The organism is Micromonospora sp. CA-249363 (genome assembly GCF_050950185.1).
GTDB lineage: Bacteria > Actinomycetota > Actinomycetes > Mycobacteriales > Micromonosporaceae > Micromonospora.
The window spans coordinates 1,533,117-1,590,787 of record NZ_CP192020.1 but is presented as its reverse complement, the minus strand read 5'-3'; the positions used below and the strand labels follow the sequence as shown (position 1 = coordinate 1,590,787).

Sequence of the window (57,671 nt, the reverse complement as noted above, 5' to 3'; positions counted from 1 at the left end):
GCCATCGCGACCGGCAGCCAGGAGCTGAACGGGAGCACCGCCGACTTGGACAGCGCCCCGGCCAGGATCAGCAGCACCGCCGTGACGAGGTAGCCACCTCCGGGCAGCGGGTGGGCGGCGATCTCGGACCAGCGGTAGCTCCCGGCGTGCTCGCCCAGCAGGATGAACCCGACCAGCATGGCGAGCCCGCCCAGCGTGGTGACGGTCAGCGCCTGCGCCGCCGCCCAGCGGCTGGAGCGGTGTTCGGCGCTGTGCCCGATCAGCAGGTACGAGAAGATCGTGGTCAACTCCCAGCCGACGTAGAGCAGCAGCAGATCGTCGGCGAACACCAGGACGAGCATCGCGCCGGCGAAGGCGACCAGGACGGCGGCGAACCGGGCCATCCCCGGCGAGCCGGCGTCGAAGTAGCGGGCGCAGTAGACCAGCACCAGCGCGCCGACGCCGCCCACCAGCAGGGTCATGAGCCAGGACAGCGTGGTGAGGCGCAGCGCGATGTCGAGGCCCAACTGCCCGATCCACGGGTACGTCTCGACCACCGCGCCGCCGTGCCCGACAGCCGGGGTACGGGCCAGCGCCCAGCCGAACGCGGCGGCCGGCGCGAGCGCCAGCGGATAGCACGCGCGCGGACCCCACCACCGGACGAGAAGCGGCGCGACGAGGGCCGCCACGACGTGGAGGATGAGCAGTACCAGCACTCGCGCTCCCGATCGAGGTGGCCGACACCCGTACAGCGGTGGTGTCTTCAGCGATCAGACGCCAGATCCTCGCCCGCCGGGCAGTTTTGCCGGAATTGCTCCGCTATAGGGTGCGGTGTGCGATCAGCAGCGGTTAGCCGGGCGGCGGTCAGCGCAGCAGGGCGTCACCGACGGGCAGCGCGTCGTCGAGGTCCTGATGACCCCGGCGCAGCTCGGCCAGCAGGTCGACGCGGCCGAGCTGGCTGGCGACCTTGGCGACGACCCGCTCCGCAACGGCCAGGGACCGCATCGACAGCAACCGGCCCCGGCTCTCGCGGCGCAGCACGAAGTAGTGCACGGCGACGCGGACCTGCCCCCGGTCGGCGGCGCTGGCCTGGGCGGTGGAGACGACCAGCTCCCGGAGGCAACCGGCGAGACGCTCGGCGAGCTCCAGCTCGGGCCCGTGCAGACCACCGCGGAGCGTGGCGAGGTGACTGTCGACCTTGCGAATGAGCACATCGGTGCCGGGCTCGACGTGTCGCAGCTCGCCGGTCATCCGATCCCTCCCACCCGATTCGCGTTGCGGGTGAAGTTACTTTATGTTGCGCCCCACAAGCAAGCAGTTAAGTGAGACTTAACGTATTAAAGGTGCATTGTGCGCAATTTCCGCGCAGCGCGGCACGATCCGTCGCGGGTCGCTCGTGGTTGTCGTACCGGCGGGGCACGATGGACCGGTGAGCGGGGCAGACGTGGGCGAGGGCGGGGTGCTGGGCGAGTTCGGCCCGGCCACCCGGGCCTGGTTCGACGCCGCCTTCGCCGCGCCCACCGCCGCCCAGACCGGCGCCTGGCGATCGGTCTCGGCCGGCCGTAACGCGCTGGTCGTGGCCCCCACCGGCTCCGGCAAGACGCTCGCCGCCTTCCTCTGGTCGCTGGACCGGCTGGCCCGCGAGCCCGCGCCCACCGAGGCACGGCAGCGGTGCCGCGTGCTCTACGTCAGCCCGCTCAAGGCCCTGGCCGTCGACGTCGAACGCAACCTCCGCGCGCCGCTGGCCGGCATCCGGCAGGCGGCGACCCGGCTCGGCGTCCCCCCACCCGACATCACCGTCGGGATGCGCACCGGTGACACGCCGGCCGACGAGCGCAGGGCCTTCGCCCGCACCCCACCCGACATCCTCATCACCACGCCCGAGTCACTGTTCCTGCTGCTCACCTCGGCCGCCCGGGATTCGCTGCGGGGCGTCCAGACGGTGATCGTCGACGAGGTCCACGCGGTGGCCGGCAGCAAGCGCGGGGCCCACCTCGCCCTCTCCCTGGAACGCCTCGACGAGCTCCTGCCCACACCGGCCCAACGGATCGGCCTCTCCGCCACCGTCCGGCCCATCGACGCCTGCGCCCGGTTCCTCGGCGGCGCCCGGCCGGTCGACGTCGTGCAGCCGCGCACGGCGAAGACCATCGAGGTCAGCGTGCAGGTGCCCGTGGAGGACATGACCCGGCTCGACGAGCAGGAGCAGCCTCCGGAGGACTCCCTCGGCGGGCCCGGGCCACGCCGTGCCTCGATCTGGCCGGCCGTCGAGGAGCGGGTCTTCTCGCTGATCGGGCAGCACCGCTCCACGATCGTCTTCACCAACTCCCGTCGCAGCGCCGAACGCCTGTGCGCGCGACTCAACGAACTGGCCGCCGAGGAGGTGGCCACCGCCGCAATCGCCTCGACGTCGGGCGAGGGCGCGATCGTCGTACCCCCGGGGTGGTCGGCGGGCGACGAGCCGGCGGCCGACGGCGACCCGGCGTCCGGCGCGCAGCGGTGGGGTGGCCCGGCCGGTCCGGCGCGCAACCGACCGCCGGCCAACGGCGGCTCGGCGCCCGGTCCCGGCAGCAGTCGCGCGCCGGCCAACGGCGGCTCGGCGCCCGGTCCCGGCAGCAGTCGCGCGCCGGCCAACGGCGGCTCGGCGCCCAGTCCCGGCAGCAGTCGCGCGCCGGCCAACGGCGGCTCGGCGCCCGGTCCCGGCAGCAGTCGCGCGCCGGCCGAGGTGATGGCCCAGTCCGGCGCGGCGGCCGGGGCCGCGCCGGTGATCGCCCGCGCCCACCACGGCAGCGTCTCGCGGGAGGAGCGCAAGCACATCGAGGAGGCGCTCAAGTCCGGCCAGCTCCCGGCGGTGGTGGCGACCTCCAGCCTGGAGCTGGGCATCGACATGGGCGCGGTCGACCTGGTGGTGCAGATCGAGGCCCCGCCGAGCGTCGCCGCCGGCCTGCAACGCGTCGGCCGGGCCGGGCACCAGGTGGGCGCGGTCTCCCGCGGAGTGGTCTTCCCGAAGCACCGGGGCGACCTGCTGTCCTGCGCGGTGGTGGCCGAGCGGATGACCGACGGCGCGATCGAGGAGCTGCACTACCCGCGCAACCCGCTGGACGTGCTGGCCCAGCAGATCGTCGCGATGGTGGCCCTGGAGCCGTGGCAGGTGGGCGATCTGGCGGTGCTGGTCCGGCGGGCCGCGCCCTTCGCCGAGCTGCCCGACTCCGCGCTGCACGCCGTACTGGACATGCTCTCCGGTCGCTACCCGTCCACCGCGTTCGCCGAGCTGCGCCCCCGGCTGGTCTGGGATCGGGCCAGCGACCAGCTCACCGGCCGCCCTGGCGCGCAGCGGTTGGCGGTGACCAGCGGCGGCACGATCCCGGACCGGGGCCTGTTCGGAGTCTTCCTGGCCGGCGCCGAGCGGGCCGCCCGGGTCGGCGAGCTGGACGAGGAGATGGTCTACGAGTCGCGCGTCGGCGACGTCTTCCTGCTCGGCTCGTCCTCGTGGCGCATCGAGGAGATCACCCCCGACCGGGTGCTGGTCTCCCCCGCGCCGGGCCAGGCCGCGCGGATGCCGTTCTGGAAGGGCGACCAGCTCGGCCGCCCGGTGGAGCTGGGCCGGGCCATCGGCGCGCGGGTCCGCGCCCTGCTGCGCCAGAGTGACGAGGCGGCGCTGACCACGCTGCGCGAGGGCGGCCTGGACGACTGGGCCGCCACCAACCTGATGGCCTACCTGCGCGACCAGCGGGAGGCCACCCGCTCCCTGCCCGACGACCGCACCGTCGTGGTCGAGCGCTTCCGTGACGAGCTGGGCGACTGGCGGCTCGCCGTGCACAGCGTCCTCGGCGCGCGGGTCAACGGGCCGTGGGCCCTCGCCGTGGGCCGCCGGCTGGCCGAGCGGTACGGGGTGGACGCCCAGGTCATGCCCTCGGACGACGGGATCGTGGTGCGCCTCCCGGACACCGCCGACGAGCCTCCCGGCGCCGACGTGGTCGTCTTCGAGCCGGACGAGATCGCCCAGCTCGTCCAGGAGTCGGTCGGCACCTCGGCGCTCTTCGCCGCGCGGTTCCGGGAGTGCGCCGCCCGGTCGCTGCTGCTGCCCCGCCGCGACCCTCGCCGCCGCCAACCGCTCTGGCAGCAGCGGCAACGCGCCGCGCAACTGCTCGACGTCGCCCGCGAGTACGCCGACTTCCCGGTCACCCTGGAAGCCGCCCGGGAGTGTCTGCAGGACGTCTTCGACCAACCGGCGCTCGCCGAACTGATGCGCGACCTGGCGGCCCGCAAGGTCCGCCTGGTCGAGGTGGAGACCAGCGCGCCGTCGCCGTTCGCCAGGTCACTGCTCTTCGGCTACGTGGGCGCGTTCCTCTACGAGGGCGACGCCCCGCTCGCCGAGCGCCGGGCCGCCGCCCTGGCCCTGGACTCCACGCTCCTCGGTGAGCTGCTGGGCCGGGTCGACCTACGCGAGCTGCTGGATCCGGAGGTGCTCGCCGAGACCGACCGGCAACTGCGCTGGCTGACCGAGCAGCGCCGACCGCGCGACGCGGAGGACGTGGTCGAGCTGCTGCGGGTACTGGGCGACCTGAACGACGTCGAGCTGACCGAGCGGGGCGTGCCGGAGGGCTGGCTGAGCGAGCTGGAGGCCGCCCGCCGGGTGCTGCGCGTACGGATCGCCGGCGAGCAGCGCTGGGTCGGCATCGAGGACGCCGCCCGGCTGCGCGACGCGCTCGGCGTGGCGCTGCCCGTCGGGGTGGCCGAGGCGTACCTCGCCCCGGTGGCCGACCCGCTGGGCGACCTGGTGGCCCGTTACGCCCGCACCCACGGCCCGTTCGCCGCCGCGACCTGTGCGGCGCGCTTCGGGCTCGGCGTGTTCGTGGTCGAGCAGGCGCTGCGCCGCCTGGCCGCCACCGGCCGCGTCGTCTCCGGCGAGTTCACGCCCGACTCGGCCGGTGCGCAGTGGTGCGACGCCGAGGTGCTGCGGATGCTGCGCCGCCGCTCGCTCGCGGCGCTGCGCCGGGAGATCGAACCGGTGCCACCCCGGGCCCTCGCCACCTTCCTGCCCCGCTGGCAGCAGGTCGGCTCGTCCGCGCGAGGGGTGGAGGCGCTGGCGGCGACCGTCGAGCAGTTGCAGGGCGCCGCCGTGCCCGCGTCCGCGCTGGAACGGTTGGTGCTGCCCGGTCGGGTCGCCGACTACTCCCCCGCCCAGCTCGACGAGCTGTGTGCCAGTGGGGAGGTGCTCTGGGCCGGCTCGGGGGCGATCTCCGGCGGCGACGGCTGGGTCACCCTGGCGTACGCGGACGCCGCGCCGCTGCTACTCCCGCCGCCCGACGAGGCGTTGACGCGTACCCCGCTGCACGACGCGGTGCTCGACGCGCTCGGCGACGGGCAGGCGCTGTTCTTCCGCGCGTTGGCCGACCGGGTCGGCGCCACCGACGACGCCGCGCTGACCGGGGTCATCTGGGACCTGGTGTGGGCCGGGCACCTCACCAACGACACGCTCGCCCCGCTGCGGGCGGTGCTCGGCGCGGGTGGGGCACACCGGTCGCGCCCGTCCGCGCCGCGCACCCGCTACCGGCGGCCCGGCCGGGTGGCGCTGCCCACCCGCAGCGGTCCACCGACCGTCGCCGGTCGCTGGTCGCGGCTCCCGGACCGGGATCTCGACCCGACCAGGCGGGCCGCCGCCCTCGCCGACGTCCTGCTCGAGCGGCACGGAGTCGTCACCCGGGGCGCGGTCATGGCCGAGCAGGTGGTCGGCGGATTCTCGGCCGTCTACCCGGTGCTGTCGGCGCTGGAGGAACGCGGCGCGGCCCGCCGGGGCTACTTCGTCGAAGGCCTCGGCGCGGCCCAGTTCGCCGTGCCCGGCGCGGTGGACCGGCTACGCGCCCTCGCAGAGCCGACCAACGGCGCGCGGGGTCGTGGCGGACCGGCCACCGTCCTCGCGGCCACCGATCCCGCCAACCCGTACGGCGCGGCGCTCCCCTGGCCGGACCGCGTCGTCGACTCCGGCGACGGGGCCACCGCCGCAACCGGCCACCGCGCCGGCCGCAAGGCCGGCGCCCTGGTGGTGCAGGTCGGCGGCGACCTCGTGCTGTACGTGGAACGCGGCGGCCGGACGCTGCTCTCCTTCACCGACGACACCGAGACGCTGGCGGCGGCCGGCAAGGCGCTCGCCGACGCCGTCCACTCCGGAGCGCTGGGCGCGATGTCGGTCGAACGGGCCGACGGTGAGGCGGTGCACTCGTCGCCACTGCGTGACGCGCTGACCGCCGCCGGCTTCCGGGCCACCCCGCGCGGCCTGCGCCTCCGCGGCTGACCCGCCCGCGGCCCACGACCGCTGCGGCTCGCTCAACCGGTCGGCGCTCCGCCTGCACGGCTGACCGCGCCCGGCCTGCCTGCGCGTCATCGGCTTCCTGAGTGAGGGCCATTCGTGGGGCAGACCCACTCGCCCCGGCATCCGCACGCGATCCGGCAGCTCTCCCTGCCGGATGACCAGCCATCACTGCTGCGGCGTTGATGCCTGAGAGTCATCGTGATGACTCACCGGCATCACAGCCACAGCAGCCATGCCCCGCCACAGCAGCCCGGCGGACACCGGGACAGCGAGACACCGGGACAGCGAGACAGCGCAGCGGGGCGACGGCGCAGCCTCAGCGGAGGCCGTTGAGAACCTTCTCGTAGCGGAGGCGGTCGGCTGCGGGCGTCTTCGCCTCGAGGTAGTTGAGCACCACGGCACCGCGCCGGTACGACTGACCACCCCACGTCTCGGCGATGTCGCCGGCGCTGGTCTCGTCGGGGAACACGTAGACGGTGACGCCGTCGGTGGCGATGATCTCGGAGCAGCCCAGCCCGAGACCGTCCGGACCACAGTCGACCGAACGGTCCTTCGGGTGCGTGACTCGCAGACCGGCGGCCTTGAACGCGTCGGTGACCTGCCGGGCGCTGGGCGCACCCGCCGGGCGCTGCGGCAGGACCACCGGCGGCGGACTGGCCGGCCGACGTTCGACCGGTCCCTGCGGTGGCGCCGGCGGCGCGTTGGACGGTGCGACGGACCGTGGTGGCGGTGGTGCGGCCGATTCGGTGCGGGAGGGGGCCGACGAGGGATTCGGCACGCTCGGCAGATCGGTGGCCTGGAGGGCCGAGGACGAGACAACGGGGGCGGCACTCGACGGTTCGGCATCGTCACCACGGCCGCAGCCGGTCATGACGGCAGCGGCGACCAGCAGGACCCCGACGGCGGGCAGGCTCCGAAGTGTCACAGGCGCAGTCTGCCCAACCATGCTGGGCGGCGCGAGGGGCCGGTCGGTCAGCGCGCTGTCCGCTATCCGCCACCCGGGTCAGCCAGGCTGCCAGGTCACCCTCGTCGATGCGGCCCGTTCCGTGCCGCCCCTCCGCAGGCGTCGTCCGCCCAAAGATCCGCACAACATCAGGGATATTGCTGCCTCCCGCGCGTCGGAAGCAGCAACAACAGGGAAGTTGCGCGGATCTTGCGTGGGCCTCCGCGACGCGGGCGGCGACGGGGCACGGCGACGCGGGCACGGCGACGCGGGCGGCGACGCGGGCCTCGGGGACGCGGGCACGGCGACGCGGGCCTCGGGGACGCGGGCGGCGACGCGGGCGCGGGCGTTAGCCTGCGGGGGTGTCCGGCACATCGTGGATTTCGTTGACCACCGACTACGGCCTCGACGACGGCTTCGTGGCCGCCTGCCACGGGGTGATCGCCCGGATCGCTCCTGCCGTCCGGGTCATCGACGTGACGCATCTGGTGCCGCCGGCGGACGTCCGGCGGGGTGCCGCCGTGCTGGCGCAGACCGTGCCGTACCTGCCGGTGGGCGTGCACGTGGCGGTGGTCGATCCGGGGGTCGGCACCGCCCGACGGGGCATCGCCCTGGCCACGCCGGGAGGGTTGTTGGTCGGCCCGGACAGCGGGCTGCTGCTCGACGCGGCCGCCGCGCTCGGCGGGGTGAGCGCCGCCGTGGAGCTGACCGAGCCGCGGTGGCTGGCGGCCCGGGTGTCCGGCACGTTCCACGGCCGGGACGTCTTCGCCCCGGTCGCGGCACGCCTGGCGCTTGGGGCGCCGCTGGCCGAGGCTGGTCCGGCGGTCGACCCGGACGGACTGGTCCGGCTACCGACGCCGGTCGTGACCCGTGACGCCGACGGCTTCACCGCCGAGGTGCTGACCGTCGACCATTTCGGCAACGTGCAACTGGCCGCGCCGGGCGAGGTGCTCGGTGCGCTCGCGGCCACCGTGCGGGTCGGACCGCCCGGGCCGACGCCGTCGCACCCGGCGGTGCGCGGACGGACGTTCGGCGACGCGCAACCTCAGGCCCTGGTGGTGTACGTCGACTCCGCCGACCTGGTGGCGGTGGCGGTCAACGGCGGGCGGGCCGTGGACGTCCTCGGCGTACGCCCCGGTGACCTCCTGCGGGTGGCCCGGTGACATTCGATTGTGGAATGCTGCCCCGGTGGGTGAACCGGTGGGTGAACACGTAGTTCCCGTGGGCTGTCCCTGTTGTGCCTCTCGGACCGGCGGCGGGACCTGCCCGGTCTGTTTCTGGACCGACGACGGTCAGAGTGACGCCGACGCGGACGCGGTGCGGGGCGGCGCCAACGGCGACCTGAGTCTGTCGCACGCCCGGCTCAACTACGCCGTCTACGGGGCGAGTCACCCGCGTTACCAGGACATGGTGCGTCCCGCCCGCCCCGACGAGCGCCCCTGACGCGGCGCCCGCCGAAGCGAGGTCGTCTCAGCAGACCGGTACGGTGCCGCCGTAGACGGTGGAGATGTACGCGTGGCTGACGTACTGGCCGGTGGCCAGGCGGTTCCACCTGGTGGTGGTGCGGTACGGGCCGGCGACCGACTGGCCGGTGACGTAGCACTGGACCGGTACGTTGGCGAACCGCGCGGCGAGGCCACGGATCCCGTACGAGGTGCTGGGCCCGGTGCGGATGTTGAGCGGGCCGTCACCCACGACGGCGCGCGGTCCGCCGCCGGTCCACAGGTACGCGACGTCCACCCAGGCGTTGGTGGCGAGTTGCAGACCGTCCCAGAAGGTGCCGTCGGCCAGGTCGATGCCGGCCGGGTTGAGCACGGTACGCCCGAACTGGTCCCGCCCACCGTTGTAGCCGGACTGGTAGGCGGCCTGCGCCTCGGGCCGGCCCTGCGGCAGGTTCTTCCAGTTCTCGCGTACGGCGGACGGGTTCCAGTAGTCGTCGCGGGTGTTCCACGGCCCGACGTCCCAGACCGGGGCGTACTCGCAGCGCGAGCCCGTGGTGGTGCAGACCCGCACGGTGTAGTCGCCGGTGTTGAGCGGCGAGAGGCCGCGGCGCGACGGTAGGGCCACGAAGTGGTCGCGCGGCTGCACGGTGCGGCCGTTGGCGGTCAGTTCGCCGACCAGTCCGATGCGGGTGGCGTACACCCGGTAGGTGAGGCCGGGCGTGGCGGCGGAGACGGCGGCGGTCGCGTCGGCGGTGAGCTGGATGCCGCGTACCGTCGCTGTGGCCCCGCCGGCCCGCGCGGTCAGCACCACCCGGGTCTGCACGCGGCTGACCGGCCGGTCGAAGGTGACGCCGGCGGCGGCGGCCCGCCACTCGGTCCAGCCGTTGATCCGCCATCCGCGCACCTGCGCCTCCGCGCTCGCGCCGGCGGGTACGTCGGCGTTGATCTCGGCGTGGACCCGGGTGGCCGGCCGGGCGAGGGTGCGTGGGGCGCTGAGGAGCATGCCCTCGGCGAGCGCGCTGTGCGGGCTGCGGGGGCTGCGTCCGGCAGCACGGGCCTCGCGCAGCCGCAGTCCGGCGGCGGTGCGGCGGACGTTGACGTCGTCCCGGTCGATGACCGACAGGTCGGCGCTCCAGCGTTCGGTGGCGGGCGCGGCGGCGGTCAGGGTGAGCGACCCGGCAGTCGCGGGGGCGGTGGTCCGGGTGGCGTTGGTGACGGGCACGACGGCTGCGATGAGGGCGAGAGCGAGGATGGCGGCGAGGGTGGCGGGTCGGATACGACAATGGTGTCGTCTCATGGGCATTCTCCTCAGAACTCCCTGACCATCGCATGTCCGGAGATCATGAGGAACCTGGCTACAAATAGCGACACATGCGAATCTTGCTCGAAAGAGGGAGGATGGCAGCGTGCCCGAAGGTGACACCGTCTGGAACACCGCCCGCGTGCTGCACCGCGCGCTGGCCGGCGCGCGGCTGACCGGCTCCGACTTCCGGGTGCCCCGGTTGGCCACCACCGACCTCACCGGCTGGACCGTCCGCGAGTCGGCCAGCCGGGGCAAGCACCTGCTGCTCCGCCTCGCCGCCCCGGACGAGGCGCCGTGGACGCTGCACTCCCACCTGCGGATGGACGGCGCCTGGCGGGCGTACGCGCCGGGGGAACGGTGGAGTGGACGGCCCGCGCACCTGATCCGGGTGGTGCTGCGCAGCCCCGGTGCGGTGGCGGTGGGCTACCACCTGCACGAGCTGGCTCTGGTGCCCACCGGGGAGGAGGACGCCCTGGTGGGCCACCTCGGGCCGGATCTGCTCGGCCCGGACTGGGACGCCGCCGAGGCGACGCGCCGCCTCGCCGCACATCCGGAGCAGACCATCGGCGAGGCCCTGCTGGACCAGCGCAACCTGGCCGGGGTGGGCAACCTCTACAAGTGTGAGGTGCTGTTCCTGCGGGGCGTGTCGCCGTGGACGCCCGTCGGCGCGGTGCCCGACCTGCCGGGTCTGGTGGCGCTCGCGCAGCGGCTGCTGGCCGCCAACCGTGGGCGTTGGACGCAGAGCACCACCGGCTCGCTGCACCGGGGGCAGACCAGCTACGTGTACGGCCGCCGCGCCCAGCCGTGCCGCCGCTGCGGCGCCGCCGTCAGCAAGGAGGAGCTGGGCGAACGAGTCACCTACTGGTGCGCGGTCTGCCAGCCGGAGCGATCGGGGACCCCGCCGCCGGGCTGACCAGGCGTTGTGGATCGAGGTCATCCCAGATACGGACGATTGGGTAATTCCTAACCGACCCCTCGACGTCGCATGCTGCGGTTGGGTGCTCACCGCCTGTCAGCAGAGTGCCGAGGGCCGCCACGCCGGGGTGGCGTTCCTCGTGCCCCGACCCCGGGGAGAGTCATGGCGATCTTCCGCAGACTCCGCTCCACCTTCTTCTACCGGACCGCCCCTGACGGCCTCGGTCGGACGGCGTCCGTCCCGACCGCGCGTACCGCCGAGGAGGCCGCGCCCACGACGAGCCTGGACCCGTCCGCCGAGCCACGCTGCTTCGGACCGGTGCCGAACGTCGCGTACAGTCCCCGCCCGACGCGTGCCCCGGACGGCCGCCTGGTGCCGGGCACCGGCCTGCGCAAGTTCGTCGACGCGCTGCCCGTACCCGGCGACGAGGCGCTGCCGGTGGCGGTGCCCGACACGATCAGCTACCCGGGCTGCGACTACTACGAGATCGGGCTCCAGGAGTACGTGCAACGCCTGCACCGGGACCTGCCGGTCACCCGGCTGCGCGGCTACCGGCAGCTCAACCTGGGCACCGACCCGTCGGGCCACAACACCGTGGCGCCACCGGATCGGCCCTGGCACCTCGGCCCGATGATCCGCGCCCGGCGGGGCCGACCGGTCCGGGTGAAGTTCATCAACCAGCTTCCCAGCGGCCGGGCCGGCGAGTTGTTCCTGCCGGTCGACGAGACGGTCGAGGGAGCCGGCCTCGGGCCGCTGGACGGCCCTGCGCCGTACCCGCAGAACCGGGCGGTGCTGCACCTGGCCGGGGCGCAGACCGGGTGGACCAGCGCGGGCAACCCGGGCCACTGGGTCACCCCGGCCGGGGAGATCACCCCGTACCCGACCGGGACCGGACTCACGCCCGTGCCGGACATGCCGGCGCCCGGCGCCGGCGCCACCACGCTCTACTTCCCCAACGAGCAGAGCGGCCGGCTGCTGTGGTTCCACGACAACACCCTCGGGCTGGCCCGGCTCACCGTCTACGGTGGGCAGCTCGCGCCGTACCTGCTCACCGACCCGGTCGAGGACGAACTCGTCGCCGAGGGGGTGCTGCCGGCCGAGCAGGTGCCCCTGGTGATCGAGGACAAGACGTTCGTGCCGGACGACACCCAACTGGCCGCCGAGGACCCGACCTGGGACCGGGAGCGCTGGGGTGCCCGGGGCAGCCTGTGGTATCCCCACGTCTACCAGCCCCGGCAGAACCCGTACCGGTCCGGCGGGCGCAACCCCACCGGCCGGTGGGACTACGGTCCCTGGTCACGCCCTCCGGCGCCGGACGGCGGTCGGAACGACAGCGGCCCCACCGTGGACGGTTGGCCGATCGCCGAACGGATCGCCGGCGAGCCACCGCTGACCGGTCCCGGGCCGGTGCCGAACCCGCACCACGACCCCGTCGGCGGTGGTGCCGAACCGCCGATGCGCCCCGGGGTGCCGCACCCGTCGGCGGTGCCCGCCGCGTACGGGGACACCCCGCTGGTCAACGGTGTCGCGTACCCGTACCTGCGGGTGCGCCCCGCGGTGTACCGCCTGCGCATCCTCAACGCCTGCCTGGACCGCAGCCTCAACCTCCAGCTCTACCGGGCCTGCTCGGACGCGCCCATGTGGGCCGACGACGGCAGCCTGGCCGAAGCGGACGCCGGTGAGGTGCCGATGGTGCCCGCCGTGCGGTCGGCGGACCGACCGGCCGGTTGGCCGAGCGACGGGCGTGACGGCGGTGTGCCCGACCCGCGGGCCGCCGGCCCGGAATTCGTCCAGATCGGCAACGAGGCCGGGCTGCTGCCCGCCCCGGTGGTGCTGCCGAACCGGCCGATCGGCTACCGCTACGACCGGCTCGACCCGACCGTGCTCAACGTCGACGGGCACACACTGCTGCTCGCCCCGGGTGAGGGGGCCGACGTGCTCGTCGACTTCTCCACCGTGGAGCCGGGCAGCACGCTGATCCTCTACAACGACGCCCCGGCGCCGCTGCCCGGCTTCGACCCCCGCTACGACCAGCACACCGACGCGCCGGACCGCACGGCCGAGGGCGGTCCGCCAACCACCGAACCGGGGTACGGCCCGAACACCCGCACCCTGGTGCAGTTCCGGGTGACCGGCACGCCCGAAGGACCGTACGACCTGGACCGGCTACGGGAGCGCCTGCCCGTGGCGTACGCGACCAGTCAGCGCCCGCCGATCGTGCCGCAGCCGGCGTACGACCCGGCGTTCGGCAGCCGGACCACGGCCGAGACGGTCGTCTCGGCGCACGCCGACACGGTGACGTTCACGCCGCTGGCGGGCACCGGCCCGGTGACCCTGCCGATCGAGGTCAAGGCCGCGCAGCAGGTCTTCGAGCCCGGTCACGGCCGACTGGCCGGGCGGCTCGGGGTGGGTCATCCGCACACCGGACCGCTCGCCCCGGCGACCCTGCCGCTCGGGCCGACCGATCCGGTGACCGAGGTGCTGTTCGCGGCCGACCCGGCGACACCGGTGGGTGCGCCGACCGACGGCACGCAGCTCTGGCGGATCAGCGGCAACGTACGGCAGACCGAGCCGCTGCGCTTCGGCGGCTGCGACGTGCAGATCGTCAACCGGGTGGGCTGGGACGGCACGCAGCGGCCCCCGCACCCGGCGGAGCTGGGCTGGAAGCAGGTCGTCCGGGTCAACCCCCGAGAGGACGTGGTGGTGGCGCTCCGCCCGGTCGCCCCGGCCCTGCCGTTCAAGCTGGGCGACAGTGTGCGGCTGCTCGACCCCGGCCGTCCGGCCGGCGCGCGGACCGGGTCGACGCCGGTCAGCCCGACCGACGGGCGACCCGCCGTGGTGGTCAACCAGATGGTCAACCTGGGTTGGGAGTACCGCTGGCACAGTCAGCTCGCCGGCCACCGCGACCTGGGCATGAGCCGGCCGCTGGTGCTGCGGGTGACGCCGCGGGCGCCCACCGGGCTGACCGCGACGCCGGTGCCCGGCTCGGCCACCGCCCTGCCGGCGATCGCGCTGGCCTGGACCGGCAACGGCGGACGCCCGCCCGCGACGAGCCACCTGCTGCAACGGGCCACCGACGGGTCGTTCGGCGGCGACGTCACCACGATCACCGTCGCGGCGACGGCGACCCGCTACACCGACGCGACGGTCACCCCCGGCGTCACCTACCACTACCGGATCCGGGCGGAGAACGAGGTGAGCTATTCGTCCTGGTCGAACAGCGTCCCCGCCTCGGTGCACCTCGCCGCGCCGGGGGGCCTGATCGCGGCGATCCCACCCGCCGCGCCGCTGCGGGTGGCGTTGCGCTGGACGAACCGGTCCTTCGCCACCGGCATCGATGTCCAGCGAGCCACCAACCCGACCTTCACCAGCGGGCCGGGTACCACCGCGATCGGGGTCGGCGACAACCACCTGGACACCACGGCGGCACCGGACACCACGTACTACTACCGGGTCCGCACCACCTACCTGGGCGCCGCCTCGGCGTGGTCGACGGTGGCCGCGGCGAGCACCCCGCCCGCGCCGAGCACCCCCGCTGAGGTGAACGCCACCGCGAGCGCGCCGGGCTTGGATACCGCCACGGTGGTGCTGGTCTGGACGACGCACACCCCGGTCGGCCCGGGAGCCGGCTTCATCGTGCAGCGGGCGCTGGACCCGGCGTTCGGCCACGAGGTGGCGACCTTCACGGTGACCGGTCGCGGCTTCACCAACACGGGCCTGGCCCGGGGCGTGACCTACCACTACCGGATCCGGTCGTTCAACGTCGTGGGCAGCTCGCCGTACACCGGTCCCATCCCGGTCACGACGCCACCGTGACGGGCGCGCGCGGCGGGTGGGCGCGCGGCCTCAGCGGGTGGGCGTGCGCAGGCCGGCGCCGCCGCCGCGCAGCTCGGCCAGGGCCGACGCCACGCCGTGCAGGAGATCGGTGGCCTCGGTGAGTCGGTCCGCGGCCGGGTGGGTGGGTTCCGGACGGGCGTCCTCGGCGAGGTAGCCGGCGGCGGCCACCACCAGCCGCTCGTACGCCGCCACCCCGCCCTCCAACTGCGCGGTCAACGCGGCGTGGGCGTCGGCCAGCGGCGCCCGGGCGTCGGTCGGCGCGAGCCGCAGGGCCCGTTCGACGCTGGCCACCCGGTTGGCGAGCTCCCGCAACGACCGGTCGGCGGCGGTGGCCTCCAGCACGGCCGGTTCGGCCAGCCCGGTGAGCCGGGGCGCCATCCCGGCCAGGGTGAGCGAGGCGCGGTCCAGTCGCGCCCACTGCTGCCCGGCGGTGGTGCCCCGCAGCGCGACCCGGCTGCGCACCCGGCGTACCTCCGCCAGCACCCCCGAGCCGACCGGCAGTCGCTCGACGGCGGCCACCAGGCGGGCCCGGGACCGGGCGGCGGCCTCGGCCGGGTCCAGTGCCGGGGGCGCGGGTTGGGCGGCCAACGCCCGCAGGTCGATCCAGCGCCAGGCGGCCAACGCCACCGCGCTGCCCGCGGCGCCGGCCCAGGCCGCGTCCGGCAGACCGAGGCCGGCGTACGGGGTCAGCACCGCCGCGGCGCCGCCGAGCCCACCGGCCAGTACGCTCCAACGCCGGGCGGACCGGCGCAGCCGACCCAGTTGACGGAAGTAGCGCGTCCGCTCGTCTGCCACCGAAAAGACCCCCTCGGACCGGTCGTTCAGCCGGCGGCGGTCGGGTCGCCGGTGCCCCGCTCACGGGCCATGCTGGCGCGCAGCTCGTCCAGCCTCGCGGCGGCGGACGGGTCGCCGGCGGGGCCCGCCTGCTCGGCCTGCGGGACCGCCTGGCGCTGCCCCGTGCCGCCGAGCTGCTCCCCCGCCATGCTGGAACGGATCTGCTCCAGACGGGCCGAGCCCGCCGAGTCGATCGTCGCCTTCTGGATCTCCAGCATCCGACCTTCGACGGAGTTGCCGGCCAGCTCGGCGCGGCCCATCGCGTTGGCGTACCGCCGCTCGATACGGTCCCGTACCTCGTCCAGGGACGGAGTGGTGCCGGGCGCGGTCAGCGTCGACATCGACTCCAACGAGCGGGCCACGGTCTCCTGCATCTTGGCCTGCTCCAGCTGGCTGAGCAGCTTGGTGCGCTCGGCGAGCTTCTGCTGGAGGATCATCGAGTTGTTCTCGACGGCGCGGCGGGCCTGCGCGGCCGCGCCGAGCGCCTGGTCGTGCAGGGTCTTCAGGTCCTCGGTGGCCTGCTCGGCGGAGACCAGCTGGGTGGCCAGGGCCTGCGCGGACTGCTCGAACCGCGCCGCCTCGGCCTCGTCGCCCTTGGCACGGGCCTGGTCGGAGAGCACCAGGGCCTGCCGGGCGTTGCCCTGGAGCCGCTCGACCTCGGACATCTGCCGGGACAGCTTCATCTCCAGCTGACGCTGGTTGCCGATGACGGCGGCCGCCTGCTGGACCAGCGCCTGGTGCTGCCGCTGGGCATCCTCGATGGCCTGCTGGATCTGCACCTTGGGGTCGGCGTGCTCGTCGATCTTCGCGCCGAACAGCGCCATCAGGTAGTTCCAGCCCTTGACGAACGGGTTCGCCATCTCCGCGGTATCCCCTCAGTAGCGTCGCTGCACCGCGGTCGGGCCGGATTGCGCCGACCGACCGCGACCCGGCCGGTCTCCATCGTCCCAGCAGAACGCCAGCGCGGCATCCGTACCGGGCGCACGACGGGAACCGTCGGCTCCTGCGGGCAACCCTACGCGGCCGGGGCCACCTCGCCCATGGGCAACGGAAGCGCGGGGCTCAGGCGGCGCAGACCACGTCCCGGTCACGCTCGGTGGGCCGGACCCGCGTGCTGCGCAGCGTCGCCCGCAGCGGGGAGTCCTGCCGGACCGACACGGCGACCTTGCCGTCGGACGTGACCTGGCGGACGCCCCGGTTGGCGGCCTTGCGCACGGCGGCCGGCGCGACGGGCGCGGCCTCGGCCGGCTCGTCCTGCATGCCGACGAGCACCCCGGCGGGCATCTGCTCGGCGAGCGCCACGGTGTCGCTCACCTCGCGCAGAAGCTCGGAGAGGCGAGCGCCGAGCGCGTCACAGATCGCGGCCAGCAACTCGCTGGACGGCTCCTTGTGCCCTCGCTCGATCTCGGAGAGGTAACCGAGGCTGACATTGGCGGCGGTGGACACCTCACGCAGTGTGCGCTGCTGTCCCTGCCGGCGCGCCCGCAGTGCGTCACCGATCACCCGGCGTAGCAGGACCATCGCACCTCCCCCTGAGGGATACCTCACGCCCGGCGTCAGGCAGCCGGCCGCGGCGGACCGCGCCGACTCCGAGCGTCGGAGCCTTCCCGCAACCGTACCCGCTGCGCGCCCCGGCGACATCCCACCCCGCCCGTCGGATCCTGGCGGGACGACTCACCGACGCCCCGCGCCGGCCGTCCCCAGGCCGTCCAGGGCGTCGTCACCGACCGCTTCCGCGCCGTCCCCGGCGGCACCGCCGGTGCTGTCCGCGCCGGCAGACGCGCTCGCGTCCGCCGGCTCCGGGCTGTTGAGAGCGGCCTCGTCGGCGGCGTGGATGCGTTCGGCGAGCAGCCGCAGCGCCTCGATCACGGCGGCCGAGCGTACGTGGTCCCGCCCGCCGTCGAGGTCGAGTTCGCGGACCTCGACGCCATCCGGGCCGGCGACGGCGACGTAGACCAGGCCGACGGGTTTGCCGTCCTGCGGCTCCGGGCCGGCGACGCCGGTGGTGGCGAGCCCCCAGTCCGCCCCGCAGCGCCGCCGACCGCCCTCGGCGAGCGCCGCCGCCACGTCGGGGTCGACCGGTCCGCGCTCGCTGAGCAGATCGGCCGGTACGCCGGCCAACGTGGCCTTCAGCTCGGTGGCGTAGACGACCAGTCCGCCCCGGTAGATCCCGCTGACCCCGGCGATCTCCACGATCGACGCGGCCAGCAGCCCGCCGGTGAGCGATTCGACGGTGGCGAGGGTCTCGTGCCGCTGCGACAGGCTGTGCACGACACCCGCCGCCGCGCTACCCGTCGCGTTCTCTTCCCGCTGCATGATCCCGTCCTTCCCCACCCGCCACCCCCCAACCCTCCCGCCCAACCCCGCCCAACCCTCCCGCCCGAGCCCTGTCGATCATGAAGTTATCGCCCCGACACGCCGGCCCGAGAGGCAACAACTTCATGATCACCGCATGCCTGCGGGCGGGCGGGCAGGCGGGGTGGGGCGGGTCAGGGGCGGGGGCGGCGGAGGCGGAGGGCCTGGAGGATGTAGTCGAAGCCTGTCGCCACCGTGACCAGAACGGCGGCGCCCATGATCCAGGGGCCGACGGCGGCGAGGGCGGCCGGCATCGGCCAGAGGTACCAGGCGATGGCCAGGATCTGGAGCGCGGTCTTGATCTTGCCGCCCCGGCTGGCGGCGATCACACCGTGCCGGATCACCCAGAACCGCAGCCCGGTGATGCCCACCTCACGGACGAGGATCAGCGTCGTCACCCACCAGGGCAGCCGGTCGTACCAGGAGAGCAGCACCAACGCCGCGCCGGTGAGCGCCTTGTCGGCGATCGGGTCGGCCACCTTGCCGACCGAGGTGACCAGTCCGAACCGGCGGGCGATCCAGCCGTCCACCAGATCGGTGGCCGAGGCCACCGCGAAGATCAGGCAGGCCGCCATCCGCCAGCCGGCGTGACTCATCCCGGACACGATCACCGAGGCGGCGAAGACCGGCACCAGCACCAGCCGCAACGCGGTCAGGGCGTTGGCCGCGTTGAGCACGGGTACCCGCGCGACCACCCGGGCCGGCGTCGACTCCGTCGCTCCGGTCACCGTCTCGCTCCGCCCGCGCCGCCGTGGCGTTCCCGGCACCGCACCACCTGGCTCCCCCGCTCCGTCCGGGCCCGCCGTCACCGTGCCGCGCCGGGCGCCGCCGAGATCATCTCATCCGGCACCGCGAGCAGATCCACCCCTTCGGTGCCGGTCACCGTGGCCCGCACCAGGTCACCCGGGCGCAGGGCGGCCAGGTCGACCCCGCCGTCGGCCGGCGCGACAAGCGTCGTCGATCCGTCCACCTCCGGCGCCTGGTGCGCGGCGCGGCCCTCCACCACACCGTCCACGATCGCGTCGACGAGCACCTCGACGGTCGAGCCGAGCCGATCCTCGGCCCGCTGGGAGCAGAGCTCGTCGGCGAGCGCGCTCAGCCGGTCGTACCGCCGCTTGATGGTGGCGGCGGACACCTTGCCGGGCAGGCCGGCCGCCTCGGTGCCGTCCTCGTCGCTGTAGTCGAACATGCCGATCGCGTCCAGCCGGGCCTCGGTCAGGAACCGGGTCAGCTCGTCGACGTCGGCGCGGGTCTCGCCGGGGAAGCCGACGATGAAGTTGCTCCGCGCGCCCGCCTCCGGGGCCAGCGAACGGGCACTAGCCAGCAACTCCAGGAACCGGTCGGTGGAGCCGAAACGCCGCATCCGGCGCAGCACGGGCTCACTCGAGTGCTGGAACGACAGGTCGAAGTACGGGGCCACCCCGGGCGTACCGGCGATCGCCTCGACCAGCCCGGGCCGCGTCTCGGCGGGCTGGAGGTAGCTCACCCGCACCCGGACGATGCCGGACACCGCGGCGAGCTGCGGCAACAGCTTCTCCAGCGCCCGCGGGTCGCCCAGGTCCTTGCCGTACGAGGTGGAGTTCTCGCTGACCAGCACCAGCTCCCGTACGCCGGTCTTGGCCAGCCACTCCGCCTCGGCGAGCAGCTCGTCCGGCGTACGGGAGACGAACGCCCCACGGAACGCCGGGATGGCACAGAACGCGCAGCGCCGGTCACAGCCGCTGGCGAGCTTCAAGGACGCGACCGGGCCGGTGTCCAGTCGACGGCGCAGCACCTGACGCAGGTGCGCCGGGGTGTGCTCGTCGGTGTCGACGGCGGCGCGCGCCACGGTGCCGTGCCCGGGCAGGGACACGCCGCTGTCGCGGCGCTTCACCGGCGTCAGCGGCAGCAGCTCGCGGCGGTCCCGCGGGGTGTGCGCGGTCACCTGCTCACCGGCGACCACGGCGTTGAGCCGGGCGGCGATGTCCGGGTAGTCGTCGAAGCTCAGCACCGCCTGCGCCTCGGGCAGACTGTCGGCCAGCTCCTTGCCGTACCGCTCGGCCATGCAGCCGGCGGCCACCACCTTGGCGCCCGTACCGGCGGCGGCGAGCAGCGTCTGGATCGAATCCTGCTTGGCCTTCTCCACGAAGCCGCAGGTGTTAACGACCACCACGTCGGCGCCCTCGCCGTCGGTGCTCACCTGCCAGCCGTCGGCGTGCAGCCGGGCGGCCAGCTCCTCCGAGTCGACCTCGTTGCGGGCGCAGCCCAGGGTGAGCAGGGCGACGCGACGGCCCTCGGCGTTGTCGGAAGCGGAAGGAGAGGTGGCAGACACCATCCGAGGGTACCGGGCCGCTCGCGGTAGCCCACGCACGCGGGCACGCTGGCCGGCGGGATCACCGCGCGTGCCGGCGTCGGTCACCGGGTCACGGCGGTCGCGCGGGTCAGCGCGTCGAGCAGGAAGACCTCGGTGCCGGCCAGTCCGGTGCAGCAGAAGACGGAGACCTGGTCCGCCGTGGTCCGGCCGGGAACCGCACCCGCCAGGACGCCGCCCAGGTCCCGCAACCGTCCGGCGTACGGGGGCAGGGCGGCGAGCATCGGCGGCTGGTAGTCCGCCGCCTGGGCCGGCGAATCGGTGACCAGCAGATCGGCGACGTCGAGCAGATCGGTGCCGAACTCGCTGCGGTCCTGCTGCTTGAAGCCGACCGTGTTGACGTGCGTGCCGGGGCTCATGTCGGCGGCGCGCAGCACCGGCGTGCGGCTCGTGGTGGCGAGCACCACGATGTCCCGGCCGGTGACGGCCGCGCCGGGGTCGGCGACCGCGCGCGCCGGCACGCCCAGTTCGGCGCGTACCCGGGCGGCGAAGGAGTCCCGGCGTGCCGCCGAGCGGCTGTGCACCACCACCTCGCGCAGCGGGCGCACGGCTGCCGCGGCCCACACCTGGGTCCACGCCTGCCGCCCGGAGCCGATCACGCCGAGGGTGGTCGCGTCCGGCCGGGCCAGCGCGTCCACCGCGACCCCGCCCAGCCCACCGGTACGACGGGAGCCCAGCTCCTCGCCGACGGCGACGGCCCGGACCGCTCCGGTATCGGCGTCGTGCAGCACGACCAGCTGCTCGCCCCGGGGGTGGCCGAACGTGTCGTACGAGCGGTAGCCGTACCACTGGCCGACCAGGTGCCCGGCGGTGAGCACCATCCGCCCGCCGCCGAGCGGGGCGGCGGCCCGGGGTGGCGCGACCAGGCGCCCCTCGTACGCGGCCACCAGGGCGGCCCGCATGGCGTCGACGGTGGTGGCGGCGTCCAGGGCGGCGGCGACCTCGGGGTCGGCGTAGAGCAGGGCCATGTCCGCCATAGTGCAAGTTGAAGCGAAGTAGAGGTCAACTCGTGGTGGTGTGAGTCACCGCCCGGTGCCGCCGGGCGGTGCTAGCGTCGGCCGTGGTGGCCCCGTACGCGGTGGTCACTCCGGACGAGCGGTGGGCGTACCCGGTCAGGCCAAGACGCCCCGGCAGACTGATCCGACTCGTCCTCCTGAGGTGAATGATGGCCTGGCTCGTACTCGTGATCTCCGGACTGCTGGAGACGGCCTGGGCCATCGCCCTGGACCGCAGCGCCGGCTTCACCCGGCTGCTCCCGTCGGTGGTGTTCGTGGTGGCCCTGGCGCTGAGCATGGGGGGCCTGGCGTACGCGTTGCGCGACATCCCGGTCGGCACCGGGTACGCGGTCTGGGTCGGTATCGGCGCGGTGGGCACGGCGGTGGTCGGAATGGTGGCGCTCGGCGATTCGGTGAGCCTGCCCCGGATCTTCTGCCTGCTGCTGGTGGTCGCCGGCGTGGTCGGCCTGAAGATCTTCCATTGACGACCAGGCGTGGCGAGCGCCCACAGTGGGTAGTGATCGATTCGTCACGACAGGCTCTCACCAGGAGGAAGACATGGCCGACATCCCCACCACCGCCCGCCCGCGCAGCAACGCCGCCCGCATCCTCACCATCGTGGGTTTCGTCTTCGCGGTGCTGGCCCTGCTGCTCAACCCGATCATCTTCGGTGTGCTCGGCATCATCGCCGGCATCGTCGGCGCGGTCCTGGGCGACAAGCCGCTGGGCTGGTACGCCGCCGCGGCCAGCGGGGTGGCCGCGATCATCGGCCTGGTGGTCGTCGCGGCTCTGATCAACAACTGACCACCCCGACGTCACGGGCCCGCCGGATACCGGCGGGCCCGTCGTGTGTCCGGGGTCGGGTGTGGTCAGTCCACGTCGCCGCGCAGGCCGACCAGGACCTCCTCCAGCTCGTCCGGCTTGACCAGCACGTCGCGCGCCTTCGAACCCTCGGACGGCCCGACCACCCCCCGGGTCTCCATCAGGTCCATGAGGCGGCCCGCCTTGGCGAAACCGACCCGCAGCTTGCGCTGGAGCATCGAGGTGGAGCCGAACTGTGAGGTGACCACCAGCTCCACGGCCTGCACCAGCAGGTCGAGGTCGTCGCCGATGTCCTCGTCGATCTTCTTCTTGGTGTCCTGGGCGGGGGTCAGCACGTCCGGGCGGAACTCCGGCTCACGCTGGTCCTTGCAGAACTTCACCACGTCGCTGATCTCGCGCTCGGTGACCCACGCGCCCTGGATGCGGACCGGCTTCGACGCGCCCATCGGCAGGAAGAGCCCGTCACCCCGGCCGAGCAGCTTTTCCGCGCCCGGCTGGTCGAGGATGACCCGCGAGTCCGCGAGAGACGAGGTGGCGAACGCCAACCGGGACGGCACGTTCGCCTTGATCAGACCGGTCACCACGTCGACCGAGGGCCGCTGGGTGGCCAGGACCAGGTGGATACCGGCGGCCCGGGCCAACTGCGTGATCCGGACGACCGAGTCCTCCACGTCACGCGGCGCGACCATCATCAGGTCGGCCAGCTCGTCCACGATCACCAGCAGGTACGGGTACGGGCGCATCTCCCGCTCGCTGCCCGGCGGGGCCTTGATCTCGCCGTTGCGGACCTTGCGGTTGAAGTCGTCGATGTGCCGGACCCCGTTGGCCGCGAGGTCGTCGTAGCGCATGTCCATCTCGCGCACGACCCAGTCCAGCGAGTCCGCCGCCTTCTTGGCGTTGGTGACGATGGGCGTGACCAGGTGCGGGATTCCCTCGTAGCCGGTCATCTCGACCCGCTTCGGGTCGATCAGCAGCAACCGCACCTCGTCCGGCGTCGCCCGGGTCAGGATCGACACCAGCAGGGAGTTCAGGCAGGACGACTTGCCCGCGCCGGTGGCGCCGGCGATGAGGATGTGCGGCATCTTGGCGAGGTTGGCCACCACGTAGCCGCCCTCGATGTCCTTGCCGAGCGCCACCACCATCGGATGGTGGTCGCTCGTCGCCGCCCGCGAGCGCAGCACGTCGCCGAGCGACACGTTCTCCGGGTCGGTGTTCGGGATCTCCACGCCGACCGCGCTCTTGCCCGGGATCGGGCTGAGGATCCGTACGTCCGGCGACTTCACGGCGTAGGCGATGTTGCGCGAGAGCTGGGTGATCCGCTCGACCTTGACGCCGTGCCCCAACTCCACCTCGTAGCGGGTGACCGTCGGGCCCCGGGTGAAGCCGGTGACGGCGGCGTCCACGTCGAACTGGTCGAAGACGCCGGTCAGCGCGGCGATCACCTCGTCGTTGGCCTTGCTGCGGGTCTTGGGCGCGGCCCCGCTGCTGAGCATGTTGGCCGGCGGCAGGGTGTAGTCGCCGGCCAACCCGGTCAACGCGAGCTGCTCGGCACGGGTGGGCGCGGGCGAGTGCTCGGGCGGCTCGGCCGGCTTGCGGCTGGCCGGCACCTTCGCCGGTGCCTTGCGCGGCAGGACCATGGTCTCCTGGAGGTCCGCGCCGTCCAGGTCCTCGAAGTCGTCCGGGTCGATCGGTGGCGGCATCCGCTTCGCCGGCCGCTTGCGCGCCGGCCGCGCGGCCGGCTCGTCGTCCTCCTCGGCGGCCTCCGGAGGCGCGACCAACCCACCGGCGAGCAGGCCCAGCCGCTCCGGGATCTTGTTGATCGGCGTCGCCGTGACCACGAGCAGGCCGAAGAGCAGGAGCAGGACCAGCAGGGGTACGGCCACCCAGGCGGTGACCGCCCGTTCCAGCAGCCCGCCCACACCGGCGCCGACCAGGCCACCGGCGAAGTCACGCTCCACGGTGTCCACCGGGTCCTGACCGATCTGGAGCAGCGCGGCGGTCGACACCAGCAGCGAGCCCCAGCCGATCAGCCCTCGGCCCCGGTGCTCCGGGTCGGCGGGCTGACGCATGAGCCGCCACGCCCCGATCATCAGCAGCACCGGCACCACCACGGAGATCGCGCCGAGGAACAACCGGACCGTGTCGGCCAGGCGGGCGCCCACCGGGCCGGCGCCGGAGAACCACAGCGCCACGGCGCTGAGCAGGGCCAGCCCGAACAGCAGCAGCCCGGCCCCGTCGCGGCGGTGCTCCGGGTCCAGGTCGCGGGCGGAGGCGGCCTGCCGGCCGGCGGCCCGCACGGCCCACCCCATCCCGTGCGCCAGCCCCATCCACAGTGCACCGACGGCGCGGCCGACGTAGACGGCGGGGCCCGGACGGGCGGGTGTGGTGCGTCGCCGTACCGGCGCCCGGGTCTTCTTCGCCGGTTGACGGGCACGGCTGTTGGTGCCACCGCGCGGCGACGCGCCGCGTCGCCGGCTCGCCTGAGAGGTACGGCCCGCCATAGAGTCACGGTAACGGTGGGGCCGGGCAGATCGCCGCTTTTCCGGGTCGTGTCCGCGCGTCGCAGCACGGACCCCGCCGCCGGTCGTGATATCCGCCTCAGAAGGGATGCCCGATGGCGTCGCCGGGAATCGAGGACGATCCGCTGGCCGGGCACCCCAATGCGGTACGCCCGCTGACCGGCGAGCTGATCGCCGCGGTGCTCGCCGCGCGTGGCCGCCCGGTCGGCCGTGCCCCCGACGGCGACCTCGTGGGACGCTTCGACGACAACCTGATCTGGTTCCTGCGCCTCGGCGTCGATGGCGAGATGCTCCAGGTCCGCACGATGGTCGCGCCGACCTTCGGGATCGAGCGGGTGCCCGACCTGTACGCCTTCTGCAACTCGTGGAACCACGACCGGCTCTGGCCCAAGGCGTTCGTGCACGTCGACGACGCCGGGCGGGCCCGGATCCACGGTGAGGTGATCACCGACCTGGAACGCGGCGTCACGCCCCACCAACTCGACCGACTGCTCGACTGCGGCATCACGACCGGCTGCCAGCTCGCCGTCGCCGTCGGTCGCCTGCCCGGCGCGGTGTCGGCGTGACCGGCCGGGAGGAGACCACGGGCAGCCGCACCGACCGGGCGCACGCGCCCGCCGGCGGGAACGACGGCCGGAGTGTCGGGCAGCGCGTCCCGGCGTTGGTGTCCGCGCTCGCCGACGCCCGGGACCTGCCCGACGGGTCCGGCCGGCTGGCCGCGCTGGAACGGGTCGCCGAGCGCGCCGACGCCGCCGCGGACGTCCGGTCCGCACTGGACGCGAGGTTCGCGCTCATCGAGGCGTACCTGCTGAACGGCGAGCGGTGGCGGCTCGTCGAGCCGGTACGACGCTGCCGGGCCGCCGCCGAGACGTGGCCCACGCTGCTCGGCGACGCCGAGAGGGTGCTGTTGACGCGCTACCAGCGATACGCGGTGGAGGCGCTGCTCGGCACCCCACGCGTGGGGCTGGACCAGACCCGTCTGCTCCTTGCCGACCTGGCCGAGCGGGTGGGGACGGACGGGCTCGACGCGCCGACCGTCGCCGAACTGCGCTGCCGGATCGCCGACCACCTGGGCGACGAGCCCACCGCCCGGCACTTCTACCGGCAGTGGGCGGGTACGCGTGGCGGTCCGGCCGGTGGGTGTCCCGGCTGCGCCCCCGCCCGCCGCGCGGAACTGCTGGCCGGCTGGGGTGAGTGGCAGGCGGCCCGCGCCGAGCTGGAGGCGTCCGACACCGACGCGCCGACCTGCACCGACCAGCCCGAGCGGGCCCTGGTCGCCGGACTGCTGCCACGGTTACGGCTCGGCGCGGCCGAGGAGGCGGCGGCGGCGCACGTGCGGGCGTACCGGCGGCACCGAAGCGAGCGTGCCGCGTTCGCTCATCTCGCCACCCACCTGCGGTTCTGCGCGCTCGGCGGGCATCTGGACCGCGGGTTGGCCATCCTGGCCGAGCAGCTGCCCCGACTGGACCGACCGACCGACGACCTCGCCGCCATGGAGTTCGCCGCCGCCGGAGCGCTGGTCTGCGGGCTGGCCGACGAGGCGGGGCTGGGCGACCGGCGGGTGCGCCGCCCGGCGTACGGCGAGCGTCCGGCCACCGAGCTGGACACCTCGACCCTCGGCGCGCTGCTGCTCGGCCTCGCCACCGACCTGGCGGGCAGCTTCGACGCCCGCAACGGCACCGGTCACCAGTCCGGAAGGATCGCGGCCTGGTTGGCCGACCGTCCCACCGCGACGACCGTGCCGCTGCCCGGTGGCGGCGACGTCGCCGACGAGGAGGACGACGCCGATCCCGGGGTGGACCGCGAGTCCGAGCGGGAGCTGATGGCGCTCACCGCCGACCTCATCACCGCGACGCTGGACCGGCGCGGCGACCGGTACCTGGTCGACGACGACGGCACGGTGGTCGGCCGGTGGGGCGCTGCGGTGATCCAGTTCCGGCGGGCCGGCGAGCGCGGCGAGGTGCTGCACACCCGGGCGATGGCCGACCGACGGCTACCGGCCGAGCGGCGGTCCGAGGCGTACGCCTTCTGCAACGCGTGGAACCACGACCGGCTGCTGCCCAAGGCGTACGCGCACGACCTCGACACCGAGATCGTGCTCGCCGGGGACGTGGCCACCGACCTCGCGCACGGGATCGCGCCGGAGCAGCTGCGGGTGCTGGTGGATGCCGCCATCGCCACCGGCGTCGCGTACGCGGAGGCCGTGGCAGCCCTGCCCTGACGGACGGCGACGCCGGTCCATCCTCGCGGGATGGACCGGCGTCAGAGCGCCCTGCTCAGACCTCGACGACGGTGGGCACGATCATGGGCCGCCGCCGGTACGCGTCGTTGACCCACCGCCCCACGGTCCGCCGAACGATCTGCTGGAGCTGGTGCGGGTCGGTGATGCCGTCCGAGGCGGCGCGGTTGAGCGCTTCGGTGACCAGGGGGATCACCGGGTTGAACGCCTCCGGGTCCTCGGAGAAGCCCTTCGCCGACAGCGTCGGACCGGCGACCACCTTGCCGGTGACCGAGTCGACGACGACGGTCGTGGCGATGAACCCGCCGTCACCGAGGATGCGCCGTTCGGTGAGCAGCGACTCGCTGACATCACCGACGGCGAGGCCGTCGACGTAGACGTACCGGCTCTTGACGTGGCCCACCAGGCTGGCGCGGCCCTCGACCAGGTCGACCACGTCGCCGTCCTCGCAGATCACCACCCGGTCGGGGGCGACACCGGACTCGACGCCGAGCCGGGCGTGTGCGCGCAGGTGACGCCACTCGCCGTGCACGGGCATCAGGTTGCTGGGTCGGACCACGTTGAGCAGGTAGAGCAGTTCACCGGCGGGCGCGTGACCGGAGACGTGCACCTTCGCGACGTCCTTGTGCACGACCACCGCGCCGGCGCGGGCGAGCCGGTTGATGACCCGGTAGACCGAGGTCTCGTTGCCCGGCACCAGCGACGAGGCCAGCACGACGGTGTCGCCGGGCGCGATCGTGATGTGCCGGTGGTCGCCGCTGGCCATCCGGCCGAGCGCGCTCATCGGCTCGCCCTGCGACCCGGTGGACATCAGCACGATCTGGTCCGGAGGCAGCGTCGTCGCCTCCTCGATCCCGATGACCAGGCCGGCCGGGATGTTGAGCAGGCCCAGGTCCCGGGCGATGCCCATGTTGCGGACCATGGACCGGCCGATCAGGGCGACCTTGCGACCATGCTCGGCGGCGGAGTCGAAGACCTGCTGCACCCGGTGCACGTGCGAGGCGAACGAGGCCACGATGATCCGGCCCTTGGCCTTCGCGAAGATCGAGTCGAGCACCGGCCCGATCTCCCGCTCCGGGGTGACGAAGCCGGGGATCTCCGCGTTTGTGGAGTCGGAGAGCAGCAGGTCCACGCCCTCGGCGCCGAGCCGCGCGAAGCCGGCCAGGTCGGTGATCCGGCCGTCCAGCGGGAGCTGGTCCATCTTGAAGTCGCCGGTGTGCAGCACCAGACCGGCCGGCGTGCGGATGGCCACCGCGAGCGCGTCCGGGATGGAGTGGTTGACCGCGAAGAATTCGCACTCGAACGGCCCGAGCCGCTCCCGGCCGCCCTCGCGCACGGTCAACGTGTACGGCTGGATCCGCCGCTCGGCCAGCTTCGCCTCGACCAGCGCGAGGGTGAACTGCGAGCCGACCAGCGGGATGTCGGGCTTGTGGGCCAGCAGGTACGGCACCGCGCCGATGTGGTCCTCGTGCCCGTGGGTGAGCACGATCGCCTGGACGTCGGCCAGCCGGTCCAGGATCGGGCCGAAGTCGGGCAGGATCAGGTCCACGCCCGGCTGCTCGACGTCGGGGAAGAGCACCCCGCAGTCGACGATCAGCAACTTGCCGTCGTACTCGAAGACGGTCATGTTCCGACCGATGGCGCCGAGCCCGCCGAGCGGGATGATCCGCAGGCCACCTTCCGGCAGCGGCGGGGGTAGTTCCGCCTCGATGTGCGCCTCGGTCACGCGTCCACCTCATTCTGCGACGCCGTCACCCGGCGCCCGTCGTGTCGTTCGATCATTCGGGTAGCTCCAGGCCCGCTGCCGCGAAGTCCGCGCGCAGCTGGGCGATCTCGTCGTTGGTGGCATCCACGAGCGGGGGTCGCACCGGACCGGCCGGCAGGCCCAGCGATGCCAGGCCGGCCTTCACCAGGATGGTGCCCTGCGTGCGGAAGATGCCCGTGAACAGCGGCAGCAGCCGCCGGTGCAGGGTCAACGCGGTGGGCATGTCCCCCGCGTCGTACGCCTCGATCATCTGTGCGGTCAGCGCCCCGGTGAAGTGCGTGGAGGTGCCGACCACGCCCACGCATCCGACGGCCAGCGCCGGCAGGGTGAGCGCGTCCTCGCCGCTGTAGTAGGCGAGGCCGGTCCGGCTGGTCACCCAGCTGGTGGCGATCAAGTCGCCCTTGGCGTCCTTGACCGCGACGATGCGGCCGTGGTCGGCGAGCCGGACCAGGGTCTCGGTGTCGATCGGCACGCCGGAGCGGTGCGGGATGTCGTACAGCATCACCGGCAGTCCGCTGGCGTCGGCGACGGCGGTGAAATGCCGCAGCAGTCCGCTCTGCGGCGGCTTGTTGTAGTACGGCGTGACCACCAGCAGGCCGTGCGCCCCGGCCTTCTCGGCGGAGGCGGCCAGCTCGATGGTGTGCCGGGTGTCGTTGGTGCCGACACCGGCCACGACCCGGGCACGGTCACCGACGGCCTCGACCACGGCGCGGATCAGGCGTTCCTTCTCCGCGTCGGTGGTGGTCGGCGACTCGCCGGTGGTGCCGTTGACCACCAGCGCGTCGTTGCCCTGTTCGTCGACCAGGTGGCTCGCCAGTCGGGCGGCGCCGTCGAGGTCGAGTGAGCCGTCGGCGGTGAACGGGCTCACCATGGCCGTCAGCACCCGCCCGAAGGGGCGGGACACCGGTCGGGCTGCGGCGTCGGGGTGGTCCTGCGTCATACCCTCCAACCTAGCGGACGACCAGCCGGAGCCCGCCGGGGAAGGGCTCAGGACGCCTCGTGCGGGCTGACCGCCACCTCGGTGCCGTCCGGCAGGGTGGAGATCACGAAATCGGCGAAGACGTTCGGGGCGACCCCCTGGAGCTGCCGCAGGCACTCCACGGCCAGCTCGCGGATCTCCACGTCGGCGTGCTCGGTGGCCCGCATCGCGATGAAGTGCCGCCAGGCCCGGTAGTTGCCGGTGACCACGATCCGGGTCTCGGTGGCGTTCGGCAGCACCGCCCGGGCCGCCTGCCGCGCCTGCTTGCGGCGCAGCGTCGGGTTCGGCTCGTCGGAGAAGCGCTGCTCCAGACCCTCCAACAGCTCCGTGTACGCCCGCACGCTCGCCTCGGCGGCCTCGACGAACTTCTTGTGCAGCTCGGGGTCGTCGGCGATGACCGCCGGCTCGACCATGGCCGCGTCCCGCTCCGGGACGTACCGCTGCGAGAGCTGGGAGTACGAGAAGTGCCGGTGCCGGATCAGCTCGTGGGTGAAGGAGCGGGACACCCCGGTGAAGTAGAAGGTGACCGAGCCGTGCTCCAGCACGCTCAGGTGACCCACCTCGAGGATGTGCGCGAGGTAGCCGGCGTTGGTGGCCGTGGCCGGGTTCGGCTTCTTCCACGACTGGTAGCAGGCCCGTCCAGCGAACTCGGCGAGCGCCTGGCCGCCCTCGGCGTCGGTCGACCACGGCACGTCGTCCGGGGCCGCGAACTGGGTCCACGCGATCAACTTGACCTGGGGCTGCACCATCTCCGGCATGCCTGGGACTGTAGTGGCGCGCCGCCTTCCGGCCCAACTCAGGCGCGCCCCGTGCAATATCGATCACTCGCTCCGCGGCGACAGCGCCAGAGCCGGCTCGGCGCCGCGCCGCCCCGCCACGTCAGAGATCGGTCGGCCCCACCACTGGGCCCCGGCGGTCGGGGTGCATACCTGGGCTCGGGTCCTTTGGAGCTGAATCGCCTGTGACATCGGCTGGCAGCACCATCAGCCGGCAGCCCGAAGATCAGGTGATGTCGTGAACGATTCAGCTCCAAAGCGTCCGCGCACACCACAGGCCAGCCCAGCGACGGGTCGACGGCCGGAGCGAACGGCCGGGCGATTGCGAGTTGGCAGGTGCCGTGTGCTCAGACGTAGAGCGAGGTGAAGGGCGCCCAGGGCAGGTTGCGCACCACCGTGAACGCCAGCCACGCGGCCATGAAGCCGCCGATGACCTTGGGGCTGATCCGCAACTCGGGCAGCCGCCAGCCGAACGCCTGGTTGCCCGCCCAGGCCACGAAGAGGTACGCCAGGAAGGGCAGCGAGAAGACGAACAGGAAGTGGTGTCGGGCGGCGGCCGGCAGGTCGGCGTGCAGCACGTACCAGAGGGCGCGGGTGCCACCGCAGCCCGGGCAGTCGAACCCGGTCAGCAGCTTCATGATGCAGGTGGGCGCGGCGTCCGGGTCGGCGTAGGTCGGGTTGCTCATCAGCGCGTACGCCATGCCGAGCCCGACGCAGCCGACCGCGGCCAGTGGCACGGCCCAACGCGGCGAACGCTCGTGGACGCGCAGGACGAGCCGGGTGAGCCGGTCGGGCTCGGGCGCCGGGTAGTGGTAACCGGCGGTGGGCGGCGACTGGTCGACCGGTCCGAGAGCGCTCGTCACGCGTTCACGGTACACCCGACACGCTCGCCAGGGCGGCCGTGAGCGGACCGGCCAGGTCTCCGGCGGCGGGTGGCGCGACCGCGTCCAGCCCGAGCCAGCCGGCCAGCCGGTACAGCTCGGCGGCGAGCGCCACGGCGGTCTCCCCCGCGTCGGCGCCGGGTTCGAGCCAGGCGGCCGGCACCAGCAGCACCCCGGCCTTGCGGTCGGCCTTCAGGTCGACCCGGGCGGTGAACCGGTCGCCCTGGAGGAACGGCAGCACGTAGTAGCCGTAGACCCGCTGCGGCGCCGGGACGTAGATCTCGATCCGGTAGGTGAAGTCGAACAGCCGCTCGGTGCGGGCACGTTCCCAGATCAACGGGTCGAACGGGCTGACCAGTGTGTTGCCCCGTACCCAGCGGGGCAGCCGCGCCGACACGTGCAGCCAGGCCGGCTGCCGCCAGCCCGCCACGGTGACCGGCACCAGCTCACCGGCCTCGGCCAGCTCGGCGACCGCCTGGCGGGCGCCGGCGACCGGCAGCCGGAAGTAGTCGCGCAACTCCGGCTCGGCGGCCACCCCGAGCGACCGCGCGGCCAGGGACACCAGACCGCGGTACGCCTCGGCGTCGGTCGGCGTGGGCGCGGCCAGCGCGGACGCCGGCAGCACCCGCTCGGGCAGGTCGTAGCGGCGGGCGAAGGAGGTGCTGCGCTCGGCGGCGGTCACCTCGCCGGCCCAGAACAGGAACTCCAGCGCCTGCTTGACGGCCGACCAGTTCCACCCCCAGTTGCCGGTCTGCCGGGGCGCGTCGTGCTCGATCTCGGCGGCGGTCAACGGCCCCCGGGCGGCCACCTCGTCGCGCACCCAGGCGACCAGGTCGGGCTGCTCCTGGGCGATGCGCCGCATGCCGCCCCAGGCTTCGCTGCGGGCCCGGCCCATGCGCCAGCGCAGCAGCGGGTGCAGCCCGACCGGCACCAGGGACGCCTCGTGGCCCCAGTACTCGAACAGCTCGCGCGGACGGCGGTAGGCGGCAGTGTCCAGCAGGGTCGTCGGGTACGGACCGAGCCGGCTGTAGAGCGGCAGGTAGTGCGCCCGTTGCAGCACGTTGACCGAGTCCATCTGGATCAGGGCGACCCGGTCGAGGACCCGGCGCAGGTGCCGACGGGTGGGTACGCCCGTCGGCGGCGGGTCGGCGAAGCCCTGGGCGGCGAGCGCCACCCGCCGGGCCTGGGCGAGCGAGAGTGATTCCGGTGCGGCCATCGTCGGCGACGATAAATCATCGGTACGACGCCGGTGCGGGAAGCTGGACTCCGACCGTCATGGGGGCATAGAACGGTGCAATGCTGACCATCCGCCGGGAGGAGCCGGACGACGCCGAGGCGATCGCCCGGGTGCACGTGCACGGCTGGCAGTCCGGTTACGCCGGTGTCATGCCGGACGAGGTGCTCGGTCGACTCAACGTGGCGGCCTGGGCGCAGCGCCGCCGTGAGGTGGGCACCGCCGACCCGGAGCACCCGTTCACCACCCTCCTCGGCGAGGTGGACGGCCTGGCCGTCGGCTTCACCACGTTCGGGCCGTACCGCCGCAACCAGGACCGGGACGACCTGGACCCGAGCGTCGGCGAGGTGCTGGCGCTCTACGTCGAGCCGGCGTTCTGGGGGGACGGGACGGCCACCGCGCTGTTCACGGCCGCCCGCGCCGGGCTCGTCGAGCGGGGCTGGACCGGGTACCGGCTGTGGGTGCTGGCCGACAACGGTCGGGCCCGCCGGTTCTGCGAACGGGCCGGGCTGTCACCGGACGGTGAGCGGTCGACCTACCAGGTGCCGCTCGCCGGCGGGCGCGGGCCGGTCGGGCTCGTCGAGCTGCGGTACGCCGGACGCCTCGACGACTGACCCGCCCGGCGTCAGCCATCGGCGGATCGGCAGGAAGGCCACCAGGGCGAGGCTGATCCAGACGTACGCGTTGCTGCCGAGGAAGCCGTCGACGCCGGTGAAGTCCTTCTCCCAGAACCAGACGGTCCGGCTGATCAGCAGCACGTACCCGATGGTCGCGGCGATCAGCAGGACGCGCCGGCGGCGGCCGGCCGGCGCGGCCATCGCGTTGTCGACGAGCAGGATCAGCGCGGGCAGCAGCCAGACCAGGTGGTGCACCCAGGTGACCGGGCTGACCAGGCACATCACCGCGCCGGTCAGGGCCAGGCCGGTCGCCTCGTCGCCGGCCGCGACGGCCGCGCGGGACCGCCAGGCCCAGAGCGCCAGGGTGCCGAGGACCAGCAGCAGCCACAGCAGGGTGCTCGGGTGCTGCGGGTCGAGGCGGGCGACCACGCCGCGCAGCGACTGGTTGGAGACGAACGCCAGCTCGCCGACCCGCCCGGTGTTCCACAGCGCCTCGGTCCAGAACTCCCGGGAGGCGTCCGGGAAGAGCGCGGCGGCCAGCACGGTCACCCCGGCGGCCGTGCCGCTGGCGGTGAGGGCCGCGCGCCATCGCCCGGTGACCAGGAGGTAGACGATGAAGATGCCGGGGGTCAGCTTGATCGCGGTGGCCAGCCCGATGCCCACGCCCGCCCACCGGTTGCCGGCGGGTAGCAGCCGGAGCAGGTCCACCGCGACCAGGAAGAGCAGCAGCGTGTTGACCTGGCCGAAGTTGATCGTCTCGCGCATCGGCTCGAAGGCCGCGGCCAGGCAGAGTGCGACGGCGAGGGCGAACCAGCGGGTCCAGCCGGCCCGCCGGGCGATCGGGTCGACGAACCACCAGATCAGTACGGTGGTGGTGGCCACGCTGGCGAGCACGCTCACCACGATCGCGGCCGTCCACGGCAGGTACGCCATCGGCAGCATGACCAGCGCGGCGAACGGCGGGTAGGTGAAGCCGTACTGGGTGCGGGGCTTGAGGTAGTCGTAGATCTCCCCGCCGTCGTGCACCCACCACGTCAACGCGCCGTAGTAGACCTTCAGGTCGAAGAAGCCGTGTCGTACCGCCGCGACGGAGAGGAACGCGGTGACCGCCGCGGCGAGCACCACCACCCCGACGACCTGCGCGGCCGTCCTGTTGGCACCCTGCGCCACCGTCGCCTCCCTGGCCCTTGAGTAGGCTTCCGTCCCATGGCTCTCGGGTACGTCCGCCCGGCGCGTCCCGAGGACGCCGGCGAGATCGCACGCATCCAGCTCGCGACCTGGCGGGTCGCGTACCGCCGGATCCTGCCTCGGCACGTGCTCGACAACCTGGACGAGGCGTTCCTCGCCCGGCGGTGGAGCGCCGCGGTGCTGGAGCCGCCCTCGGGCGCGCACCGGGTGCTGGTCGCCGTCGAACAGGCCGAGCAATCGTATCTGGTGGGGTTCGCCGCCTCCGGCCCGGCCGACGGCGAGGCCCTCGCGCCGGGTGAGCCGGCCGACGCCCTGGGCCCGGACGTGGCGGCGGTGACCGATCTGCTGGTCGAGCCGCGCTGGGGTCGGCGTGGGCACGGCAGCCGGCTGCTCGCCGCCACCGTGGACCTGTGGCGCGAGGACGGGCTGAGTCGGGCGGTGGCCTGGGCGTTCGACGGCGACGAGGCGACCCGGAAGTTCCTCACCAGCACCGGATGGGAACCCGACGGCGCGGCTCGGGCGCTGGACGTCGACGACATGCTGGTGCCTCAGGTGCGCCTGCACGTGGCGGTGCCGACCGAGCCACTCGCCGAGGACCGCCCCGGCGAGTGACCCGGCCGGGTCAGCCCTTGTCCGAACCGTCGTTGGCGTCGCGGACGAAGTAGCGCTGGAACACCACGAAGATGATCGCCACGGGAATGGTGGCGAGCAGCGCCGCGCCCAGCTTCAGCGGGTACTGGTTGCCGCTGCCCAGTGAGCCGCTGACCAGGTCGGCGAGGCCACGCGGCAGGGTGAACAGCTCCGGGTCCTGTACCGACACGAGGCTGTGCGGGAACTCGTTCCAGGAGCCCTGGAACGACAGGATGGTCAGGGTGATCAGGGCCGGCTTCGCCATCGGCAGCACCACCGACCAGAAGGTGCGGAAGATGCTCGCCCCGTCGATGCGGGCGGCCTCCTCCACACTCACCGGGATCGACTCGAAGAACTGCTTCATGATGAACACGCCCGCCGCGTCGGCCAGCAGCGGCACCACGAGGCCGGCGTAGCTGTTGTAGATGCCGAGCTGGTTCAGCACCAGGAACTTCGGGATCAGCAGCACCACACCGGGGACCGCCATCACCGCGATGACGGCCGCGAACAGCCCGCCGCGCCCGGCGAACCGCAGCCGGGCCAGGGCGTACCCGGCGAGCGAGTCGAAGAACACCCGCCCGAGGGTGACCAGCACGGTCACCAGCAGCGAGTTGCCCAGCCAGAGGGGGAAGTTGGTGCCCGCGAAGATCCGCTCGAAGCCGGCCAGGGTGAGCGGGTCCGGGAACGGCGAGAGCGGATTGGCCGACGCGTCCGGCTCGGTCTTGAGCGAGTTGCCGATCTGGATGACGAACGGGTAGAGGAACACCAACCCGAAGAAGACAAGCGTCGCGTACCCCAGGAAGCGGGTGGCCAGCGTGCGGGCCCCGCGCTGGTCACCGCGCGCGGGCCCCGCCGGGCGGTCGGTGCGCACGGTCATCTCAGGACCTCTCCGGTACGCGCCGACGCCACCAGCCGCGGCGCGGCCGATCGGTGTCCCGCTCGGCCAGCGCGCGGCGCTGGACCAGCGTGAGCACGATGATGATCAGGAACAACACGAACGAGATCGCCGCGCCGGAGCCGTAGTCGAAGTCCCGGAAGGCGGTCCGGTACGACAGGTACGCCGGGGTGAGGGTGGTCTTGGCCGGGTCGCCCTGGCTCATGACGTACACCTGGTCGAAGACCTGCCAGGAGCCGATCAGGCCGAGGGTGAGCACCAGGAAGGTGGTCGGCCTGATCATCGGCAGCGTGACGTGACGGAAGCGTTGCCAGCGGGACGCGCCGTCGAGGGTGCTCGCCTCGTCGAGGGTCACCGGGACGTTCTGGAGTCCGGCCAGGAACATCAGCATGAACGTGCCGGAGGTGGACCAGACGACCAGCGTGATGATCGAGGTCATGGCGACGCTGGGGCCGGCGAGCCAGTCCCACCAGGTCAGCCCGAACGGGCCGCCGTCGGTCAGCGCCGCCGGAGGTGCGTCGACGCCGACCGCGCTGAGGAGCAGGTGCAGGACACCCCGGGAGTCGGCGAACCACTCCGGTCCGTCGATGCCGAGGAAGCCGAGCAGCGCGTTCACCGCGCCGGAGTTGGCGAACAGGAACAGGAACACCACGCTGATCGCGACCGAGCTGGTGACCGAGGGGAAGTAGAAGGCGCTGCGGAAGAAGCCCTTGCCCTTGAGCATCCGGTTGTTGACGATCAGCGCCAGCCCCAGCGCGAGCACGGTCTGCGTCGGCACCACGATGGCCACGTAGTAGATGGTGTTGCGGATGCTGGTCATGAAGTCGCGGCGGGCCAGCCCGTCCTCGGTGAACAGCTGGGTGTAGTTGTGCGCGCCGACGAACGGCACGTCGCCGGTGAACGGGCTGCCCTGGCCGTTCCAGTCGGTCAGGCTGACCCAGAGCGCCATCAGGATCGGCAGCAGCAGGAACAGCCCCAGGATGACGATCACCGGCGCGACGAACAGCCAGCCGGCGAGGTTCTCGTTGCCGCGAACGCCACCTCGGCGTCGGCGGCGGCCCGCGCCGGACGCGGTGGCGGCGGCGGTCAGTGTCTCGGTTGCCATCTCCCCTCCCTTCCTCTCTCGGGCCGACGTGCGGCGGGGGCCCCTGGCGTGGGGCCCCCGCCGAGTCGTCAGCTGCCGCCGAGCGCCGCCTTGGCGTTCTTGTCGAAGTTCTGCAGCACGGTCTTCGGGTCGCCGTTGGCCAGGCCCTGCAGACCGGTGTCGAGGTCCTTGAGGACGCTGTCCATCTTCGGCGCGTTCACCGGGCCCTGGGCGTACGCGGCACCGTCGATGAAGACCTTGTCGGCCGGGAAGGCGGCCGTGTACTGGTCGCGCACCGACTGCCGGGACGGCATGACACCGACCGCCTTGGCGAACGTCAACTGCTGCTCACCGCTGGTCATCGCCTCGACGAACTTGATCGCCTGGTCCTTGTACTTGCTCTTCGCCGCGATGCCCCAGCACTGGGTGAAGGAGAGGGTGCCCTGACCACTCGGCCCGGCCGGCAGCGGCACCACCTTGTACTTCACGTTCGGGAAGTCGTTCTGCATGGCGCCCTTGATCCAGTTGCCCTCGATCGTCATCACGGCCTTGCCCTTGCCGAACGCCTCGCCGGACCAGCCGGAGTCGAGCTGCTTCGGGTACTTGGCCAGGCCCGAGGTGAGCAGGGTCTTGACGTACTCCAGGGCGGCCAGGTTCTTCGCGCTGTCGGCGGTGGGCTGCTTGCCGTCCTCGCTCATCAGCCAGCCACCGTTCTGCACCAGGAAGGCGCCGATCCGGTCCCGGGTGTCGCCGAGCGCCAGGGCCACCTGCCCCTTCGCCTTGATCTTCTGGGCGGTCGCGGTGAGCTGGTCCCAGGTGGTCGGCACGTCGGCGTCGGTCAACCCGGCCTTCGCCCACAGGTCGGTGTTGATCTGCAGGGCGAGGGTGGAGAAGTCCTTGGGAGCGCAGTAGAGCTTGCCGTCGTAGCTGAACGTCATGCGCAGGCTCTCGTAGAAGTCACCCTTGTCGGAGAGCTTGTCGCCGTACGGCTCGAGCGCGCCGACGCTCGCGTAGTCGGCGAAGCGGGCCGCGTCGACATAGAAGACGTCCGGCGGGGTGCCGCCGGCGAGGGACTGGCCGAGCTGCTGGGTGAGGTCCTGCGCCGGGGTGACCGTCGCGCTGTTACCGGAGCTGCTGGCCCACTTCGCGGCGGCGTCCTGCACGGCCTTGGTCTCGGCGTCGCCGGAGGAGCCGATGAGGATCTGCAGGCTGGCCGGGCCGCTGGACTGGGCGGCGTCGCCGGAGTCGTCGAAGCCGCTGCCGCAGGCCGCGGAGCCGAAGAGCGCGACGGCGGCGAGGCCGGCGACCGCTGCCCGGGTGAGGGTTCTGGGTGCCATGGGTTTCTCCTGGTGGGGGGTGGGTTACGCGGTGTGCCGCAGGGCCAGCGAGGGCGCGAGCAGCACGGGGGTGGGTGTCTGGTTGCCGTCGAGGACGCCGGTGAGCAGGTCCACGCAGCGGGCGGCGGCCTCGCCGAGCGGTTGGCTGACGCTGGCCAGGCCGATGGCGGCGGCCACCGGCGTGTCGTCGAAGCCGATCACCGACACCGGCGGGTCGAGGTCGCGGATCGCCTGGAGAGCGCCGAGCGCGAGCGAGTCGCTGGCGCAGACCACGGCGGTCGGTGTCTCGGCGGCGAGCAGGTCGCGCATGAGTCGTTCGCCCTCGGTGACGCCGTCCTCGGTCTCCCGGTGCAGCCCGGCGGGGTCGATGCCGGCGTCGTGCAGCGTGTCGCGCCAGCCGGCGCGTCGGTCGTCGCCGACCCCGGAGCCGGTCGGCCAGCCGATGAAGGCGATCCGCCGGTGCCCGGCGTCCAGCAGATGGCGGGTGGCGGCGGCGGTGCCGGCCGCGCCGTCCACGTCGACCCAGGGATGCGCGTCGAGCGCGTCCCACGGCCGACCGAACGTCACGAAGGGCACCTCCCGTTCGGCGAGCCAGGCGGTACGAGGGTCGCCGTACTTGGTGCCGACCAGCACGAACGCGTCCAGCTCGTACGTGCCGAGCAGGTCGTCGTAGGTGGCGATCTCCCGCTCGTCGTCGGTGGCGGTGTAGAGCAGCACCCGGTAGCCGGCGGCGTCGGCGGTCTCGGTGAGGCCGTGCAGGAAGCGGTCGAGCACGGAGCCGTTGATGCCGTCCCGGGTGGGTTCGATGCGGGCGGCGATGAGTCGGGACCGGCCGGTGCGCATCTGCCGTGCGGCCTGGTTGGCCCGATAGCCGAGCGCGCTGATCGCGTCCTCGACCCGCTGGCGGGTCTCCTGCCGCACGATGTGCGGGGCGTTCAGCACGTTGGAGACCGTCTGGCGGCTCACGCGGGCGTGCCGGGCCACCGTTGCGATGGTTACCTTTTCGGGCACTTATTCCCTCTCGCCGTCTTGAACGATCCAATTCGGATAGTGCAGGATTAGATCGTTCAAGTTTCTGGAATGTTTCGCACTTTGCACCGCCAGGGGCGCGTTGTCAAGACGTCCGTCCCGCACCCTGAGGATCTGGAGCCGCACCGTGACCGAACGCCAGCTGCAACCCCTTCTGCACGAGTTGGTGGGGGTGGTGCTCGCTCCCACCAGCGCGCTGGGGGACGCGACCGGACAGATCCGCCCGACCGGCGTCCAGGGGGTCTTCCACGCCGACGCCCGCGTCCTGTCCCGGGCCGAGCTGCGCGTGGACGACCAGGAGTTGGAGGAGCTCACCCACGGCGAGGACGGCCCGCACGGTGTCCGCTTCGTGGGTCTGGCCCGCTGGCTCGGCGATCCCACCCCCGACCCCACCGTCCGCGTCGACCGCTCCCGCCGGGCCACCCGCAACGGCCTGACCGAGGAACTGCGGATCGTCTCCACCGCCACGGTCGGCGTACGGGCCACCGTCAGCGTCGACCTCGCCTGCGATCTGGCCCCCATCGAAGTGGTCAAGTCCGGCGGTGCCGCCGCGCCCCTGGAGGCCAAGACCGGCCAGCCGGGCGTGCTCACCTGGGCCGCCGACGGCATCACCGTCACCGTCACCGCGCCGGACGCCGACGTGCTCGCCACCGGCGAGTGGGCCACCGCGCCCCGGCTGACCTGGCCGATCGACCTTCCCCCGCGCGGCGAGACGGTGCTGCGCTGGCAGGTGGCCATCACGGACCCCCACGCCGTGGTGGTCGGCCCGACCGGCGAGCCGGAGTGGGCCCGGCCGGCGGTGACCGCCGACGACCGGCGGCTGGTCCGTCTCCTCAACCGCAGCCTCGACGACCTGCGCGGGCTGCGACTGGCCGAGACCGGCGCTCCCGGGGACGTCTTCCTCGGCGCCGGCGTCCCCTGGTTCCTCACCCTGTTCGGCCGGGACAGCCTCTGGGCCGCCCGGATGATGCTGCCGCTCGGCACCGACCTGGCCGCCGGCACCCTGCGCGTCCTGGCCCGTCGACAGGGCACCCGCGTCGATCCGGCCACCGGCGAGGCCCCTGGCAAGATCCTGCACGAGCTGCGCCGCCAGGAGTTCGCGCTGGCCGACAGCGGGCTCCGGCTACCACCGGCCTACTACGGCACCGTCGACGCCACGATGCTCTGGGTCAACCTGCTGCACGACGCCTGGCGCTGGGGCCTTCCCGCCGAGCAGGTCGAGCCGCTGCTCCCCCACCTGGAGGCGGCCCTGCGCTGGCTCGGCGAGCACGCCGACCCGGACGGCGACGGCCTGGTCGAGTACGTCGACACCACCGGGCACGGACTGTCCAACCAGGGCTGGAAGGACTCAGGTGACGCCGTACGCTTCCACGACGGCACCCTGGCCACCGCGCCGATCGTGCTGGCCGAGGTGCAGGCGTACGCGCACGAGGCGGCGGTGAACGGCGCGGCGCTGCTGGACGCCTTCGGCCGCCCCGGCGCAGATCGCTGGCGCGAGCACGCCGCCGCCCTGGCCCGCCGGTTCCGCGAGAGCTTCTGGGTCGACGGCCGGTACGGCCCGCAGCCCGCGCTCGCCCTCGACCGGGACAAGCGGCCCGTCGACTCGCTGACCAGCAACATCGGTCACCTGCTCGGCACCGGCCTGCTCGACGCGGACGAGGAGGCACAGGTCGCCCGCCTGCTCGCCACGGAGACCCTGGCCGGCGGCTTCGGGCTACGGACCATGGCCACCGACGACGACGGCTTCAGCCCCCTGTCGTACCACTGCGGTTCAATCTGGACCCACGACACCGCGATCGTGCTCGCCGGGCTGGCCCGCGCCGGGCACTCCGAGGCAGCGCTCGGCCTGACCGAGGGGCTGCTGTCGGCGGCCGAGGCGTTCGACTACCGGATGCCCGAACTGTACGGCGGCGACGACCGGACGCTGCTGGGTCGCCCGGTACCGTACCCAGCGGCCTGCCGTCCGCAGGCGTGGGCGGCAGCGGGCGCGGTCCTGCTGCTCCAGGCCGCGACGGGCCTCTACCCGGACGTGCCCGGCGGCACCGTCCGGCTGACCCCGCTGGCCGGCCCCGCACTCGGCGCACTGCACGTGGACAACCTCCGGGTAGCCGGCACCCCGGTCACGGTCACCGTCGACCGGACCGGAAACGCCAAGGTGACCGGCCTCCCCACCCCACTGACCCCCGTAACCCTCCCCACCCAACGCAACCCCCGAACCCCCCTCCCGAGATAGCCCACCCCACCCCACCCCACGCCCCGCCCCGCCCCGCGCCACCCCGCCCCGCCCCGCCCCGCCCCGCCCTCGGCGATCTTGCAGTTTCGGCTGTCGATATGTACGGGACGCATGCTTATGTCCCCACCGAAAGTGCAAGATCGGCGAGGCGAGGCGAGGCGAGGGCGGGGCGGGGACGGGGTGAGGGCGGGTTAGCCGAGGAGGGGGTCCAGGCCGATGGTCAGGCCGGGGCGGGTGCGTACGGCACGGACGGCCAGGAGCACGCCGGGCATGAAGGACACCCGGTCGTACGAGTCGTGCCGGATCGTCAGCGTCTCGCCGGTGCCGCCGAACAGCACCTCCTGGTGCGCGACCAGTCCGGTGGCGCGTACGGCGTGCACGCGTACCCCGTCGATGTCGGCGCCCCGAGCGCCCGCCACCTCGTCCTTCGTCGCGTCCGGCACCGGGCCGAGGCCGGCCTCGGCGCGGGCCTCGGCGATCCGCCGGGCGGTGTGGGTGGCGGTGCCGCTCGGGGCGTCCAGCTTGCGCGGGTGGTGCTGCTCGATGATCTCGACGGACTCGAAGTGCCGGGCGGCCCGCGCGGCGAACTGCATCATCAGCACCGCGCCGATACCGAAGTTCGGGGCGATGACCACGCCCACCTCCGGCTTGGCGGCCAACCAGCCCCGCACCTGCTCCAGCCGCTGCTCGGTGAAGCCGGTGGTGCCCACGACCGCGTGGATGCCCTGCCCGATGGCCCATTCCAGGTTGTCCATGACCACGTCGGGAGTGGTGAAGTCGACGACCACCTGGGCGGCGGACGCGGCGTCGAGGCCGTCACCCTGGTCGATCGCGGCGGCCAGTTCCAGATCGTCAGCAGCGTCGACGGCCTTGCAGACCTCGACGCCCATCCGACCACGGGCACCGAACACGCCGACCCGGGTCTTCCCCTGCTCGTCAGTCACGGGGCACAACCTATCCCAATCGGGACGTGCGCTTCCGGCGGGGACAGATCCCGGCCGCTCAGCCGGAGAAGTCGCCCTCGCCGAACGGACCGACGACGGCCAGCGACATCGGCCGGCTCAGCAGCTCCGCGGCGAGGACGTTGACGTCCTCGACGGTGACGTCGTCGACCCGACGGAGCAACTCGTCCACCGGCATCAGGTCGCCGTAGAGCAGCTCCCCCTTGGCCAGGCGACTCATCCGCGAGCCGGTGTCCTCCAGGCCGAGCACGAACGAGCCCTTGCTCATCCCCTTGCCCCGGGCCACCTCGGCCTCGGTCAACCCGTCGGCGGCCACCCGGGCCAGCTCGGCGCGGGTCAGGGCCAGCACCTCGTCCACCTTGCCCGGGGCGCAACCGGCGTAGACGGCGAACAGGCCGCTGTCGGCGTACTGGCTGGCGTACGAGTAGACCGAGTACGCGAGGCCGCGCTGCTCGCGGATCTCCTGAAAGAGGCGGCTGGACATGCCCCCGCCCAGGACGTTGTTGAGCACCCCGAGCGCGAAGCGCCGGTCGTCGGTGCGGTCGATGCCGGGGCAGCCGAGGATGACGTGCGCCTGCTCGGTCTCCTTCGGCTCGACCAGGGTGGTGGCCGGCTTGGTGCGTACCGCAGGGGTGGCCGCGCGGTGTGCGGCCGGCGCGGCCGGGTCGCTGTCCAGCGGCGTACCGCGCACGGCCTGCCGGACCAGCTTCACCACGGCGGCGTGGTCGAGGTTGCCGGCGGCGGCGATGACGATCTGCGGCGCGGTGTAGCGCCCCCGGTAGAAGGACTGGATCTGCCGGCGGGTCATCGGCGTGACGGTCTCCTCGGTGCCGGAGATCAGCCGACCCAGCGGGTGGTCACCGTAGACGGCCCGGGCGAAGAGGTCGTGCACCTCGTCACCGGGCTCGTCGTCGTGCATGGCGATCTCCTCCAGGATCACGCCACGCTCGGTCTCCACGTCGGCCGGCTCGATCAGGGAGTCGGCGACCAGGTCGCACATCACGTCGATCGCCAGCGGCAGGTCCTCGTCCAGCACGCGGGCGTAGTAGCAGGTGTATTCCTTCGTGGTGAAGGCGTTCGTCTCGCCACCGACCGCCTCGATCTGCGAGGAGATCTCGAGCGCGGTCCGCTTGTGGGTGCCCTTGAAGAGCAGGTGCTCCAGGAAGTGCGCGGCGCCGGCCTGCGGACGGGTCTCGTCCCGCGAGCCCACCGCCACCCAGATGCCGAACGAGACGCTGCGCATCGCCGGGATCGCCTCGGTGAGCACGCGCAGGCCGCTGGGCAGCACGGTACGTCGTATCGTGCCGCCCAGCGGGTCGTCGCTGAGCGTCCGGGTGACCGCGCGTGCGGTGCCGCCGGAACGGCCCGCCGCGGTGTCCCGAGACGGTGCCACCCCCCGTCGATCCGGTGGAAACGGCGCACTGAAGGCCCGACTCACGTGGTGCTCCCGGTTCGACGAGGGGTGGGTGTTGCAGGTGCTGATGGTCAGCTGTGCCGGGTCCGGCGACGCGGACGCTCGCCGCCCTCGCCACCACCCTCGCCGCCGCCCTCGCCACGGTCACCGCGCTCCGGGCCACGCCCGCCACGGTCACCGCCACGCTCGCGGTCGCCCCGGTCACGCGGACCGCGGTCTCCCCGGTCCCGGCCGGACGGACGGTCGCCACCGGCGGCCTCACCGGCGGCCGGCGCCTCGGCGCCCTCCGGGCGGACCTTGTCCAGGTAGATCTTGCCGCGGGCGTCGATGTCCGCGATCTCGACCTCGACCCGGTCACCGACGTTGAGGAAGTCCTCGACCCGCTCGACGCGCTTGCCGTCGCCCACCTTGGAGATGTGCAGCAGGCCGTCGCGGCCCGGCAGCAGCGAGATGAACGCGCCGAACGCGGCGGTCTTGACCACCGTGCCGAGGAACCGCTCGCCCTGCTTCGGCAGCGTCGGGTTGGCGATGCCGTTGATCCGGTCGACGGCCGCCTGGGCCGCCGGGCCGTTGGTGGCGCCGACGTAGATCGTGCCGTCGTCCTCGATGGAGATCTCGGCGCCGGTCTCGTCCTGGATCGCGTTGATGGTCTGACCCTTCGGGCCGATCACCATGCCGATCTTGTCCACCGGGATCTTGACGGTGGTGACCCGCGGCGCGTAGTCCGACATCTCGGCCGGAGCCTCGATGGCGGCCTTCATGACGCCGAGGATGATCTGCCGGGCCTCGTTGGCCTGCTGCAACGCGGCGGCCAGCACGTCCGACGGGATGCCGTTGAGCTTGGTGTCGAGCTGCAGCGCGGTGACGAACTCGGGCGTGCCGGCGACCTTGAAGTCCATGTCGCCGAACGCGTCCTCGGCGCCGAGGATGTCGGTCAGCGTCACGTACTGGGTCTTGCCGTCGACCTCGTCGGAGATGAGGCCCATGGCGATGCCGGCGACCGGCGCCTTCAGCGGCACACCGGCGGAGAGCAGGCCCAGCGTCGAGGCGCAGACCGAACCCATCGAGGTGGAGCCGTTGGAGCCGAGCGCCTCGGAGACCTGCCGGATGGCGTACGGGAACTCCTCGCGCGACGGCAGCACCGGGATCAACGCCCGCTCGGCGAGCGCGCCGTGGCCGATCTCGCGCCGCTTCGGCGAGCCCACCCGGCCGGTCTCACCGGTCGAGTACGGCGGGAAGTTGTAGTTGTGCATGTAGCGCTTGCGGTTCTCCGGGGACAGCGTGTCCACCATCTGCTCCATGCGGAGCATGTTCAGCGTGGTGACGCCCAGGATCTGCGTCTCACCGCGCTCGAACAGCGCCGAACCGTGCACCCGGGGCAGCACGCCGACCTCGGCGGTCAGCGGTCGGATGTCCCGCGGGCCGCGGCCGTCCATGCGGACCTGCTCGCGCAGCACGCGGCTGCGCACCTCGGACTTGGTGAGCGACCGGAAGGCGGCGGACAGCTCCTTCTCCCGGCCCTCGAAGCGGGCGCCCAGCTCCTCGGCGACCCGGGCCTTGACGCGGTCCAGGGCCTCCTCGCGGTCGGCCTTGCCGGCGATGGTGACCGCCTCGGCGACCTCGCCACGGGCCAGCTCGGACACGGCGTCGTACACGTCGTCCTGGTAGTCCAGGAAGACCGGGAACTCGGCGACCGGCTTGGCGGCGACCTCGGCCAGCTCGGCCTGCGCCCGGCACAGCTCGCGGATGGCCGGCTTGGCGGCCTCCAGGCCGCTGGCCACGACCTCCTCGGTCGGCGCGGTGGCGCCGCCCGCGATCAGGGTCACGGCGTTCGGGGTGGCCTCGGCCTCGACCATCATGATCGCGACCTCGCCGTCGGCGAGGGTACGGCCGGCCACGACCATGTCGAAGGTGGCGCGGGCCAGCTCCTCCAGGGTCGGGAAGGCGACCCACTGGCCGTCGATGTGCGCGACGCGGGTCGCGCCGATCGGGCCGGAGAACGGCAGGCCGGAGAGCTTGGTCGACATCGAGGCGGCGTTGATGGCCACGACGTCGTACGGGTGCGCCGGGTCGAGCGCGAGGACGGTCTCGACGACCTGGACCTCGTTGCGCAGGCCCTTGACGAACGACGGGCGCAGCGGCCGGTCGATCAGGCGGCAGGTGAGGATCGCGTCCTCGCTGGGCCGGCCCTCGCGGCGGAAGAACGAGCCGGGGATGCGGCCCGCGGCGTACATCCGCTCCTCGACGTCGACGGTCAGCGGGAAGAAGTCGAACTGCTCCTTCGGCTGCTTGCCGGCGGTGGTGGCGGAGAGGACGACCGTCTCGCCCAGCTGGGCGATGACGGAACCGGCGGCCTGGCGAGCCAGTCGACCGGTCGAGAAGGTGATCTCGCGGGTGCCGAAGGACCCGTTGTCGATCACGGCGGTGCGGGATTCGGTGCCGAGTTTGGTCTCGGTCATGTGCTGTCGTGCTCCTTCGCGTCGTGGGCCCACGACGTAGGGGAGCTGCTCAGCCGGCCGGTCTTCGATCGAAGCGCCCGGGTGGCCGGCGTGCTGCCGGGTTCCCGGGGGCCACTACCGGAGACCGGTACGCTGACCGGCTCCCTCTCGGGTGGTCGCGCGGCCCGTGTTCTTTCAGGTGGGACGCGGATCGGGGGAGCCGCCGTGCGGCCGCTCCCCCGTCACGTCACCGGCGCAGACCGAGCCGCTCGATGAGCGTCCGGTAGCGGGCGATGTCCTTCTTCTGGACGTAGTTGAGCAGCCGACGGCGACGGCCGACCAGCAGCAGCAGCCCACGGCGGCTGTGGTGGTCGTGCTTGTGCACCTTCAGGTGCTCGGTCAGCTCGGCGATCCGCTTGGTGAGGACCGCGACCTGCACCTCCGGCGAACCGGTGTCGCCCTCGGCGGTCGCGTACTCCGCGCGGATGCTGGCCTTGGCTTCCTGGTCGAGCGCCATGTTCTCCCTGTTTCAGTGGGTTGATCAAGTGGGTGTCCGTCGTCCCGATCGGGACCGGGAACGGACCGGTTCCTCGCACCCGCGGCGTCGAGCAGGCACGCGAGGCCCCACGCCGGTCACCCGACGTCCCCGCAAGACTACCAGCACCCGCCGGTAACACCCGGCCAAGGGCCCGCGCGGCCCGGCGGATGATCAGCTCAGCGCGCGTCTGGTGCGCTCGACGTCCTCTTCGATCTGGGCGATCAGCGGCTCGATCGAGTCGTACCGGACCTGCCCGCGCAGGTGCGTCACGAAGTCCAACGCCAGCCGTTCGCCGTAGAGATCACCGGAGAAGTCCAGCGCGTACGCCTCGACCCGCCGCTCCCGGCCGGAGAAGGTCGGGTTGGTGCCGACCGACACCGCGGCCATCAACGGCTCGGGGTGGCCCCGGCGAATCATGCGGGCCGCGTACACCCCGTCGGCGGGTACCGCCGCGTACCGGTGGCAGAGCAGGTTCGCGGTGGGAAAGCCCAGCACCCGGCCGCGCTGGTCACCACGGACCACCACGCCCTCCACCCGGTGCGCCCGACCCAGCGCTCCCGCCGCGGCGCCCACGTCGCCTGCGTCGACGCAGGAGCGGATGTACGTGGAGGAGAAGACGGTGCCGGCCTCGGCGATCAGTGGGCTGCCCTCCACCCCGAAGCCGAAGGTCTGGCCCAGCCGCTCCAGCAGGGCCACGTCACCGGCCGCGCGGTGCCCGAAGCGGAAGTTATCGCCGACCACCACCAGCGCGGCGTGCAGGTGCTCGACCAGGACGTCGTGCGCGAACTGCTCGGGCGGCAGCCGGGAGAACTCCGGGGTGAACGGCACCACGCAGAGCACGTCCACGCCGAGGGCCTCGATCAACTCGGCCTTGCGGCCCGGCTCGGTGAGGATCGCCGGGTGCGAACCGGGGCGGACGACCTCGGCCGGATGCGGGTCGAAGGTGACCACCACCGACTGCACGCCCAACTCGCGGGCCCGCGCCACGGCGTGCCCGATGGTCGCCTGGTGCCCCTTGTGCACGCCGTCGAAGACGCCGATGGTGACGACCGAGCGCCCCCACCCTCCGGGCGCCGCGTCGTACCCCCGCCACCGCTGCATGCCGATCCTCTCCCTGCTGTCCGCCCGCCGGCGGGTCGACTTCGCCGGCCAGCGGGCCGGCGGACCTGGGTCCCGCCGTCAGGCCGGTGCGAGCACGATCTCCGCGCGGGCCCGGCCGTCCCGCTCGCTGACGATAGCGATGAGGCCACCGGTCGGACCGAAGACCGCGTACGGCCCGATGATGCCGGCCGGGTTCAACGGACCGCCGTGGCCGAGCACCTTCGCCTCGTCGGGGGTCGCGTCACGGCGCGGGAAGAACCGGTCGGCCGCCGCGTCCAACGGCAGGTTGACCACGTCCGGGGCGCGCTCCTCGAGCTGGTCGAGGGTGGCCGCCTCGGCGAGGGCGAAGCCACCCACCGCGGTCCGGCGCAGCGCGGTGAGGTGCCCGCCGACACCGAGGGCCAGGCCGGCGTCCCGGGCGATGGCCCGGATGTACGTGCCCGAGGAGCAGGTCACGTCGATGTCCACGTCCAGCACGTCCGGCTCGGCGCGGCGGATCGCGAGCACCTCCAGCCGGGAGATGGTCACCCGACGTGCGGGCAGGTCGACGGTCTCACCGTCGCGTACCCGCTTGTACGCCCGCTGCCCGTCGATCTTGATGGCGCTGACCGCGCTCGGCACCTGGTCGACCTCGCCGGTCAGCGCGGTCAGCGCGGCGTGGACGGCCTCGTCGGTGACGTGACCGGCCGGGGTGGTGGCGATCACGTCACCCTCGGCGTCGTCGGTGACGGTGGCCTGGCCCAGCCGGATCGTGCCGGTGTAGCTCTTGCCCGCGCCGATCACGTAGGTCAGCAACCGGGTGGCGCGGCCCACGCCGATCACCAGCACGCCGGTGGCCATCGGATCGAGGGTGCCGCCGTGCCCCACCCGCCGGGTCTTCGCCAGCCGGCGGATCCGCGCCACCACGTCGTGCGACGTCATGCCGCCGGGCTTGTCGACGACGATCAGACCATCGGTGCTCACGTCGCCCAAGCCTGCCAGACGACCCGGACCGCGCGCCGCGTGGGCACGCCCGCCGTGCAGCGAGCCTCCGCTCGCGCAGGTCCGACCGATTCGCTGGTTCGGCCGGTTTGTCGCACGGGTCGGCCGCCGACCTCTCCGGATGCGAAGATCATCCGCCCGCTCTCCCAGAGGAGGACAAGCACTCCGATGACCCCCGACCGCCCTCCGGCCCACGAGCACCACGCTCGGGTCGATCTGCCGCACTGGATGCGGGATCCGACACCGAAGCGGCGAACGCCGGCACGCTACGTCGACGATCTCATCGAACGTTCGCCGGCGCTGCGGACGGCCCGTCGCGCGATCTGGCGCCGACGCGACCGGGCTCGGTGGAGCGAGACGCATCCACACCTCGTCGCCGTGCTGTCCTTCATCGTGGCCGCCGTCCTCGGCACGGGGCTGGTGACGGCCGCCTACTATGTGCTCGCGCTGGCCACCAGCGGCGACTACTGACGGGGAAGAACCATGACACCGACGCCGCCGAACGAACCCACACCCCCGGACCCGACCGATCCGCCTTCGCCGCCGACCGCTGTCGCGGGGGTCAACCCCGTGGCGCTACCGGAGTGGATGAGCTCGGCGCAGACCGAGCACCGACCCACCGGCTGGGAACGGGTCCGCTTCTTCTCCGCCCGGCACAACGGCGCACTGATGCTGGGGCTCGGCCTGGTGCTGGCCCTGGCGATGGTCGGCGGGGGCCTGGTGATCGTCGACCGGATCGCCGATGGCGTCCGCACCTCCACCTCGGCGACTCCCACCCCGAGCGGCACCCCGCCGGTCAGCAGAGTGGGCGAACCGCGGGACCTGTTCGCCGGGTCACCGGCGGCCTCCTTCCTCCCCGGTGAACAGGCCGTGCGGATGCCGGCGGCGAAGGCCACCGGGCCCTTCACCGAGGCGCAGGTGAGGGCGGCGTTGGAGTCGGTGCGGAAAGGGTTGATCGAGAGCCGACTGGACACGTCCATGCTCCTGGGTGACCCGGAACCGTTCCTCCGGCTGCTCGCCCCGGACGTGCGTGAGGAGCTCCGGTCGGACTTCACCGGCAACGCCTTCCTGCGGTACGCGACCCGGATGGCGTCGCCCTCGGAGTGGAAGCCCGGCGTCCGCGCGGACGGACGGGTCAGTTATCGGGCCACCACGGAGAACGGGACCCGGATGCTGGAGGTGTCCACGGAGTTCGTGTGGGCGTACCCCTTCGACGTGGACCTGCGAGCACCGGCCGGCGCCAGTGTGGTCGCGCTGCGTGACCGCGTGGTGTGGCAGGTGCCGCACCCGGAGGACGTGCCGGCTTCCGCTCGAGGCCTGTGGCTCGTCTCGGCGGATGTGGTGACCTGGAACGCGGACTGCGACAAGCTCCGTGACGGGTGGGTGCAGGAGCAGTTCTGGATCGCCGATGTGCACGGGGACCGGATACCGGCGGGCGATCCGGGCACGATCTTCGATCTCGACGCGCCCGCGCCGACCACCGTCCGCTGCTGACCGGCCAGCGGGTCAGCGAACCGCCCCGACCACCGCCCAGCCGCCGGAGCGCACCCGCAGCAACAGGGCGACGAGTCGGATCACCACGAACAGGGTGAGTCCCGCCCAGATGCCACCGAGCCCCAGATCGAGCACGTACGCCAGCCAGATGGCCGGCAGGAATCCGCCGAGCGCCGCCACGATGGTGAGGTTGCGCAGGTAGCGGACGTCGCCGGCACCGATCAGCACGCCGTCGAGCGCGAACACGACCCCGGCCAGGGGCAACATGGCGACGAACCACGGCCAGGCGACCATGGCCTGCTCGCGTACCTGCCCGTCCGAGCTGAACCAGGACGGCACGACGCCCGCGCCGGCGGCGATGACCAGGGCGAAGGCGACGCCGCAGAGGCCGCCGAGCAGGCCGATCCGGCGGGCCAATGCCCGGGCGCCCGCCGCGTCGCCGGACCCGAGGGCGGCGCCGACGAGGGACTGCGCGGCGATGGCCAGGGCGTCGAGCACCAGCGCCGTGAAGAACCACAGTTGCAGGGCGATCTGGTGCGCGCCGACGGCGGCGGCGCCGAAACGGGCGGCGACCGCCGTCGCGGAGAGGAAGCTGGCCTGGAACGCCAGGCCTCGGATCAGCAGGTCCCGGCTGAGCACCAACTGGTCGCGGATCAGGCGCGGCCGGGGCCGCAGCGACACCCGCTCGGCGACCAGCGCCCCGGCGAAGAGCACGCCGGAGAGCGTCTGCGCGACCGCGTTGGCGACCGCCGAGCCGGTCAGGCCCAGGCCCGCGGGATAGACCAGCAGCGGACAGAGCAGCGCGGAGACCAGGTTGGGGCCGAGCACGAAGTACAGCGGGCGGCGGGTGTCCTGCACGCCGCGCAGCCAGCCGTTGCCGGCTGCGGCGAGCAGCAGGCCGGGGGCCCCGAGCGCCGCGACGCGCAGCCACGCAGCGGCGGCGCCGGCCACGTCGCCGCCACCTCCGGCGAGGGTACGCGCCAGAGCGCCCCCGCCGATCTGCATGCCGATCGCGACCAGCAGTCCGACACCGAGCGCCAGCCAGGACGACTGCACTCCCTCGGCCACCGCCGCCGCCCGGTCGCCCGCGCCGAAGCGACGGGCCGAGCGCCCCGTGGTGCCGTACGCGACGACCGTCCCGAGCCAGGCGGTGAGCGTCATCACCGTGCCGCCGACGGCGAGCGCGGCGAGTGGCACTCGACCGAGGTGCCCGACGACGGCCGTGTCGACGAGCACGTAGAGCGGCTCGGCGGCGAGCACCACGAGCGCTGGCAGGGCGAGGCTCGCGATCCGGCGTGGTGAGGCGGATCGGTCGACGGTGGCGGTCTGGCTCATCGCCGACGATCCTGGCACGAGCGCGGTAAGGATCGCAATCCCACCGACCGCTTACGCACGTGTGGTTGCGCTCGCCGGTTGCGCTTGATCACGTGGGGGTTGAGGCCACCGGTCAGAGGCTTTGAAGCTGATGCCGCAGACGAGTCGTCCCGTGATGCCGCAGACGATTCAGCTCCGAAGGAGCACCGGGGCGCGTCCGACCAGGCCGACCGAAGGGATCACCAGCGGGCTGGTCGACTCACTGACGGGTGTCCATCGACGTCTGCAGCGCGCGGCGGGCCTGCTCGCGGGCGTCGTCGGTGGTCTCGGGCTTGGGCTTGTTCGGCATGGTGGCGCTCCTTCCAGGGTGCGAGCCACCGGCACGCGGCGGCCCTCACGGGCGGTCGTGCTGAGCGCCCCACGGCGGTCCGGGGTTACCGGAGCAGCCGACTGGGCAGCGAGAGCCCGGGTCGGTCCGACCCTGGAGGGAGGCAGCGCGAGGTGTGGCGCCACCACCCACGACCTGCACCACAACGTGGCGCCGGCCACTTCCCAAGTTATCGTTCAGGTCCATATGCTGCCCACGGTTCCCGCCATTTGGACCATCGGCAACCCGCCTCAACGGGCCAGGAAGTGCCAGCCCAGCCACCACCAGAAACCGAACAGACCGATCCTGCCCACCGGCACCGGCCCCACCTCGTAGCGCATCACGTACGCGCACATGTCGCTCATCGTGGGGATCCGGGAGCCCTCCCGACGGGCCAACACCTCGATGACGGCGAAGAGGACGAGCGCGGCCAGGAAGCCGCCGATCGCGAGGGCCCGCATCATCGCCGCACCAACCCCCAGAACGCGGACAACCAGGCGAACCACGCCACCGATCGGGTCAGATGATCTTCCAGGAGGGGGTCGGCGAGCCGGGAGAAGGTGGGAAAGTCGTCGCCCACGGCGAGCACGAAGGTCACGCCCTCGAAGACCCCGAAGATCACCACCGGCAGGGCCCACCACGCTGCGCCCGGGCCCAACCGGGGCGGTGCCGGACGCCGGGGCACCCGGTTGCTCAGACCGAGCCAGATCAAGACGCCGCCGGTGCCGAGCGTGTAGAGATTCGCCTCGGTGGAGAACGACGCGAACCGACCGCCGACGAGGGACAGGCAGAGGAGAACCGGAACGGAGACGGAGGGCCGGTCCCAGGCTCGGGGGGCCTCCACGGTGAGATCGTGCGGCTGCTCCATCCCGCAATTCTTCCCGGTCTCACGCAGCGCGGGAAGACCAACACTCCCCGGAGCTGACCCTGAACTTGCCGTCCCCACCCGCTGCGCCGGCGCAGCGGACGGCCCGTGAGGGGTCAGCCGACGCCGGAGATCAGCGCCTCGCCCAACTCACCACGGATCGCCTCGACGACCTGCTCGGCGCTCCCCCGGCCGGTGAACCCGGCCGCGAACCTGTGGCCGCCCCCGCCCAGCGCGACCGCCACGCGGCTGACGTTCACCGCGCCCTTGCTGCGCATGGACACGGCCCACTCGTCGGGCGCGGTCTGCTTCAACACGCAGCTCACGTCCGCCTCGGCGGTGCACCGCACCGAGTCGATGAGCGCCTCCAGCACGTACGGCCGCTGGTCGTGGCGGGCCAGATCGTCGAGGGTGGCGAAGGTCCACACCAGTCCCCGACCGTCGGCGGCGGACGGCTCCAGACGGGCTCGGCCGAGCACCTCTCCGAAGAGTCGAACCGCTCCGAAGGGTCGGGTGTCGAAGACACGCCGGGAGATGTCACCGGGCGAGATGCCGGTGGCCAGGAACCGGGCGGCCATCTGGTGTACGACCGGAGTGGTCGCCTCGAAGCGGAACGAGCCGGTGTCCGTGGTCAGCGCCACGTAGAGGCACTCGGCGATGGCCCGGTCCACCGTCACACCCAGCCGTGCCAGGAGCTGATCGGCGACCACCGACGTGGCGGCGGCCCCCGGGTCGACCAGGTTGACCGTGCCGAAGCCCGGATTCGAGGCGTGGTGGTCGAGCACCAGTGACGCACCGGCCGTCGACAGCCGATCGGCCAGCTCACCGAGGCGCGACTCGCTGGCCGCGTCGAAGCAGATCACGAGGTCCGGCGCCGGGTCGGCGTCGCTCGACGGAACCAGAAGCTCCATCCCGGGCAGACCTCGGAACGGTTCGGGCACCTCCGGCGGCCCGGGGAAGGTCGCCTGCAACCGGTGTACGCCCAGCTGCCGCAGGCCCAGACCGAAGCCGAGCATGCTGCCCAGCGCGTCACCGTCCGGGTTGACGTGGCAGATCAGCAACACTCGGCCGGCCGACGGGAGGGCGCGGATCAGCGCCTCGGCCGCCGCCCAGTCCGCCTCGGACGGCCCGACGTCGACCGTCGCGGCGAGTTGGACACCGGCGACGCCCGTCACCGCGCTGCCCCACCCCGGGGGTTCTCGGTGACGTCGTCGGTCTCGTCGGCGTCGTCCGTCTCGTCGGTCTCGTCGTCGACCCGGTACGGCTGCGCATCGCCCGCGTACTCGGCCCGGGCGGCGAGCCGCTGCACCTCCGCGTCGGCGTTGCGGGCGGCGGCGAGCAGATCGTCGATGTGCTTGACCTGGTCCTGCACGTCGTCGAGGACGAACGTCAGGGTCGGCGAGTGCCGCAGCCCGAGCGCCTTGCCGACCGTGCTGCGCAGCAGCCCCTTGGCGCTCTCCAGAGCCGCCGCGGTGTCCGCCTGGGCCACCGCGTCACCCAGCACCGTGTAGAAGACCGTCGCGTCCCGCAGGTCAGCGGTGATCCGGGCGTCAGTGATGGTGATCATGCCCAGGCGCGGGTCCTTGATCTGGCTCCGCACCACCGAAGCGACCAGCTCACGCACTCGTTCCGCGTGCCGGCGTACCTTGGCCGGATCAGACATCTCGCCACCTCCACGGCGTCCCGCTCCCGGCCGGCTCGGCGGCCCGGGAGGCCGCCGGCCGACCGGCCAACATCTCGAACACTACCTTCGCGGCGGCGCCGGTCGCCGGGCACCGCCGGCTCCGTGGGTCAGTCGTCGTCCACGCCGTAGAGCCGGCGTCGAACGGACAACAACTCGACCTCGGGACGGGCGGCCACCAGGTGCTCACAGGAGTCGAGCACCTCGCGGACGTGCGCCGCCTCCGCGGCGACCACGGCCACCGCTATCTCCGCTCGACCATGCAGGTCGAGCGCACCCACCTCGGCGGCCGAGACCTCGAAGCGGCGCAGGGCCGCCACGATCGGCCGTACATATGATCTCTTGGCTTTGAGCGACCGGGAGTCGCCCGGCAGCAGCAGGTCGAAGACCGCGGTTCCGGTGAACATCGCCCCGGACGATACCGCCACCCCACCCCGCATGATCAAGGGGTTTACGCCGGCCGGCGTAAACCCCTTGATCAGCGTGTCACTGCCGGATCAGGCGCGAACCTTCTCCCGCATCTCGAAGGTCTCGATGACGTCGCCGACCTGGACGTTGTTGTAACCACCCAGGGTCAGACCGCACTCGAAGCCCTCGCGGACCTCGGTGGCGTCGTCCTTGAACCGCTTGAGCGAGGTGATCGTGAGGTTGTCCGCCACGACCGTCCCGTCCCGAAGCAGCCGAGCCTTCGCGTTGCGTCGGATGATGCCCGACCGGACGATGCAACCGGAGATGTTGCCGATCTTGGACGAGCGGAACACGTCGCGGATCTCCGCGGTGCCCAGCTCGGCCTCCTCGTACTCCGGCTTGAGCAGGCCCTTGAGCGCCGCCTCGATCTCCTCGATGGCCTGGTAGATGACGGTGTAGTACCGGATCTCCACGCCCTCGCGGTCGGCCATCTCGCGGACCTTGTTGGAGGCCCGCACGTTGAAGCCGATGATCGTGACCGGCTCGGACGACGCGCTCGCGAGCATGACGTTGCTCTCGGTGATCGCGCCGACGCCCCGGTCGAGGACCTTGAGCTGGACCTCCTCGGGGATGTCGAGGTTGAACAGCGCGTCCTCCAGGGCCTCCACCGAACCGGAGACATCGCCCTTGAGGATGAGGTTGAGCGACGTCTTCTCGCCCTCCTTGAGCTGCTCCATGAGCGTCTCGAGGGTGGCCCGACCACGGGAGTTGGCGAATGCCGCCGCCCGTCGCCGCGCCTGGCGCTGCTCGGCGATCTGCCGCACCGTACGGTCGTCCGCCGCGGCGAGGAACGTGTCACCCGCGCCGGGCGGCGCGGTCAGACCCAGGACCATGACCGGACGCGCGGGCCCGGCCTCGGCGACCTGGTTGCCGTTCTCGTCGAGCATGGCGCGGACCCGGCCGTGGGCCCCACCGGCGACGATCGAGTCGCCCGCCCGCAGGGTGCCCTTCTGCACCAGCACCGTCGCCACCGCACCGCGACCCTTGTCCAGGTGCGCCTCGATGGCCACACCCTGCGCCGGCCCGTCGATCGGAGCGGTCAGCTCCAGCGACGCGTCGGCGGTGAGCAGGACGGCCTCGAGCAGTTCCTCGATGCCGATGCCCGGCTTCGCGGCCACGTTGACGAACATGGTGTCGCCGCCGTACTCCTCGGCGACCAGGCCGTACTCGGTCAGCTGCTGGCGGACCTTGTCCGGGTTGGCCTCCGGCTTGTCGACCTTGTTGACCGCGACCACGATCGGCACGTCCGCCGCCTTGGCGTGGTTCAACGCCTCGATGGTCTGCGGCATCACGCCGTCGTCGGCCGCGACCACCAGGATCACGACGTCCGTCACCTGGGCGCCACGGGCACGCATGGCGGTGAACGCCTCGTGACCCGGGGTGTCGATGAAGGTCACCGCCCGGTCCTCGCCCTCATGCGGGACGTGGACCTGGTAGGCGCCGATGTGCTGGGTGATGCCACCCGCCTCACCGGCCACGACGTTCGCCTTACGGATCGCGTCGAGCAGCTTGGTCTTACCGTGGTCGACGTGACCCATGACGGTCACGACCGGCGCACGGCTGACCAGACGCTCCTCGGCCACCTCCGCGTCGAGGTCGATGTTGAACTGCGCGAGCAGCTCGCGGTCCTCGTCCTCCGGGCTGACGATCTGCACCTCGAAGCCGAGGTGCACACCCAGCAGCTGCAGGGTCTCGTCAGAGCAGGACTGGGTCGCGGTGACCATCTCGCCCAGGTTGAACATCTCCTGGACCAGCGAACCCGGGTTGGCGTTGATCTTGTCGGCGAAGTCCGACAGCGAGGCGCCACGGGAGAGCCGGACGATCTGACCCTGACCCCGGGGAGCACCCGAGCTCATGGTCGGAGCCGACAGGTTGTCGAACTCCTGTCTGCGCTGCTTCTTGGACTTGCGGCCACGGGTCGGTCGACCACCCGGACGCCCGAAGGCACCCGCGGCGCCACCGCCACGGCCACGACCACCGGCACCCGGACGTCCGCCGCCGCCGGAGGGAGCGCCCGGACGGAAGCCACCGCCGGGAGCACCGCCACCGCCACCGGGGCCGCCACGGTAGCCACCGCCACCGCCGGCACCGCCGCCACCGGGACCACCGCGGTAGCCACCGCCACCGCCGCCGCCACCGGGACCGCCACGGAAGCCACCGCCACCGCCCCCGGGACGACCCGCGCCGCCACCGGGGCGACCCGCGCCACCGGGGCCGGGACGACCGGCGGCCGGACGCTGACTCGGCATGGACGCCGGGCTGGGCCGCGGCGGCATGGAGTTCGGGCTCGGCCGCGGCGGCATGCCCGCCGGGCTGTTGGGCCGGGGGCCACCCGCGCCCGCGGCCGGCGGACGCTGCTGCTGGCCGCCCTGGATACCGAACGGGTTGTTGCCGGCGCCGCGCGCCGGCGGGCGACCGCCCGGCCGGGCACCCGGACCGGGAGTCGGCGCGCTCGGACGAGCGGCCGGCGAACCGGGACGGGGCGGCATCGCCGCGGGACCCGGCCGAGGACCGGGCCGGTTGCCGTCGGCCGGAGGCTCCCGGCGGACGGGGTTG

General features: G+C 73.0%; 48 protein-coding genes, 1 pseudogene and 1 riboswitch (2 of these 50 cut by a window edge). Of the genes and pseudogenes, 14 read left to right on the top strand and 35 right to left on the bottom strand.

Features of this window, described 5'->3' with window-relative positions:
* Together ACQPZK_RS07445 and ACQPZK_RS07440 are read right to left on the bottom strand one after the other, a co-directional pair.
* Positions 1-695 carry the 5' portion of a Na+/H+ antiporter subunit A gene (locus ACQPZK_RS07445; RefSeq protein WP_433537573.1) on the bottom strand. The gene continues 2,140 nt to the left of window position 1, outside the view, so only the first 695 of its 2,835 coding nucleotides appear in the window; its start codon is at positions 693-695; its stop codon lies beyond the left edge, outside the window.
* Between the two features lie 148 nt (positions 696-843).
* Positions 844-1,230 carry a hypothetical protein gene (locus ACQPZK_RS07440; RefSeq protein ID WP_433537572.1) on the bottom strand — a complete coding sequence of 129 codons (387 nt, stop codon included), beginning with the start codon at positions 1,228-1,230 and terminating at the stop codon, positions 844-846.
* Between the two features lie 178 nt (positions 1,231-1,408).
* On the opposite strand from ACQPZK_RS07440, the gene ACQPZK_RS07435 reads away from it, so the two are divergent.
* Positions 1,409-6,271 carry an Lhr family helicase gene (locus tag ACQPZK_RS07435; RefSeq protein ID WP_433537571.1) on the top strand — a complete coding sequence of 1,621 codons (4,863 nt, stop codon included), beginning with the start codon at positions 1,409-1,411 and terminating at the stop codon, positions 6,269-6,271.
* Positions 6,272-6,605: 334 nt separating this feature from the next.
* On the opposite strand, the gene ACQPZK_RS07430 is transcribed toward ACQPZK_RS07435, so the two are convergent.
* Positions 6,606-7,214: a hypothetical protein gene (locus tag ACQPZK_RS07430; protein ID WP_433537570.1), complete on the bottom strand. Its 609-nt coding sequence runs from the start codon at positions 7,212-7,214 to the stop codon at positions 6,606-6,608.
* A gap of 380 nt (positions 7,215-7,594) precedes the next feature.
* Here ACQPZK_RS07430 and ACQPZK_RS07425 point away from each other — a divergent pair, with 380 nt between their 5' ends.
* The gene (locus ACQPZK_RS07425) at positions 7,595-8,395 is read left to right on the top strand and encodes an SAM hydrolase/SAM-dependent halogenase family protein (protein ID WP_433537569.1); all 801 of its coding nucleotides are present in this window, start codon (positions 7,595-7,597) and stop codon (positions 8,393-8,395) included.
* Positions 8,370-8,675, top strand: a complete 306-nt coding sequence (locus ACQPZK_RS07420; protein WP_433537568.1) for a CPCC family cysteine-rich protein — start codon at positions 8,370-8,372, stop codon at positions 8,673-8,675. The genes ACQPZK_RS07425 and ACQPZK_RS07420 overlap by 26 nt, the downstream gene beginning before the upstream one ends.
* A 27-nt stretch (positions 8,676-8,702) precedes the next feature.
* Here ACQPZK_RS07420 and ACQPZK_RS07415 read toward each other — a convergent pair whose 3' ends face one another.
* Positions 8,703-9,971, bottom strand: coding sequence for a hypothetical protein (locus ACQPZK_RS07415; RefSeq protein WP_433537567.1), 1,269 nt, complete (start codon positions 9,969-9,971; stop codon positions 8,703-8,705).
* A 109-nt stretch (positions 9,972-10,080) separates the two neighbouring features.
* On the opposite strand from ACQPZK_RS07415, the gene ACQPZK_RS07410 reads away from it, so the two are divergent.
* Both ACQPZK_RS07410 and ACQPZK_RS07405 read left to right on the top strand, forming a co-directional pair.
* Positions 10,081-10,890, top strand: coding sequence for a DNA-formamidopyrimidine glycosylase family protein (locus ACQPZK_RS07410; RefSeq protein ID WP_433537566.1), 810 nt, complete (start codon positions 10,081-10,083; stop codon positions 10,888-10,890).
* Between the two features lie 165 nt (positions 10,891-11,055).
* Positions 11,056-14,709 (top strand): hypothetical protein, encoded by a 3,654-nt coding sequence (locus ACQPZK_RS07405; RefSeq protein ID WP_433537565.1) that lies wholly within the window; start codon positions 11,056-11,058, stop codon positions 14,707-14,709.
* A gap of 30 nt (positions 14,710-14,739) precedes the next feature.
* Here the strand turns inward: ACQPZK_RS07405 and pspM are convergent, their stop codons facing one another.
* The 7 genes and pseudogenes from pspM to ACQPZK_RS07370 form a co-directional block, all read right to left on the bottom strand.
* Complete coding sequence (gene pspM, locus ACQPZK_RS07400) at positions 14,740-15,525, bottom strand: phage shock envelope stress response protein PspM (RefSeq protein ID WP_433537564.1); 786 nt, start codon at positions 15,523-15,525, stop codon at positions 14,740-14,742.
* A gap of 26 nt (positions 15,526-15,551) precedes the next feature.
* Positions 15,552-16,424: a PspA/IM30 family protein gene (locus tag ACQPZK_RS07395; RefSeq protein ID WP_433537563.1), complete on the bottom strand. Its 873-nt coding sequence runs from the start codon at positions 16,422-16,424 to the stop codon at positions 15,552-15,554.
* Between the two features lie 202 nt (positions 16,425-16,626).
* Positions 16,627-17,085, bottom strand: coding sequence for a helix-turn-helix domain-containing protein (locus ACQPZK_RS07390; RefSeq protein ID WP_357122511.1), 459 nt, complete (start codon positions 17,083-17,085; stop codon positions 16,627-16,629).
* 258 nt (positions 17,086-17,343) lie between these two features.
* Positions 17,344-17,880 (bottom strand): annotated as a pseudogene (locus tag ACQPZK_RS07385) (CinA family protein); the annotation flags it as partial.
* Between the two features lie 173 nt (positions 17,881-18,053).
* A complete protein-coding gene (pgsA, locus tag ACQPZK_RS07380; protein WP_433537562.1) occupies positions 18,054-18,647 on the bottom strand; it encodes a CDP-diacylglycerol--glycerol-3-phosphate 3-phosphatidyltransferase in 594 nt (197 codons plus the stop codon).
* 77 nt (positions 18,648-18,724) lie between these two features.
* Positions 18,725-20,233 (bottom strand): 30S ribosomal protein S12 methylthiotransferase RimO, encoded by a 1,509-nt coding sequence (gene rimO / locus ACQPZK_RS07375; RefSeq protein WP_433537561.1) that lies wholly within the window; start codon positions 20,231-20,233, stop codon positions 18,725-18,727.
* 80 nt (positions 20,234-20,313) lie between these two features.
* Positions 20,314-21,237, bottom strand: a complete 924-nt coding sequence (locus ACQPZK_RS07370) for an ornithine cyclodeaminase family protein (protein WP_433539136.1) — start codon at positions 21,235-21,237, stop codon at positions 20,314-20,316.
* A 92-nt stretch (positions 21,238-21,329) separates the two neighbouring features.
* Positions 21,330-21,401, top strand: a riboswitch (guanidine-III (ykkC-III) riboswitch).
* A gap of 33 nt (positions 21,402-21,434) precedes the next feature.
* Here ACQPZK_RS07370 and ACQPZK_RS07365 point away from each other — a divergent pair.
* Both ACQPZK_RS07365 and ACQPZK_RS07360 read left to right on the top strand, forming a co-directional pair.
* A complete protein-coding gene (locus tag ACQPZK_RS07365; RefSeq protein ID WP_433539135.1) occupies positions 21,435-21,749 on the top strand; it encodes a DMT family transporter in 315 nt (104 codons plus the stop codon).
* A gap of 73 nt (positions 21,750-21,822) precedes the next feature.
* Entirely contained in the window at positions 21,823-22,068 is a 246-nt protein-coding gene (locus ACQPZK_RS07360; RefSeq protein ID WP_357122493.1) for a hypothetical protein, read from the top strand.
* A gap of 65 nt (positions 22,069-22,133) precedes the next feature.
* Here ACQPZK_RS07360 and ACQPZK_RS07355 read toward each other — a convergent pair whose 3' ends face one another.
* On the bottom strand, positions 22,134-24,587 hold the full coding sequence (locus ACQPZK_RS07355; protein ID WP_433537560.1) for a DNA translocase FtsK 4TM domain-containing protein: 2,454 nt from the start codon (positions 24,585-24,587) through the stop codon (positions 22,134-22,136).
* Between the two features lie 113 nt (positions 24,588-24,700).
* On the opposite strand from ACQPZK_RS07355, the gene ACQPZK_RS07350 reads away from it, so the two are divergent.
* Together ACQPZK_RS07350 and ACQPZK_RS07345 are read left to right on the top strand one after the other, a co-directional pair.
* The gene (locus ACQPZK_RS07350) at positions 24,701-25,171 is read left to right on the top strand and encodes a YbjN domain-containing protein (RefSeq protein WP_433537559.1); all 471 of its coding nucleotides are present in this window, start codon (positions 24,701-24,703) and stop codon (positions 25,169-25,171) included.
* Entirely contained in the window at positions 25,168-26,826 is a 1,659-nt protein-coding gene (locus ACQPZK_RS07345; protein WP_433537558.1) for a YbjN domain-containing protein, read from the top strand. The genes ACQPZK_RS07350 and ACQPZK_RS07345 overlap by 4 nt, the downstream gene beginning before the upstream one ends.
* Before the next feature lie 55 nt (positions 26,827-26,881).
* On the opposite strand, the gene ACQPZK_RS07340 is transcribed toward ACQPZK_RS07345, so the two are convergent.
* The 5 genes from ACQPZK_RS07340 to ACQPZK_RS07320 all read right to left on the bottom strand — a co-directional run bounded on the left by ACQPZK_RS07340 (position 26,882) and on the right by ACQPZK_RS07320 (position 32,461).
* Entirely contained in the window at positions 26,882-28,570 is a 1,689-nt protein-coding gene (locus ACQPZK_RS07340) for a ribonuclease J (protein WP_433537557.1), read from the bottom strand.
* A 52-nt stretch (positions 28,571-28,622) separates the two neighbouring features.
* Positions 28,623-29,549 carry a 4-hydroxy-tetrahydrodipicolinate synthase gene (gene dapA, locus ACQPZK_RS07335; RefSeq protein WP_433537556.1) on the bottom strand — a complete coding sequence of 309 codons (927 nt, stop codon included), beginning with the start codon at positions 29,547-29,549 and terminating at the stop codon, positions 28,623-28,625.
* 47 nt (positions 29,550-29,596) lie between these two features.
* Positions 29,597-30,337: an FAD-dependent thymidylate synthase gene (gene thyX, locus ACQPZK_RS07330; RefSeq protein WP_433539134.1), complete on the bottom strand. Its 741-nt coding sequence runs from the start codon at positions 30,335-30,337 to the stop codon at positions 29,597-29,599.
* Between the two features lie 374 nt (positions 30,338-30,711).
* Complete coding sequence (locus tag ACQPZK_RS07325) at positions 30,712-31,227, bottom strand: DUF2752 domain-containing protein (protein WP_433537555.1); 516 nt, start codon at positions 31,225-31,227, stop codon at positions 30,712-30,714.
* Between the two features lie 4 nt (positions 31,228-31,231).
* Positions 31,232-32,461 carry a winged helix-turn-helix domain-containing protein gene (locus tag ACQPZK_RS07320; protein ID WP_433537554.1) on the bottom strand — a complete coding sequence of 410 codons (1,230 nt, stop codon included), beginning with the start codon at positions 32,459-32,461 and terminating at the stop codon, positions 31,232-31,234.
* Positions 32,462-32,541: 80 nt separating this feature from the next.
* Here ACQPZK_RS07320 and ACQPZK_RS07315 point away from each other — a divergent pair, with 80 nt between their 5' ends.
* A complete protein-coding gene (locus ACQPZK_RS07315; protein WP_433537553.1) occupies positions 32,542-33,093 on the top strand; it encodes an N-acetyltransferase family protein in 552 nt (183 codons plus the stop codon).
* Here the strand turns inward: ACQPZK_RS07315 and ACQPZK_RS07310 are convergent.
* Positions 32,992-34,266, bottom strand: coding sequence for a glycosyltransferase 87 family protein (locus tag ACQPZK_RS07310; RefSeq protein WP_433537552.1), 1,275 nt, complete (start codon positions 34,264-34,266; stop codon positions 32,992-32,994). The two genes, ACQPZK_RS07315 and ACQPZK_RS07310, sit on opposite strands and share 102 nt — an antisense overlap.
* A gap of 36 nt (positions 34,267-34,302) precedes the next feature.
* Here ACQPZK_RS07310 and ACQPZK_RS07305 point away from each other — a divergent pair, with 36 nt between their 5' ends.
* Positions 34,303-34,896 carry an N-acetyltransferase family protein gene (locus ACQPZK_RS07305; protein ID WP_433537551.1) on the top strand — a complete coding sequence of 198 codons (594 nt, stop codon included), beginning with the start codon at positions 34,303-34,305 and terminating at the stop codon, positions 34,894-34,896.
* Between the two features lie 10 nt (positions 34,897-34,906).
* Here ACQPZK_RS07305 and ACQPZK_RS07300 read toward each other — a convergent pair whose 3' ends face one another.
* The 4 genes from ACQPZK_RS07300 to ACQPZK_RS07285 all read right to left on the bottom strand — a co-directional run bounded on the left by ACQPZK_RS07300 (position 34,907) and on the right by ACQPZK_RS07285 (position 39,214).
* Positions 34,907-35,791 (bottom strand): carbohydrate ABC transporter permease, encoded by an 885-nt coding sequence (locus ACQPZK_RS07300; RefSeq protein ID WP_433537550.1) that lies wholly within the window; start codon positions 35,789-35,791, stop codon positions 34,907-34,909.
* A gap of 1 nt (position 35,792) precedes the next feature.
* Positions 35,793-36,914 carry a carbohydrate ABC transporter permease gene (locus ACQPZK_RS07295; protein WP_433537549.1) on the bottom strand — a complete coding sequence of 374 codons (1,122 nt, stop codon included), beginning with the start codon at positions 36,912-36,914 and terminating at the stop codon, positions 35,793-35,795.
* A 68-nt stretch (positions 36,915-36,982) separates the two neighbouring features.
* Positions 36,983-38,230, bottom strand: a complete 1,248-nt coding sequence (locus tag ACQPZK_RS07290; RefSeq protein WP_433537548.1) for a sugar ABC transporter substrate-binding protein — start codon at positions 38,228-38,230, stop codon at positions 36,983-36,985.
* 24 nt (positions 38,231-38,254) lie between these two features.
* On the bottom strand, positions 38,255-39,214 hold the full coding sequence (locus tag ACQPZK_RS07285) for a LacI family DNA-binding transcriptional regulator (protein WP_433537547.1): 960 nt from the start codon (positions 39,212-39,214) through the stop codon (positions 38,255-38,257).
* A gap of 172 nt (positions 39,215-39,386) precedes the next feature.
* Between ACQPZK_RS07285 and ACQPZK_RS07280 the strand changes: the two genes are divergently transcribed.
* Entirely contained in the window at positions 39,387-41,492 is a 2,106-nt protein-coding gene (locus tag ACQPZK_RS07280) for an amylo-alpha-1,6-glucosidase (RefSeq protein ID WP_433537546.1), read from the top strand.
* Positions 41,493-41,683: 191 nt separating this feature from the next.
* On the opposite strand, the gene dapB is transcribed toward ACQPZK_RS07280, so the two are convergent.
* The 6 genes from dapB to truB all read right to left on the bottom strand — a co-directional run bounded on the left by dapB (position 41,684) and on the right by truB (position 48,908).
* Positions 41,684-42,436 carry a 4-hydroxy-tetrahydrodipicolinate reductase gene (gene dapB / locus ACQPZK_RS07275; protein ID WP_433537545.1) on the bottom strand — a complete coding sequence of 251 codons (753 nt, stop codon included), beginning with the start codon at positions 42,434-42,436 and terminating at the stop codon, positions 41,684-41,686.
* A 58-nt stretch (positions 42,437-42,494) separates the two neighbouring features.
* Positions 42,495-43,892, bottom strand: a complete 1,398-nt coding sequence (locus ACQPZK_RS07270; protein WP_433537544.1) for a M16 family metallopeptidase — start codon at positions 43,890-43,892, stop codon at positions 42,495-42,497.
* Positions 43,893-43,939: 47 nt separating this feature from the next.
* Positions 43,940-46,327, bottom strand: a complete 2,388-nt coding sequence (locus ACQPZK_RS07265; protein ID WP_433537543.1) for a polyribonucleotide nucleotidyltransferase — start codon at positions 46,325-46,327, stop codon at positions 43,940-43,942.
* Positions 46,328-46,553: 226 nt separating this feature from the next.
* The gene (gene rpsO, locus ACQPZK_RS07260) at positions 46,554-46,823 is read right to left on the bottom strand and encodes a 30S ribosomal protein S15 (protein WP_007456699.1); all 270 of its coding nucleotides are present in this window, start codon (positions 46,821-46,823) and stop codon (positions 46,554-46,556) included.
* 192 nt (positions 46,824-47,015) lie between these two features.
* Positions 47,016-47,945 carry a bifunctional riboflavin kinase/FAD synthetase gene (locus ACQPZK_RS07255; protein ID WP_433537542.1) on the bottom strand — a complete coding sequence of 310 codons (930 nt, stop codon included), beginning with the start codon at positions 47,943-47,945 and terminating at the stop codon, positions 47,016-47,018.
* A 78-nt stretch (positions 47,946-48,023) separates the two neighbouring features.
* On the bottom strand, positions 48,024-48,908 hold the full coding sequence (gene truB, locus ACQPZK_RS07250; protein ID WP_433537541.1) for a tRNA pseudouridine(55) synthase TruB: 885 nt from the start codon (positions 48,906-48,908) through the stop codon (positions 48,024-48,026).
* A 186-nt stretch (positions 48,909-49,094) separates the two neighbouring features.
* Here truB and ACQPZK_RS07245 point away from each other — a divergent pair, with 186 nt between their 5' ends.
* Both ACQPZK_RS07245 and ACQPZK_RS07240 read left to right on the top strand, forming a co-directional pair.
* Complete coding sequence (locus ACQPZK_RS07245) at positions 49,095-49,397, top strand: hypothetical protein (protein ID WP_433537540.1); 303 nt, start codon at positions 49,095-49,097, stop codon at positions 49,395-49,397.
* Positions 49,398-49,496: 99 nt separating this feature from the next.
* Entirely contained in the window at positions 49,497-50,420 is a 924-nt protein-coding gene (locus ACQPZK_RS07240) for a hypothetical protein (RefSeq protein WP_433537539.1), read from the top strand.
* Positions 50,421-50,432: 12 nt separating this feature from the next.
* Here the strand turns inward: ACQPZK_RS07240 and ACQPZK_RS07235 are convergent, their stop codons facing one another.
* From ACQPZK_RS07235 to infB, 7 genes are all read right to left on the bottom strand, one after another.
* Positions 50,433-51,755, bottom strand: coding sequence for an MATE family efflux transporter (locus ACQPZK_RS07235; RefSeq protein WP_433537538.1), 1,323 nt, complete (start codon positions 51,753-51,755; stop codon positions 50,433-50,435).
* 597 nt (positions 51,756-52,352) lie between these two features.
* Complete coding sequence (locus tag ACQPZK_RS07230) at positions 52,353-52,562, bottom strand: DUF6186 family protein (RefSeq protein WP_425731759.1); 210 nt, start codon at positions 52,560-52,562, stop codon at positions 52,353-52,355.
* A complete protein-coding gene (locus tag ACQPZK_RS07225) occupies positions 52,562-52,969 on the bottom strand; it encodes a hypothetical protein (RefSeq protein WP_433537537.1) in 408 nt (135 codons plus the stop codon). The genes ACQPZK_RS07230 and ACQPZK_RS07225 overlap by 1 nt, the downstream gene beginning before the upstream one ends.
* Before the next feature lie 113 nt (positions 52,970-53,082).
* Positions 53,083-54,141: a DHH family phosphoesterase gene (locus ACQPZK_RS07220; RefSeq protein ID WP_433537536.1), complete on the bottom strand. Its 1,059-nt coding sequence runs from the start codon at positions 54,139-54,141 to the stop codon at positions 53,083-53,085.
* Positions 54,138-54,629 (bottom strand): 30S ribosome-binding factor RbfA, encoded by a 492-nt coding sequence (gene rbfA / locus ACQPZK_RS07215; protein ID WP_433537535.1) that lies wholly within the window; start codon positions 54,627-54,629, stop codon positions 54,138-54,140. Before rbfA ends, ACQPZK_RS07220 begins: the two co-directional genes overlap by 4 nt.
* A 128-nt stretch (positions 54,630-54,757) precedes the next feature.
* Positions 54,758-55,054, bottom strand: a complete 297-nt coding sequence (locus ACQPZK_RS07210; RefSeq protein ID WP_039905658.1) for a DUF503 domain-containing protein — start codon at positions 55,052-55,054, stop codon at positions 54,758-54,760.
* Between the two features lie 90 nt (positions 55,055-55,144).
* Positions 55,145-57,671, bottom strand: the 3' portion of a protein-coding gene (gene infB / locus ACQPZK_RS07205; RefSeq protein ID WP_433537534.1) for a translation initiation factor IF-2. 482 nt of this gene lie beyond the right edge of the window; the window shows 2,527 of its 3,009 coding nt (coding positions 483-3,009); its start codon lies beyond the right edge, outside the window; its stop codon occupies positions 55,145-55,147.

Bases quoted from the DNA above. Each gene is read 5' to 3' on its own strand.
- ACQPZK_RS07440 (WP_433537572.1), bottom strand. From the start codon at position 1,230: ATGACCGGCGAGCTGCGACACGTCGAGCCCGGCACCGATGTGCTCATT.
- ACQPZK_RS07415 (WP_433537567.1), bottom strand. From the start codon at position 9,971: ATGAGACGACACCATTGTCGTATCCGACCCGCCACCCTCGCCGCCATC.
- ACQPZK_RS07405 (WP_433537565.1), top strand. From the start codon at position 11,056: ATGGCGATCTTCCGCAGACTCCGCTCCACCTTCTTCTACCGGACCGCC.
- ACQPZK_RS07395 (WP_433537563.1), bottom strand. From the start codon at position 16,424: ATGGCGAACCCGTTCGTCAAGGGCTGGAACTACCTGATGGCGCTGTTC.
- ACQPZK_RS07390 (WP_357122511.1), bottom strand. From the start codon at position 17,085: ATGGTCCTGCTACGCCGGGTGATCGGTGACGCACTGCGGGCGCGCCGG.
- rimO (WP_433537561.1), bottom strand. From the start codon at position 20,233: ATGGTGTCTGCCACCTCTCCTTCCGCTTCCGACAACGCCGAGGGCCGT.
- ACQPZK_RS07370 (WP_433539136.1), bottom strand. From the start codon at position 21,237: ATGGCCCTGCTCTACGCCGACCCCGAGGTCGCCGCCGCCCTGGACGCC.
- ACQPZK_RS07365 (WP_433539135.1), top strand. From the start codon at position 21,435: ATGGCCTGGCTCGTACTCGTGATCTCCGGACTGCTGGAGACGGCCTGG.
- ACQPZK_RS07360 (WP_357122493.1), top strand. From the start codon at position 21,823: ATGGCCGACATCCCCACCACCGCCCGCCCGCGCAGCAACGCCGCCCGC.
- ACQPZK_RS07355 (WP_433537560.1), bottom strand. From the start codon at position 24,587: ATGGCGGGCCGTACCTCTCAGGCGAGCCGGCGACGCGGCGCGTCGCCG.
- ACQPZK_RS07350 (WP_433537559.1), top strand. From the start codon at position 24,701: ATGGCGTCGCCGGGAATCGAGGACGATCCGCTGGCCGGGCACCCCAAT.
- dapA (WP_433537556.1), bottom strand. From the start codon at position 29,549: ATGACGCAGGACCACCCCGACGCCGCAGCCCGACCGGTGTCCCGCCCC.
- thyX (WP_433539134.1), bottom strand. From the start codon at position 30,337: ATGGTGCAGCCCCAGGTCAAGTTGATCGCGTGGACCCAGTTCGCGGCC.
- ACQPZK_RS07320 (WP_433537554.1), bottom strand. From the start codon at position 32,461: ATGGCCGCACCGGAATCACTCTCGCTCGCCCAGGCCCGGCGGGTGGCG.
- ACQPZK_RS07315 (WP_433537553.1), top strand. From the start codon at position 32,542: ATGCTGACCATCCGCCGGGAGGAGCCGGACGACGCCGAGGCGATCGCC.
- ACQPZK_RS07305 (WP_433537551.1), top strand. From the start codon at position 34,303: ATGGCTCTCGGGTACGTCCGCCCGGCGCGTCCCGAGGACGCCGGCGAG.
- ACQPZK_RS07300 (WP_433537550.1), bottom strand. From the start codon at position 35,791: ATGACCGTGCGCACCGACCGCCCGGCGGGGCCCGCGCGCGGTGACCAG.
- ACQPZK_RS07295 (WP_433537549.1), bottom strand. From the start codon at position 36,914: ATGGCAACCGAGACACTGACCGCCGCCGCCACCGCGTCCGGCGCGGGC.
- ACQPZK_RS07290 (WP_433537548.1), bottom strand. From the start codon at position 38,230: ATGGCACCCAGAACCCTCACCCGGGCAGCGGTCGCCGGCCTCGCCGCC.
- ACQPZK_RS07265 (WP_433537543.1), bottom strand. From the start codon at position 46,327: ATGACCGAGACCAAACTCGGCACCGAATCCCGCACCGCCGTGATCGAC.
- rpsO (WP_007456699.1), bottom strand. From the start codon at position 46,823: ATGGCGCTCGACCAGGAAGCCAAGGCCAGCATCCGCGCGGAGTACGCG.
- ACQPZK_RS07255 (WP_433537542.1), bottom strand. From the start codon at position 47,945: ATGCAGCGGTGGCGGGGGTACGACGCGGCGCCCGGAGGGTGGGGGCGC.
- ACQPZK_RS07245 (WP_433537540.1), top strand. From the start codon at position 49,095: ATGACCCCCGACCGCCCTCCGGCCCACGAGCACCACGCTCGGGTCGAT.
- ACQPZK_RS07235 (WP_433537538.1), bottom strand. From the start codon at position 51,755: ATGAGCCAGACCGCCACCGTCGACCGATCCGCCTCACCACGCCGGATC.
- ACQPZK_RS07230 (WP_425731759.1), bottom strand. From the start codon at position 52,562: ATGCGGGCCCTCGCGATCGGCGGCTTCCTGGCCGCGCTCGTCCTCTTC.
- ACQPZK_RS07225 (WP_433537537.1), bottom strand. From the start codon at position 52,969: ATGGAGCAGCCGCACGATCTCACCGTGGAGGCCCCCCGAGCCTGGGAC.
- rbfA (WP_433537535.1), bottom strand. From the start codon at position 54,629: ATGTCTGATCCGGCCAAGGTACGCCGGCACGCGGAACGAGTGCGTGAG.
- ACQPZK_RS07210 (WP_039905658.1), bottom strand. From the start codon at position 55,054: ATGTTCACCGGAACCGCGGTCTTCGACCTGCTGCTGCCGGGCGACTCC.